Below are 57,671 nucleotides of genomic sequence, written 5' to 3'. Positions count from 1 at the left end.
GGGCTTCAGCAGGACGAGAGTGCGCTGGGACACGGTGCGGCTCCAGGGGAATCGGTGGGGCGTGGTGTATACGGCCTCACCCGAAGATTACCTTGGGTGAGCAGCGGCGATGCGCCCCCGGTCCCCCTGGACGCGGAGCCGGCTCCGCCCCGGTCGGCGAGGCCCGCAGATCACGAGCCGGCGTCGCGGAGGCGGAGCCGGAACGAGCCTCAGGCAGCCGCCGCGGCCTCGCGCGCGGCCTTGATCTGGTCGATCCTCCGGCCGTAGTGCACCGAGCACCACCACAGGCCGGCGAAGACCGCGCCCAGGCCGAACATGGTCGGCAGGACGAAACCGCTGGCGATCAGGCCGATCTGGAGCGCCCACCCGACGGCGACCGCGCCGGGGCGGGTGACCGCACCGCAGAGCGCGACACACAGCAGCATCGCGATACCGGTGACGGTCCAGATGGTGGCGGTGGAGACGTGGCTGAGCTGCATGGCGACCAGTCCGGCGAAGAGCAGCAGGAGCGCTTCGCCGATCAGGGTCGAGGAGCACAGGGTCCGCATGACTACTTCCTCCCGAGCAGCAGGCGGGCCTCGCCCACCGTGATGACCGAACCGGTGACCAGGACTCCGGCGCCGCCGAGGTCCTCCTCCTCGGCCAGGGTGACGGCCGCCTCGATGGCGTCGTCCAGCCGGGGCTCGACCTGGACCCGTTCCTCGCCGAAGATCTCCACGGCCAGCGCGGCCAGGTCGTCCACCGGCATCGCGCGGTGGGTGGAGTTCTGGGTGATGACCACCTCGGCCAGGATCGGCTCGAAGACCTCCAGCAGGCCGGAGACGTCCTTGTCGCCGCTGGTGGCGATCACGCCGACCAGCTTGGTGAAGCCGAAGGACTCACCGAGCGCGGCGACGGTCGCCTCGGCGCCGTGCGGGTTGTGCGCCGCGTCCAGGATCACGGTGGGGCTGCGGCGGACGATCTCCAGCCGGCCCGGCGAGCGGACCCCGGCGAAGGCATCGCGCACCTTGTCCGGGTTCAGGTTGCCGCCGCCCGCGCCACCGACACCGAAGAACGCCTCGACGGCCGCCAGTGCCAGGGCCGCGTTGTGCGCCTGGTAGGCGCCGTGCAGCGGCAGGAAGATCTCCTCGTACTCGTAGCCGCCGAGACCGCGCAGCGTCACCATCTGCCCGCCGACGGCGACCTCACGGTGGATCACGCCGAACTCCATGCCCTCGCGGGCCACCGTGGCATCCACCTCGACGGCGCGCCGCAGGATGGTCTCGGCGGCGTCCAGCGGCTGCTGGGCGACCACGGCGAGCGCGCCCTGCTTGATGATCCCGGACTTCTCGACCGCGATCTCGCCAGTGGTCTCGCCCAGCTTGTCGGTGTGGTCCAGGCCGATCGGAGTGATCACCGAAACGGCGGCGTCGATCACGTTGGTGGCGTCCCAGGAGCCGCCCATGCCGACCTCGACGATGGCCACGTCCACCGGGGCGTCCGCGAAGGCCGCGTAGGCCATGCCGGTCAGCACCTCGAAGAAGGACATCGCCACCGGCTGCTGGGAGTCCACCATCTGCACGTAGGGCTCGATGTCGCGGTAGGTCTCGACGAACTTCTCGACGGCGATCGGTTCGCCGTCCAGGCTGATCCGCTCGGTGACGGACTCCACGTGCGGGCTGGTGTAGCGGCCGGTACGCAGGTCGAAGGTGGTGAGCAGCTGCTCGACCATCCGGGCGGTGGAGGTCTTGCCGTTGGTGCCGGTGATGTGGATCGAGGGGTAGGAGCGCTGCGGCTGGCCGAGGATGTCCATCAGCGCCTCGATCCGGTCGAGCGAGGGCTCCAGCTTGTTCTCCGGCCAGCGCTTGGCCAGCTCGACCTCCACCTCGTGCAGTCCGGCCGCCGGGTCGGCGGGGTCACTGCTGGTGGGGCGCATCGTGTACGGGTTCTGCTCGGCCTTGTCACTCACGCCCTCAGTCTACGGAGCGACGGGGCGGGCGTCGGAGCGGGATACGGCCGGGCGGGCCGTGACGGGCGGGTGCCTGCGCTCCGCCGCGGCGGCACGGAAATGATCGTTCAGCGCGGATTCATCACCTGATGTCGCTTTCCGCCGGGAGGCCCGAGGCCCACCGGGCGGTCGACGGGCGGTCCGGGGATCGGGGGCCGGCGCCGCGCGTGGTCCTTCAGGGCACCCGTGGGACGAGCCCGGGCAACGGGGGTGGGCCACCGGCGGCGGGCGGTAGGTGCGGCGGCACACCGACCGGCCACAGGGCGCTGGGCGCGACCGCCGCACCGCGTCCCGGTCGAGCGCGGAAGCCTTCCCGGACACGGGCCCCATGTCCTGGCGCACACCCCCGGCCACCGGTCTTGACAGCGGAATTGGCCTACTCCACCTTGTGAGTCAAGTCCCGTTCAAAGGAGGGGACTTGCCCCTGCACCGCACCCATCTACATCCCCACTGGAGATGGCATGCGCGCAAGACCCCGTCATGTCCGCCCCGACACCGGCGCCTTGGCCGCGCTGGTCGCGGCCGCGCTCGCCCTGGTCGGCCTGCTGCTCGCCGCCCCGGGCGCCAGGGCCGCCGATGTCGACCTGATCGCCAACGGCGGCTTCGAGAACGGTCTCGCCAGCTGGAGCTGCACCGCGAACTCCGGTCAGGCGACCAACAACCAGGCACACTCGGGTGATTGGGCCCTCCTGGCGGCCCCGACGACGAGTGACGACGCCCAGTTCAAGGCCGACATCGCCGCCAAGCACCGGGCCGGCAAGCGGGTGTCCTCTCCGTCGGCGGTCAGAACGGCACCGTCTCGGTCACCGACCCGACCGCCGCCGCCAACTTCGCGAGCAGCGCGTACGCCCTGATGCAGAACTACGGCTTCGACGGGATCGACATCGACCTGGAGAACGGTGTCAACGCCGCCTACCTGAGCCAGGCGCTGCACTCGCTGGCGAGCAGGGCGGGCGGCGGTTCATCCTCACCGTGGCGCCGCAGACCATCGACATGCAGTCCACCGGCACGGAGTACTTCAAGTTGGCGCTCGATGTGAAGGACATCCTCACCATCGTCAACATGCAGTACTACAACTCGGGTTCGATGAACGGCTGCGACGGAAACGTCTACTCGCAGGGCACCGAGGACTTCCTCACCGCCCTCGCCTGCTTCCAACTGCGCGGCGGCCTCGCACCGAGCCAGGTCGGACTCGGCGTCCCCGCCTCGACCAGCGCGGCCGGCGGCGGTTACGCCAGTTCGAGCACGGTGAACGCCGCGCTGGACTGCCTCGCCTCCGGTACCGGCTGCGGCTCCTTCAAGCCGGGGCAGACCTGGCCGGGGATCGGCGGTGCGATGACCTGGTCCACCAACTGGGATGCGAGCAACGGCGGACAGATCGCCGGCTCCGTCGGCAGCCACCTGCACACCATGCCGTAGCGCCGGCTCCCGGTCAGTACCGCCGGGCCTCCGGAGCGCCGGAGGCCCGGCCGGTCCGGTCGCCGTGCCGCGCCCGCAGATCGGCCACGACCTGCTCGACCTCCCCCGGCGGCAGCAGCGGCAGCATCATCGCCACCGCCTGCAGCAGTCCGCCCAGCAGGTAGGTGGTATCGGCCGTGGACGCCACCAGCGCCCGCACCGCCGCGACATCGCTCGAGCCGACCGCCTCGATCAACCGGGCCGCACCCACGGCGTCCTCGTCCACCGCGACCGCCCCGGTGTCCGCCGGCGCCCGCCGGACCAGTGCCCGCAGCACCCGGTCGCCCACCTGGGGCGCGTACGCCTTGCGGACCGCCTCGGCGGCGATCCACACCAGCAGCGTGGTCACCTCGCGTTCGGCCCCGTCGTCCAGAAGGCAGTCGAGTTCGTGGTCGAATGCGAGCTGATTGCCGTGCCGGAAGGCGAGCAACAGGGTCGCCACGCGGGACTTGGCCACCTCGACCTCCTCCGCGGACAGCTCGTCGGCCAACTCCTCGGTCACCACCACGCCGTGCCCTCCCGTCAGTCGCAACACGAACTCCCTGGACTTCTGCTCACCGTACACAGTGCACCTGCAAAATTCGGTGAACTCGCTCAGGTAACAGGCACGGAGGAACAAGCCGGGGACAACAAGACTTCCGAGCGGCCGCAATACCCGGGAATGAGCTGGGTATCGGGGCCAATTACACGGCAGTTCAGAGGCGGATCGCCGCCGCCATCGGCTCCTCGCTCCGGCGCTGCGCGCCCCTCCACGACAGCCCGCCGCCCGGACCCGGCGACACCGTCCAACACACAGACCACCACGCCCGGCCTGGTGCCGTCTTCGCCGCCACGCCGACGCCGAGCGCTTCACCGGTCCGGTCCATCGCGGTGACGGAGGCTCATTGAGCACAATCCCCTTGCCGCGCAGGTGGAGCGGCATGCCGGCCGTTCCGAGGTCGATGCCAATGCCCGATCCCTGTCCGCGCCGCACACTCGTCATTGGCGGCCACCCGTTCCGCCGTTTCCGTCTCCTCGCGCTCATCCGGACATCCGGCTTCGGGGCATGGGCACGTGAGGAATTCGACCGAACGGGTTATCAGGAACTCTGCCGGCGCTGCCGAATGACGTCCCGGGATCAAATGCCTTAAGCACCGGGGGCTTTAGTCCCCCCCTGTCGTCAACTCACCTGCCAGGTAAGCACCGAGGGCCGCACCGCCCGCCGCTTCGGCGGGTGGTGCGGCCCTCGACGGGTGCCGGGTGGCGGATCAGCCCTGCGGCAGCGCGGCCAACTGGGCGGTGATCCGGGCGATGTCGGCCTCGGCGGCGACCTGGCGGGCACGGATCTTGGCGACCACGTCGTCCGGGGCCTTGGCCAGGAAGGCCTCGTTGCCGAGCTTGCCGGAGGTCTGCGCCTTCTCCTTCTCGGCCGCTGCGAGGTCCTTGGCCAGGCGCTTGCGCTCGGCCGCGACGTCGATGGTGCCGGAGAGGTCGAGGGCGACGGTGGCACCGGCGACCGGCAGCGAGGCGGTGGCGTGGAAGCCCTCCTCCGGCGCGGTCAGGCGCAGCAGCGAGCGGATCGCGTCCTCGTGCGCGACCAGGACGGTACCGGCCAGCTCCAGCTGGGCCGGGACGCGCTGACCGGGCTTGAGGCCCTGGTCCGAGCGGAACCGGCGGACCTCGGTGACCACCTGCTGCAGCGTGGCGATCTCCGCCTCGGCGTCCGCGTCGCGGAAACCGCTGTCCTTCGGCCACTCGGTGACCACCAGGGACTCGGCGCCGGTGAGCGTGGTCCACAGGGTGTCGGTGACGAACGGGACGATCGGGTGGAGCAGCCGCAGCGTGACGTCCAGGACCTCGCCGAGGACCCGGCGCGAGGCGTCGGCCTGCGGGCCGCCCTTGGCCAGGGTGGTCTTGGAGAGCTCGACGTACCAGTCGAACACCTCGTCCCAGGCGAAGTGGAACAGGGTGTCGCTGAGCTTGGCGAACTGGTAGTCGTCGTAGAGCGCGTCCACCTCGGCGACGGTCGCGTTCAGACGCGACAGGATCCACCGGTCGGCGGCCGTCAGCTGCTCGGCGGGCGGCAGCTCGCCGGCGACCGTTGCGCCGTTCATCAGCGCGAATCGGGTGGCGTTCCAGATCTTGTTGCAGAAGTTCCGCGAGCCCTGGACCCAGTCCTCGCCGATCGGCACGTCGGCGCCCGGGTTGGCACCACGCGCCAGGGTGAACCGGACGGCGTCGGCACCGTAGGCATCCATCCAGTCCAGCGGGTCGACCACGTTGCCGAAGGACTTGGACATCTTCTTGCCGCGCTCGTCGCGGACCAGGCCGGTGAGCGCGATGGTGTGGAACGGCGCCTGACCGTCCATCGCGTACAGGCCGAACATCATCATCCGGGCGACCCAGAAGAAGATGATGTCGTGGCCGGTGAGCAGGACGTCGGTGGCGTAGAACTTCTCCAGGTCCGGGGTCTGCTCGGGCCAGCCCAGCGTGGAGAACGGCCACAGGCCGCTGGAGAACCAGGTGTCCAGGACGTCCTGGTCCTGGTGCCAGCCCTCGCCGCTCGGCGGCTCCTCGTTCGGGCCGACGCAGACCACCTCGCCGTCCGGCCCGTACCAGACCGGGATCCGGTGACCCCACCACAGCTGGCGCGAGATGCACCAGTCGTGCATGTTGTCGACCCAGGAGAAGTAGCGGCCCTCCAGCTCCTTGGGGTGGATCTGCACCCGGCCGTCGCGGACGGCGGCGGCCGCCTCGCGGGCCAGCGGCTCGACGTTGACCCACCACTGCAGGGACAGCCGCGGCTCGACCACGGTATTGCAGCGCGAGCAGTGGCCGACCGCGTGCATGTAGGGGCGCTTCTCGGCGACGATGCGCCCCTGCTCGCGCAGGGCGCCGACGACGGCGGAGCGGGCCTCCAGGCGGTCCAGGCCGAGGAAGGGGCCGTGGACGGTGATCAGACCGTGCTCGTCCATCACCGTCAGGGACGGCAGGTTGTGGCGCTGGCCGATGGCGAAGTCGTTCGGGTCGTGCGCCGGGGTCACCTTGACGGCGCCGGTGCCGAACTCCGGGTCGACGTGCTCGTCGGCGACGACCGGGATCTCACGGTCCGTCAGCGGCAGCTTGATGGTGCGGCCGATCAGGTGCTGGTACCGCTCGTCGTCGGGGTGGACGGCCACGGCGGTGTCGCCCAGCATGGTCTCGGCCCGGGTGGTGGCGACGACGATCGAGTCCTCGCCCTCCCCGTAGCGGATGGAGACCAGCTCGCCGGGGACCTCCTCGTGCTCGACCTCGATGTCGGAGAGCGCGGTGAGGCAGCGCGGGCACCAGTTGATGATGCGCTCGGCGCGGTAGATCAGGCCGTCGTCGAACAGCCGCTTGAAGATCGTCTGGACGGCCTTGGAGAGGCCCTCGTCCATGGTGAAGCGCTCACGGGACCAGTCGACACCGTCGCCGAGCCGGCGCATCTGGCCGAGGATCTTGCCGCCGTACTCCTCCTTCCACTGCCAGACCTTCTCGACGAAGGCCTCACGGCCGAGGTCGTGGCGGGAGAGGTTGGACTCGGCGAGCTGCTGCTCCACCTTGTTCTGGGTGGCGATACCGGCGTGGTCCATACCGGGCAGCCAGAGCGTCTCGTAACCCTGCATCCGCTTACGGCGGGTCAGCGCGTCCATCAGCGTGTGCTGGAAGGCGTGGCCCAGGTGCAGCGAACCGGTGACGTTCGGCGGCGGGATGACGATGGTGTACGCGGGCTTGTCGCTCTTCGCGTCGGCGGTGAAGTAACCGCGGTCCACCCAGCGCTCGTACAGCTCGCCCTCTACCTCGGCCGGAGCATAGGTCGTCGGGAGGGTGGCTGCGTTGTCCCCGGGAATGGCGTCGGGGCGCTGGTTCGTCGTGTCGGTCACGACACACAGTTTACGTACGGCGGGAGGTGCCCTACTAACGCATTGCTGGCGAGCCACTCCGACAGGCTGACACTCCGGTACGGTACCGTGCCCGGTACTCGTGCACCCATTTGTACGAGTACCGGGACGACGAACACACGCCACAACACAGGCCGCGGACGCGGTGGGGGAGAGCGAAGCCGATGTACGGCCAAGGGCAGCAGTATCCGCAGGGCCAGCCGCAGCAACCTTACGGGCAGCCGCCGCAGTACGGCCAGCCGCCGGCACCGCAGTACGGCGCGCCGCAGCCGCCGCAGTACGGGGCGCCCCAGCCGCCGCAGTACGGGCAGCAGCCGTACGGCGCACCGCAGCCGCCGATCGGCTACCAGCAGCCGGCCCCGCAGCAGAAGAGCAGCACCGGCCTGATCGTCGGCCTGGTGATCGGCGCGGTGGTGCTGGTCGGCGGCGGTCTCGGCGCGTACGCGCTGATGGGCGGCAAGAACGGCGGGGGCGGTCTCACCGGCGGGGGCGGCTCCACCGAGGGCCAGTACAAGCTCTCCGCGCCGGCCAGCCTGGACGGCGGCTACGTCCAGAAGAACACCACTGACGCGCCGGCCGACCCGTCCAAGATGCCTCCGGGCTTCACCTCGGTCGACGGCGCCATGCTCGCCATGTACAACAAGGCGGGGTCCAGCACCGACCTGGTCACCGTCGGTGGCAGCTGGGGCAAGATCCCGGACCCGGGTGCGGCCCTGAACGGGGCCAGCAGCCAGCTGACCTCCAACACCTCGATGACCTGGAAGACGCCGCTGGCCGAGGTGGACGCCAAGGAGAGCAAGGACTCGGGTGGCAAGCTCTCCTGCGGTGTGATGAGCCGCGGTGCCCTGGAGACACCGGTGTGCGTCTGGGCCGACCACTCGACCCTGGGCTCGGTCACCTTCACCCACATGTCGCTGACCGGCAAGGTGCAGGCGCTCTCGCCCTCCGAGGCGGCTGACCGGACCCGCGCCATCCGCGACGCGGCCCTCGTCGCCAAGTAGCGGTTCCCACGGCCGGCCACCCGTCCCACCGACCCCGAAGGCGACCTCCGCGTGTCCGAGCGCAATCCGTTCGCCGCGCCGCCGTCCGACGCTCCGCCCCTGCCTGGCGCCCCCGGCTGGACTGCACCCATCGCAACTCCGGCTCCGGAGAGGCCTTCTGCGTCTGGGCCGACGGCAGCTGCCTGGTCACCGTGACGGAGTTCGACGACGGGCCACAGACGGACCTGGGCAGGCTCGCCGCCGACACCCGGGAGCTACGTCAACTCGCCGAGGTCAAGAAGTAGTTCGGGCAGCGCGAAGGGGCCCCGCCGATCGCTCGGCGGGGCCCCTTCGCGGTGTCTCAGGCGCTCTTGTCGCGGCGCTCGCGCTTGATCATGTCGCGCGGGACCAGAGTCGGGATGGCGTGCTTGGAGACCACGTCACCGGTCACGACCACGCGGGCGACGTCCTGGCGCGAGGGCACCTCGTACATCACGGACATCAGCACCTCCTCCATGATCGCCCGAAGTCCGCGGGCACCGGTACCCCGCAGGATCGCCTGGTCGGCGATGGCCTCCAGCGCGTCCCGGGTGAACTCCAGCTCCACGCCGTCCAGTTCGAAGAGCTTGCGGTACTGCTTGACCAGCGCGTTCTTCGGCTCGGTGAGGATCTGCAGCAGCGCCTCGCGGTCCAGGTTGTGCACGCTGGTGATCACCGGCAGGCGGCCGATGAACTCGGGGATCATCCCGAACTTCACCAGGTCCTCCGGCATCACCTGGCGGAAGTGGTCGCTTGCGTCCAGCTCCCGCTTGGAGCGGATGTTGGCACCGAAGCCGATGCCCTTGGCACCCGCCCGGCCCTCGATGATCCGCTCCAGACCGGCGAACGCACCGCCCACGATGAACAGCACGTTGGTGGTGTCGATCTGGATGAACTCCTGGTGCGGGTGCTTGCGGCCGCCCTGCGGGGGCACCGAGGCGGTGGTGCCCTCCAGGATCTTCAGCAGCGCCTGCTGCACGCCCTCGCCGGAGACGTCGCGGGTGATCGACGGGTTCTCGCTCTTGCGGGCGACCTTGTCGATCTCGTCGATGTAGATGATCCCGGTCTCGGCCTTCTTGACGTCGTAGTCGGCCGCCTGGATCAGCTTCAGCAGGATGTTCTCGACGTCCTCGCCGACGTAGCCGGCCTCGGTGAGCGCGGTGGCGTCGGCGATCGCGAACGGCACGTTCAGCATCCGGGCCAGGGTCTGTGCCAGCAGCGTCTTGCCGGAGCCGGTCGGACCGAGCAGCAGGATGTTGGACTTGGCCAGCTCGATCGCGTCCTCACGGCCGTTGCCGCCGCTGCGGCCGGCCTCGCCCGCCTGGACCCGCTTGTAGTGGTTGTAGACCGCGACGGACAGCGCCTTCTTCGCCAGGTCCTGGCCGACCACGTACTGGTCGAGGAACTCGTAGATCTCGCGCGGCTTCGGGAGCTCCTCGAACCGCACCTCGGAGCTCTCCGCGAGCTCCTCCTCGATGATCTCGTTACACAGGTCGATGCACTCGTCGCAGATGTACACGCCTGGCCCGGCGATCAGCTTCTTCACCTGCTTCTGCGACTTGCCGCAGAACGAGCACTTGAGCAGGTCGCCACCGTCTCCGATGCGTGCCACGAGGTGCTTCCCCTTCGCCAGGGGCCCCGCGGGGGTCCGGGGCCTGGTGCTGTGGACCGGCTGCGCCGTCGGCGTCCGGTCTCGGTATCCGACGGTACTCTGCTGAGCCGGTGAATCCGCCGACTTCGACAGCTCTGCCCTACGCCCTGGGCGAATTGATACCGAACAGATGCCGTCTCGCGGGCATGAAGCCCACAGTAGATTGTGCCGGGCCCAGGGCCCGTCCGGAACAGAACGGGAGCGGGGCGTGCGTCACTCCCCGCCGTTCGCTTCCGGGCGCTGCCGCCCGTAGCCGACGCCGCTCGGCCCCTCATCCATCACACGGGCAGGGCTCCCCCGGCCGCCGGGCCGGAGGTGCCCCCGACCCGGCGGCCGGGGCGAGGAACCCTCGTCGCCTGTCGCCCGCCCCGCACGCGGCGCAGCCGTCCACGGGCCGGCGCGGGCGCGGCCCACGGCTCGCGCGAGTCGCGCCGTGCGCCCCGCCGGAGCTGCCGAGGTCAGTCGGTCAGCGAGGTCTTGCGGGTCGAGATGATCTGGTCGATCAGGCCGTACTCCAGGGCCTCCTCGGCCGTCAGGATCTTGTCGCGCTCGATGTCGTCGCGGACCTGCTGGATGTCCTTGTTGGAGTGCTTGGCCAGCATCTCCTCCAGCTGCTCGCGCATCCGGAAGATCTCCTTGGCCTGGATCTCCAGGTCGGACACCTGGCCGCGGCCGGTCTCGGTGTACGGCTGGTGGATCAGGATCCGGGCGTTCGGCAGCGCCATCCGCTTGCCGGGCGTACCGGCGGCCAGCAGCACCGCGGCGGCGGAGGCCGCCTGGCCCATGCAGACCGTGGTGATGTCCGGCTTCACGTACTGCATCGTGTCGTAGATGGCCGTCAGCGCGGTGAAGGAGCCGCCGGGCGAGTTGATGTACATCTGGATCTCGCGGTCCGGGTCCATCGACTCCAGGCAGAGCAGCTGGGCCATGATGTCGTTGGCCGAGACGTCGTCCACCTGCGCGCCGAGGAAGATGATGCGCTCCTCGAACAGCTTGGCGTACGGGTCGTACTCGCGGATGCCCTGCGAGGTGCGCTCGACGAAGCGGGGGACGATGTAGCGGCCCTCGGCGCGCATGTCCTCCACACGCGCCTTGGCGCTGGACAGGCTGGGGATGTTCATAAGGTTATGGTCCTCCGAAGCGTGCGGTCTGGGGTCTGCTGCCGGCGTCAGGCGCTCTGGCCGGCGCCGGTGCCGCCGCCGCCGGGGACGTCCGCGGCGCTGTGCATGATCTCGTCGATCAGACCGTACTCCTTGGCCTCCTCGGGCGTGAACCAGCGGTCACGGTCCGAGTCCGCGGTGACCCTCTCGAAGCTCTGGCCACTGTGGAAGGCGATCAACTCGGACATCCGCTTCTTGGTGCGCAGCAGCTGCTCGGCCTGGATCCGGATGTCGGTGGCGGAACCGCCGAGACCGGCGGAGGGCTGGTGCATCAGGATGTTGGCGTTCGGCAGCGAGAAGCGCTTGCCCCTGGCGCCGGCGGTGAGCAGGAACTGGCCCATCGAGGCCGCCATGCCCATCGCGATCGTCACCACGTCGTTCTTGATGTACTGCATGGTGTCGTAGATCGCCATGCCGGCCGAGATCGAGCCGCCCGGGGAGTTGATGTAGAGGAAGATGTCCTTGTCCGGGTCAGCGGCCAGGAGCAGCAGCTGGGCCGTGATCTTGTTGGCGATGTCGTCGTCGACCTGCTGGCCCAGGAAGATGATGCGCTCGTTGAGCAGCCGGTTGTAGACCTGGTCCCCCAGGCCACCGAGCACGTCACCAGCGGCGGCGTGCGGCGCCATGAGGCCAGGCATCTGCATCTGCGGGAACGTCACTTAGCCACCTGCTCAGTTGAATTGGACGGGCCGCGGAGCAGCCGTCGCTTGTCGCAGTTTCACTGCGTGATTGTCGCTGTCTAAGGACCCTAACGCCCAGGCCGGGCCACGGAATCCCCCACACAGAACTGTTCGCTGTGAGCGCAGGGTCAGCATTCGAAACAGCGAGCCCGGGCACCTTCCGGTACCCGGGCTCGCCGTCGGCCACTACTCGGTGACTCAGGCCTCGGTGCTCTCCGCGGCGCCCTCGGCCTCGGCGCCCTCGTCCTCGGCGTCGTCGAAGGTGACGACCTCACCGTTGGTGTCCTTGACGGTGGCGGCCTCGACCACGGTGGCCAGCGCCTTGCCGCGGGCGACCTCGCCGACCAGCAGCGGAACCTGGCCGCCCTGGACGACCTGCTGGGCGAACTGGTCCGGGGTGAGGCCCGAACCGGCGGCGCGACGGATCAGGTGCTCGGTGAGCTCCTCCTGGTTGACGCCGAGCTCCTCCTTCGCCACGATCGCGTCGAGCACGAACTGGGTCTTGATGCCCTTCTTCGCCTGCTCCTCGGTCTCCGCCAGGAACTCCTCCATGGTCTTGCCCTGGGTGGCGAGGTAGGTGTCCAGGTTCAGACCCATGGGCTCCAGCTGGTGGTGCTCCAGGTTGTGGCGGCGGGTCTCGACCTCGTCCTTGAGGAGCTTGGCCGGGTACTCCATCTCGACCAGCTTCAGCAGCTCGTCCAGGACGCGCTCCTGGGCCTGGGTGGCCTGGTCGAACTCGCGCATGCGCTCCAGGCGCTTGCGGGAGTCCTCCTTCAGCTCGTCCAGGGTGTCGAACTCGCTGGCCAGCTGGGCGAACTCGTCGTCCAGCGCCGGGAGCTCCTTCTCCTGAACGGTCTTCACGGTGACGGTGACGTCGGAGCTCTTGCCGGCCTGGGTGCCGCCCTTGAGCTCGGTGGCGAAGGTCTTGGACTCACCGGCGGACAGGCCCACGACGGCCTCGTCGATGCCGTCCAGCAGGCGGCCGGAGCCGATCTCGTAGCTGACGTCCGAGGCGGTGCCGTCCTCCGGAACCTCACCGTCGACCTTGGCCTCCAGGTCGACGATCACGACGTCGCCCTCGGCGGCGGCGCGCTCGACGTCCTTGACCGAGGAGAAGCGCTCGCGCAGCTGCTCCAGGGACTTCTCGACGTCGGCGTCCTCGACCACGATCGGGTCGACCTCGACCTCGATGGTGGAGAAGTCCGGCAGGGTGATCTCCGGGCGGATGTCGACCTCGGCGGTGAACTTCAGATCGCCGCCGTCGGCGATCCGCTCGACACCCTCGATGTCGGTGATCTCGGGCTGGCCGAGGACCTCGATCTTGCCCTCGTCGACGGCCTGCGTGTAGAAGCGCGGCAGGGCGTCGTTGACAGCCTCCTCCAGCACGGCGGCGCGGCCGAAGCGCTGGTCGATGACGCGGGCCGGGATCTTGCCCTTACGGAAGCCCGGAACCGTGACCTGCTGGTTGATCTTCTTGTACGCCGCGTCGAGGCTGGGCTTGAGCTCCTCGAAGGGCACCTCGACGGTGAGTCGAACCCGGGTCGGGTTCAGAGTCTCGACGGCGCTCTTCACGGTTGGGTCTCCTAAGGGCTTGCGGTCAGGTTGTCTCCGCCCGTCCGGCTCATCCGGCGCGGGCGAGACGGGCGATGGGCGGTTGGGGCTGCATCTCCCGTACATGGTGGACGGTGAGCGTGACTCCTCGCCCTCAGGCGGTCGACCTGGGCGTATGCACAGGGACTACCGGCCAGCGGCCCATCCTACCGGTACCACGAAAGGCGGACGCCAGGCCCGCCCGCGATCAGCGCGCCGCCGCCCGATCGGGCGCCGCCTCGGCGGCGCACGATTCGGCGGCGCGCAAGACGGCCCCGGGCCCGACATGCCGTCAACTCGAAGTCGACGACGGCGGCTTCGACTGAGTGGCCGTCGGAAAAGCCAACAGGGCCCCGTCCGCTGACGAGACCCTGCCGCACTGTCGGGGTGACCGGATTCGAACCGACGACCTTCCGCTCCCAAAGCGGACGCGCTACCAAACTGCGCCACACCCCGTGGTGCCGAGAGGAAGCGTACACGTCGGTCGGGCCGCGCTCGCTGCTATATCGAGAGCCCGCCGGACATGCCCGGAACCGGAAGCAGTGTGCAAGCAACCGACCGAACCAGGTAGGCTGACCCCGTCCTCGTGACCGACAAGTCTCCGGGGGCGCCGCATGCTCACATGCGGTATGCGGGTGTAGCTCAATGGTAGAGCCCCAGTCTTCCAAACTGGTCACGCGAGTTCGATTCTCGTCACCCGCTCCAGACACTTCGGCCCCGGGCCGACGGTTCCACCGTCAGCCCGGGGCCGAAGTCGTTTTCGGGATGCCGCCGCGATGTCCCTGCGACGACCGGTCCGGTCCCCGGCCAGGGCCGGGGAGGGAGCGGACCGAAGGCGCGTCAGAGCCGGACGCCGTGGCTGACCAGGTAGCCCACCGGGTTGATGTCGGAGCCGTAGGCCGGGCCGGTGCGGACCTCGAAGTGCAGGTGCGGACCGGTGACGTTGCCGGTGGCGCCGGAGCGGCCGATCTGCTGGCCGGCGCCCACGGACTGGCCGACCCGGACGGTGATCACCGAGAGGTGGGCGTACTCGGAGTACCGGCCGTCGGTGTGCCTGATGACGACCTGGTTTCCGTACGAGCCGCCCCAGCCGGTGGTGACCACGGTGCCGCTGGTGACCGCCTTCACCGGGGTGCCGGTGGAGACCAGGAAGTCCACGCCGGTGTGGTAGCCGCTGGCCCACGCGGACCCGGCCGCGTGGTACGGGGTGCCGAGGCGGGGGTTGGCCACCGGGGCGGTGTAGGCCGGGGCCGCCTGGGCGGCGACCGTGGTGGCGGGCAGCGCCACGGCGGTGCCGGCCGCGGCGACGACGAGCGCGCGGCGGGCGAATCGGGGCAGCCGGGAACAGCGGGCGTCCTGCGCGGACATGGGGGGAGTCCTCTCCGACGCCTGCGGGGTGAGCTGTCGGGTTCGGACCGGGAGCAGCCCGGCCGCCTGGAAGCGGCTTCACCCCTAGCCGGCCCGGATCTTCGGGCGCGGCGACCTGCCTGTGGTTCCCCCGCTCCTGCCGTGCACTGCGTGAAGTGCGGCCTCCGGGCGGCGGCAGGACTCGGCGTTCCACCCGGCGGACCGACCCGGACGGTGACCGGGCTGGCTGAAGAAAAGCCGATCCGACGTACACGGAGCAAGCTCGTCCCATCCGGGCATAAGAAACACATAAAGACGCGCGGACTCGAAGTCACTCTCCGGCCGGGGCGGACTGCCCTGCGCAGTCAGGACGGTCACGGCCGGCGGGACGAATCCGTACAGAACGTTATGAATCGCACGCTCTGCGGCGAACCGAGTACCCTCCGGCATGAACGGAGGAATCTCCGGTGAGCTGCGTCACCCCATCCGCACGCGGCGTAACTGACGGTCCGTTTCCCGCCGGGGCCCGAGGCCGATACCCTCGCTCGCATCCGCCTTAACGATCATCTATTCGAGCTAGGAGCCAGCCCGTGCGCCCGCAGGACCGTATGGCCGTCATCCAGCGCAGCGTGGTCCGCGAAATGGCGCAGTTCGGCGTGGAGTTCACGGTGGACGACGAGGTGGTCCGCGGCCCGGGGACCACGGCGGTGGCCGTCCGCGAGCACCCCGGCGACGGCGGCAGCGGCCATGTGGACCTCGGCTTCGTCCTCGACCTCGGGCGTGCGGACGCCCCCGTGGTCTGGGACTGCGCGGCGGGACTCGGCAAGACCGAGGAGGAGAAGCTCGACAACGCCGTGAAGATGTGGGCCACCACCACCGCCTCCACCGTGGTGGAGCTGCTGGAGCACCGGGGCGAGCACGGCGACCACTACCAGCCCGCCGAACTGGCCGACTGGCACGCCATCCAGGGCCCGGCGGCCGTCTTCGGCTTCGGCAACGAGCGCCTGGCCGACTGGCTGGCCGACCACCAGCCGCTGACCGCCATCGCCGAGGCGCTCCGGCCCGAGCTCACCGCCGGGCGGCTGACCGGAGTGAAGCTCTTCCTCGGCGGGCGGTCCGGCGACGACATCGCCGAGGTCCGGGTGAACGGCGAGGTCTCGGAGGCCGCCTCGGCCGCACTGCACGCGCTGGACTGGCCGCGCGGTGAACGCTTCTGCTGGGCCCGCCTGTTCATCCTGCTGGTCCCCGAGGGCGGCCTGCACCCCGAACCCGTACGCCCCGCCCCGGCACCGGTGCCGGTCGCGCTGCCGGTGGCCCGGCCCGGCCTGCTGGCCCGGGTCAGGCACGTGCTACGGTCCGCCCGACGGTAGGTCAGCCGGAGAAGGACTTCAAGCTGTTGGCCACCGAGGTGAGGAAGTTCTTGATCGGCTCCGCCGCCGTGGACGCACTGAGCATGAAGCCGAACAGGGCCGAGATGATGGCGTGACTGGTCTTCAGCTGCTTGTTGCGGATGAAGATGAAGACGAGGGCACCGAACAGCACCAGTGCGGAGACGGAGAGCACCACCCGGACTCACTTCCTTACTTCGTTGCGGGGTTTCACCCGGAAACCCTGTGGCGACGCCGGAGCCCGGCCTGTCTGGCGGGGCACAGGCCGTGCGGCGCCGACCGAGAGCCGCATGCAACGCCCCCCATCCCCCGACTACCGGTACCGACCAGTCCCACCCACCGACTCAGTGTGGTCGTTCGTGCCGACTGCGTAAAGGCGTAGCCGGAAGCCCGGCTGGAAGTTCCTGGCATGTGAGACGAATTTCCGCCGACCGAGACGATAGCCCAAGGTCGCTGACGAGCTGTCGGCAGGGGCTCGTCCACCGGCCCGGTCAGCGGTGACCGAGCGCCGCGGCCTGTCCGACGGCACCGTGCGGACGCCCCGTCAGGATTGGCCGAAGATCGGCCGCCGGACTTGACACACCTGTCCGATGGTCGAATCAACCGTCGCCGACGGGCTCCGCCCGGCCGGCCCGGCGCCTCATCCGCGCCACAGCAGCAGTACCGCCCGGTCGTCGTTGACGTCCTTGGCCACCGTCTCGATCAGCCGGACCGCCGCGCCCCGGCTGCCACTCTGCAGCAGCGCCCCGGCGACCAGCCGATCGGCCTCCCCCATCAACCGGTCCATGCCCGCGGAGAGATCGCGCCCCGGCACCTCGACCATGCCGTCGGTGCAGAGCATCAGCAGATCACCCCGGTTCAGCCGGCCCCGCACGCCCTCGAACTTGGCACCATCGTAGATCCCCAGCAGCGGGCCCTCGGCCGCCTCCTTGACCTCCCAGCGGCCGGCCCCCGACAACCGCTGCATCCCGGGCAGATGCCCCGCCGACAGCAGTTCGTACTCGCCGGTGTCCAGGTCCAGCACCAGGTGGACGGCGGTGGCGAAGCCCTCCTCCCAGTCCTGCCGCAGCAGGTAGCCGTTGGCGGCCGGCAGGAACTCGTGGGCGGGCAGCGAGCCGAGCAGGCCGCCGAAGGCGCCGGACAGCAGCAGGGCGCGCGAGCCGGCGTCCATGCCCTTCCCGGAGACGTCCGCCAGGACGCACTCCAGCATCCGCCGCCCCGGTCCGGTCCTGGCGGCCACCACGAAGTCGCCCGAGAAGGACTGGCCGCCGGCCGGCCGCAGCGCCATGTCCGCGTACCAGCCCTCGGGCAGTTTCGGGACCTGGCTCTGCACCCGCAGCCGTTCACGCAGGTCGAACAGCATGGTGCCGCCGCCGCGCCAGGGCACGCCGACCCGGCTGCGGAACTGCGCCAGCAGCAGTCCGGCCACCCCGACCGCGCCGACCACCAGGGCGGCACCCGGGGTGACGCCGAAGACATAGCTCTCGGGGTGCTCACTGGCCACCCGCTCGCCGGTGTGGATCACGGACTCGGTGGACAGGCCCAGGGCGGCGGCCGCATACAGCAGCACCAGGGTGCCCGGCCGCAGTAACAGGGCGCCGGCCAGGATCGGCAGGACCAGGGCGGTGGGCGGTACCCAGGCGGGGAACCAGACGTTGAGCAGCACCAGCAGCGGGATCGCCGCCAGGAAGGCGGCGAAGGCGAGCCAATCGGAGGCGTCACCGCGGAAGTAGTCCACCCCGGTTCGGCGCAGCGTTCGGCGGGCCCGGTACAGCCTGGTGCGCAGCCGGGCCGTCCAGGGGTCCGCGGCCGCCGTCGCGGTGGGCCCCTTCGCAGTCGTCTGGGGCGGTGCGCCCGGCGTGCTGCCAGCCATGGGCTCCGACCTTATCCACCGGTGCGGGGCGGCGTCGATGGGCGTGCCGTGTCGGGCGGGTTGTGCCGGGCCTTCCCCGGCACCTTTCGGTCGCCGGTCAGAGCGCCCATCTTCCGGCCATTGCACGGCAGTTGAGGATATGGCGCGAAATCGGTCGCGCCCGATCAAAACGGATGATAGCTGTGGGAGGTATGACTCCGGACCTTGCCACTGATTCCACTCATTCCCCATATAACGCACCGGAAGTCCGCACCCTGACTCCTGCGGAGTGGGACGCCTGGTACCGGGCGGCGGAGGTCGCATTCGGTGGCAGCGAGGAGCCGGTCGAGGCCCGGCAGCTCTGGCGGGACCTCACCGAGACCGGCCGCTCGCAGGGCGTCTGGGAGGGGACGACCCCGGTAGCCGCCTCGAGCGCGTACAGCTTCCGGATGGCCGTACCGGGCGGCGCGGTGGTACCGGTCGCCGGGGTGACCCTGGTCGCGGTGCTGCCGACGCACCGCCGGCGCGGCCTGCTGACCGCGATGATGCGCCGCCAGCTGGACGAGATCCGCGCCCGTGGCGAGGCCCTGGCCGTACTCACCGCCTCCGAACCGGCCATCTACGGCCGCTTCGGCTACGGCCTCGGCACCCTGCACCTCGCCCTGGAGATCGAGAGCCACCGGGTGACCCTTCCCCCGCTGCCGGCGGACGGCGTCCGGCTGCGGCTGGCCGACCCGGTGCTCAGCAGCCCGGCCTGCGAGGAGCTGTACGCCTCCCTCGTACCGCTGCGCCCGGGAATGCTGGAGCGCCGCCCGAACTGGGACCGTCTGCCGCTGCTTGACCCGCCCGCGACGCGCGGCAACGCCTCGCCACTCCAGGCGGTGCTGGCCGAGGACGCGCGAAGCGGCCGGCTGCTCGGCTACGCCCGGTACCAGGTCAGGCCCGAGCCGGTCAGCCAGCCGGCGGCCGGGACGGTGCTGGTGCGCGACATCGAGGCGCTGACACCGCAGGTGTACGCCAGGCTCTGGTCGTATCTGCTGGAGATCGACCTGACCGACCGGGTCACGGCCGGCAACCGCCCGGTGGACGACCCGCTGCTGCATCTGGTCTCGGACACCCGCCGGCTGCACCCCGTACTGGAGGACACGCTCTACGTCCGACTGGTGGAGGTCGGCGAGGCGCTCCGGCTGCGTGAGTACGCGACGCCGGTCGAGCTGGTACTGGACGTCACGGACGAGTTCTGCCCGTGGAACACCGGGCGCTGGAAGCTCCAGGCCGACGGGCCCGGCAAGGCGGCGAGCTGCGTACCGACCGCGGAGCCGGCCGATCTGGCGCTGTCGGTGCGCGAGCTGGGCTCCGCGTACCTCGGCGGGCTGAGGCTGGCGGCACTCGGCGCGGCCGGGCGGGTCACCGAGCTGCGCGAGGGTGCGGTGGAGGAGGCCTCCCGGGCGTTCGCCTCCCAGGTCGCGCCCTGGCTGCCGCACGGGTTCTGAGCACCCGTACGGCAGCCCGCGCCGGGAAGGGGATCAGCCCTGCGGGTGGTGGGCCGGGATCGGGGGGAGCTCGCCGGTGGTCTCGTACTCGCTCAGCATGGCGATCCGGCGGGTGTGGCGCGGCTCGCCGCTGTACGGGGTGTTGAGGAAGACCTCGACGAAGCGGGTCGACTCCTCCAGGGTGTGCATCCGGCCGCCGATGCTGATCACGTTGGCGTTGTTGTGCTCACGGCCGAGCGAGGCGGTCTGCTCGCTCCAGGCGAGCGCGGCCCGCACGCCCTTCACCTTGTTGGCGGCGATCGCCTCGCCGTTGCCCGAGCCGCCGATCACGATGCCCAGCGCCTCGGGGTCGGCGGCGGTGCGCTCGGCGGCGCGCAGGCAGAACGGCGGGTAGTCGTCCTCGGCGTCGTAGATGTGCGGACCGCAGTCGATCGGCTCGTGGCCGTTGTCCTTCAGCCACTGGACGAGGTGGTTCTTGAGGTCGTATCCGGCATGGTCGGAACCCAGGTACACGCGCATGCGTACGAGTGTGGCATGCGACCCGCCGGGTACCGCTGCAGGGGCACGCACGAGCGCCTCGGGCATCGCAGCCGACCGGCCGGCCGGTGCGCCATGCGGAACGTGGCGCCCGCGCGTCGGCCGAGAACGCGCCGGGGCGCGGGGCCCGTGCGACCTGCCCGCTCGGGCGGGACTCGCCCGGCTCCCCGCGCCCCGGGAACGAGGCTCAGCCGCGGCGCCGCAGGAGCTTCCAGGTCAGGGGGAGGGCGCCCATGGCGAGCAGGACCTTGAGCGCGTCGCCGATCAGGTAGGGGTAGAGGCCGAGGTCGGCGGCCTTGGCGAGCGAGACGTGCAGCGAGGCCGCCAGGTACGGGACACCGACCGCGTAGATGGCGAGGTTGCCGAGCACCATCGCCATCGCGGTGCGCGGCGCGCTGCGGTCCGCCCCGCGCCGGGCGAACGCCCCGGTGAGGGCGGCGGCGAGGACGAAGCCGATGGCGTAGCCGAGACTCGGCATCGCGAAGCCCGAGGAACCCTCGGCGAACCACGGCATCCCGGCCATGCCCGCCAGCAGGTACAGGGCGAGCGAGGCGGCACCCCGGCGGGCGCCGAGGGCGGTGCCGACCAGCAGCGCGGCGAAGGTCTGCCCGGTGACCGGGACGGGCGAGCCGGGGACCGGCACCGAGAACTGGGCCGCGAGGCCGGTCAACGCGGCGCCGCCGACGACCAGGGCCAGCTCGCGCGCCTGTCCGCCGAGCCGGGTGGCCGCTCCCGGAAGGTGGTCGGCGAGCACCGTGGCGGGGGCGGGCGTGACGGCAGTGGCCATGGCGGGTCTCCAGTTCTGACACGACGTGGTCGCATCGACGCGGCGTGGTCGTTCGTTGACACTCGGGAACAGTTGTGAACCTATGTGCAACATTGCGTTCACTGCGCGTCGGCCTCTGACAAGTGTTCGGCCTGCACCTTGTCGGATTCCGTCCTACCCGGACACCGGGGTGCCGTTTAGGTAGATAGGCGATCACTTTCAGTCACTCTAATGTCCGAAATTCGGTCCTTCGGTGGGATTTCTTGGCATGACCATCTGGCGTACCGAATAGTGGACTGACTGCTCCGACATCCGTAACAGTCTGGATCCGCCTCTATGACGACCCCCACCAACCAGCCGCTGCTGGAGTCCAACGAGCCGGCGTCCAACGCCGGCTCGGGCTCTGAGAACCAGCAGCTCTCCCACGGTCTCAAGCAGCGCCACCTGTCGATGATCGCGCTCGGCGGCGTGATCGGCGCCGGGCTGTTCGTCGGCTCCGGCGCCGGTATCGCCGCCGCCGGTCCGTCCATCGTGCTGGCCTTCGCCGCCTCCGGCCTGCTGGTCATGCTGGTCATGCGGATGCTCGGCGAGATGTCCGCGGCCCGTCCGGCCAGCGGCTCGTTCTCCGTGCACGCCGAGCGGGAGATCGGCCCCTGGGCCGGTCTGACCGTCGGATGGATGTTCTGGACGCTGCTCTGCGTCGGCGTGGGCGCCGAGGCGATCGGTGCCTCGCACGTGATGAACGGCTGGTTCCCGAGCGTGCCGCTCTGGGTCTGGGTCGCCGTCTTCATGGGCTTCTTCTGCGCCACCAACCTGGCGGCCGTGAAGAACTTCGGTGAGTTCGAGTTCTGGTTCGCCGCCGTCAAGATCGCTGCCATCGCCGCCTTCCTGGTGATCGGCGTGCTGGCCATCCTCGGCCTGCTGCCCGGCAGCTCCTCTCCCGGTACCGCCAACCTCACCGGTCACGGCGGCTTCTTCCCCCACGGTTCCACCGGCCTGATCACCGGCCTGCTCGCCTCGGTCTTCGCCTACGGCGGCCTGGAGACGGTGACCATCGCGGCCGCCGAGTCCCCGGACCCCCGGCGCAGCGTCGCCTCGGCGGTGCGCACCGCGATGTGGCGGATCGCCCTGTTCTACGTCGGCTCGATGGCCGTGATCGTCACCCTGGTGCCGTGGAACGACGCGAGCGTGACCAAGGTCGGCCCGTACGTCGCGGTGCTGGACAGCCTGGGCATCCCCGGCGCCGGCCAGCTGATGAACGTCGTGGTGCTGATCGCGCTGCTGTCGGCGATGAACGCCAACATCTACGGCTCCTCCCGGATGGCGTACTCGCTGGTCCAGCGCGGCCAGGGCCCCAAGGCGCTGGCCCGGGTGACCGGCGGGGTGCCGCGGCTGGCCGTGCTGGCCTCCTCGGCCTTCGGCTTCCTCGCGGTGCTGCTGAGCTACTGGTGGCCGACCACCGTCTTCGCCTGGCTGCTCAACATGGTCGGCGCGGCCGTGCTGGTGGTCTGGGCCTTCATCGCGGTGGCCCAGCTGCGGATGCGCCGCCGGATCGAGCGGGAGGCGCCCGAGCAGCTCACCGTGCGGATGTGGTTCTTCCCGTACCTGACCTGGGTGGCGCTGGCCGCGGTCCTCGCGGTGCTGGCCCTGATGACCCTCGACGCGGACAACCGGATCCAGCTGTACTTCACGGCCGGTCTGACCGTGGTGCTCTCGGTGCTCGGCTGGCTGAAGCAGCGGCGCACCGCCTGACGGCACGGCGAGGGGCCCGGTACCTGGTACCGGGCCCCTCGCCGTGTCCGCTCACGCGCCGGCCGTGCTCACTCGAAGGACGGGCCCGCCGTGCGGGTGCGCTTGATCTCGAAGAAACCCGGGGTTGAGGCGACCAGCAGGGTGCCGTCCCAGAGCCGGGCGGCGGCCTCGCCGCGCGGGGTCGGGGTGACCACCGGGCCGAAGAAGGCGACCCGCTCGCCGTCCGCGCCGTCCACCGCGATCACCGGGGTGCCGACGTCCTCGCCGACCAGCGAGATGCCCTGCTGGTGCGAAGCCCGCACCTCGGCGTCGTACTCGTCGCTGTCGGCCGCGTCGGCCAGCTCGGCCGGCAGCCCCGCCGCCACCAGCGCGGCCTCGATGGTCTCCCGGTTGTTGGGCAGACCCTGGTTGTGGAAGCGGGTGCCGAGCTCGGTGTAGAGCGGGCCGAGCACCTTGTCGCCGTACTCCTGGGCGGCGGCGATCAGCACCCGGACCGGGCGCCAGGCGTTGGGCAGGTTCTTCTTGTACTTCTCCGGCTGGTCCTCGCGGTCCTCGTTGAGGACGGCGAGGCTCATCACATGCCAACGGGTTTCCACCGGGCGGAGCTTCTCGACCTCCAGCATCCAGCGGGAGGTCATCCAGGCCCAGGGGCAGATCGGGTCGAACCAGAAGTCGGCGATCTTGCGGGAGTCTGCGGTGGTCACTGACTACGTCCTTCGCACTTTTCCGAGAAGCAACGGTGCTTGTCTCCGATCGCAACACCGCACCCCCCGGACTGATTCCGTGTGACCTGTGCAATAACACGGTGCGGGCCGCGTGAAAGGATGCCCGGCAAGGAAGACCTCCCAGCACCCTGTGTGCGAGCCGGACAAAGGAGTACCGCCCGTGCCGGGCAAGAACCTGAGCCGCGAGGAAGCCCAGCAGCGGGCCGACATCCTCAGTGTGGACAGCTACCGGGTCCACCTCGACGTGACCTCCGCCGTCGACCCGGCGGCCGCCACCTTCCGCTCCACCACCACGATCACCTTCCGCAGTTCCGCGCCGGGCACCGCCACCTTCGTGGACCTGCTGGCGCCCGCCGTGCGATCGGCGACCCTCAACGGCCGCGCCCTGGACCCGGGTACGGCCTTCGACGGCGCCCGGATCACCCTCGACACCCTGGCGGAGCAGAACGTCCTGGTGGTCGAGGCGGACTGCGCCTACAGTCGGACCGGTGAGGGCCTGCACCGGTTCGTCGACCCGGCGGACGGCGAGACCTACCTCTACACCCACTACGAGCCGGCCGACGCCCGCCGGGTGTTCGCCACCTTCGAACAGCCGGATCTGAAGGCCCCGTTCAGCTTCACGGTGACCGCACCGGCCGCATGGGACGTCTACCACAACGCGGCGCACGAGGAGATCACCGACCAGGGCGCCGCCCGCGTCTGGCGCTTCGCGCCCACCGAACCGATCTCCACCTACCTCACCGCCGTGGTCGCCGGCCCGTACCACGTCGAGCGCGACCACTACCGCCGCCGGCTCGCCGACGGCTCCACGCTCGAGATCCCGCTCGCCGCGACCTGCCGCAGGTCGCTGGCCCCCTACTTCGACGCGGACGAGATCTTCACCGTCACCAAGCAGGGCCTGGACTTCTTCCATGAGGAGTTCGACTTCCCGTACCCGTTCGGGAAGTACGACCAGTGCTTCGTGCCGGAGTACAACATCGGTGCGATGGAAAACCCCGGCTGCGTCACCTTCCGCGAGGACTTCGTCTTCCGCTCCAAGGTCACCGAGGCCGCGTACGAGGGCCGGGCCAACGTCATCCTGCACGAGATGGCGCACATGTGGTTCGGCGACCTGGTCACCATGAAGTGGTGGGACGACCTGTGGCTCAAGGAGTCCTTCGCCGACTTCATGGGCTCCTTCTCGCAGATCGAGGCCACCAGGTACCGGTCCGCCTGGATCACCTTCGCCAACAAGCGCAAGGCCTGGGCCTACCGGCAGGACCAGTTCCCCACCACGCACCCGATCACCGCGGACATCCGCGACCTCGAGGACGCCAAGCTGAACTTCGACGGGATCACCTATGCCAAGGGCGCCTCGGTGCTCAAGCAGCTGGTCGCCTACGTCGGCCGGGACGCCTTCTTCGCGGGCGTGCGGCAGTACTTCAAGCGGCACGCCTACGGCAACACCGTGCTCGGCGACCTGCTCGACGTACTGGAGCAGACCAGCGGCCGCGATCTGACCGCCTGGTCCGGGGCCTGGCTGCAGACCGCCGGGGTCAACTCGCTCACCCCGCAGCTGACCTGTGACGCCGAGGGCCGGATCACCGAGTTCGCGGTGGTCCAGGACGGCGCGACCCCGCGTCCGCACCGGATCGCGATCGGCCTCTACGACCGCGACGCCGTCGGCGCCCTGGTCCGCACCCACCGGATCGAGCTGGACGTGCACGGCACCCGGACCGTCGTCCCCGAGCTCGCCGGGCTGCCCAGGCCCGCGCTGGTGCTGCTCAACGACGACGACCTGACGTACTGCAAGATCCGCTTCGACGACCGTTCGCTGGAGACCCTGCGCGACGGCCTCGGCGAGATCACCGACGGCCTCGCCCGGGCGCTGGCCTGGTCGGCCGTGTGGAACCTCACCCGGGACGGGCTGATGCCGACCCGCGACTACCTGGCGCTGGTACTGCGCTTCGCGGGCCAGGAGTCGGGCATCGGCGTGCTGCAGTCGCTGCACCAGCAGGCCAAGCTCGCGCTGGACGTGTACGCGGACCCGGCCTGGCGCCCGGAGGGCGCACAGCTGCTCGCCGAGGGCGCGCTGCGCGAACTCCGCGCCGCCGCGCCGGGCAGCGACCACCAGCTGGCCTGGGCCCGGTTCCTGGCGCAGACCGCCCACGAGGAGGAGCAGTTCCGGCTGCTGCGCGGGCTGCTCGCCGGGACCGCCCGGATCGACGGCCTGGAGGTGGACCAGGACCTGCGCTGGCTGCTCTGGCTGGCACTGGCCGCCGCCGGGAAGGCGGGCGCCGAGGAGCTGAACGCGGAGCTGGCCGCCGACAACACCGCCAGCGGCAAGCAGCACCTGACCGAGTGCCTGGCCGCGCTGCCGACCGCCGGAGCCAAGGCCGCCGCCTGGTCGGCCGTGATCGACTCCGACGAGCTGCCCAACGCCCTGGTGGAGGCCCAGATCTCGGGCTTCAACCAGCCGGGCCGACGCGATCTGACGGTCGGTTACACCGAGCGCTACTTCGCGCTGCTGGAGGAGATCTGGTCGCAGCGCAGCATCGAGATCGCGATGCGGATCGTCGGCGGGTTCTTCCCGCGCTACCAGACCGACGAGCGGACCCTCGCCGCCGCCGACGCCTGGCTGACCGGGCACCCCTCGGCCGCCCCCGCGCTGCGGCGGCTGGTCCTGGAGTGCCACGACGACCTGGCGCGGGCACTGCGCGCGCAGGCGTGCGACCGGGGCTGATCCCTCCGGCGGCCGACCGGGTCTGAGGCGGCCGGCCCACCGGGAACCACCTCCGGGGCGGGGCCCGCGCGAAACACCGTGCACCGCGACAGCGGGCCACTCGCGCGGGCCCCGCGCCCCGAGCCGGTTGCGGGCCGACGGGCCCGACCGCCGAGGGCTCCCGTGCCCTCGGCTCCGCGCTACTTGAGGGTGGCGGACGTGAGTCCGGACTGCACCTGGCGCTGGAAGGACAGGTACACCACCAGCACCGGCAGCATCGCGATCGTCATACCGGCGAAGAGGGACGGCGCGTCACTCGCGTACCCCGACTGCAGCGCCAGGTTGACCAGCCCCTGGGCCAGTACCGAGTGGTCGGCCTCGCCCGCCGAGGTCGGCTGCATCAGAGTCACCGGCAGGATGTACTGGTTCCACTGGCCGAGCAGGTTGAAGATGCCGACGCTGATCAGTCCGGGCTTCGCCATCGGCACCATGACCTGGAAGAACGCCCGGGTGTGCGAGCAGCCGTCCAGCATCGCCGCCTCGTGCACGGCGGTGGGCAGGGTGCGGAAGAAGGAGTGCAGGAAGAACACGGTGAACGGCAGCGAGTACGCGACGTACACCAGGATCAGGCCCAGGTAGCTGTTCAGGCCGAGCAGCGGGGAGATCCCGCCGAGGTTCCGGACCATGAAGAAGAGCGGGACCAGGGCCAGGTAGACCGGGAACATCGCCCCGGCCACGAAGAAGTAGTAGATCAGCCGGTTGCCCCTGAACTCGTACCGAGCGAGCACATAGGCCGCCATCGAGCCGAGCAACATGGTCAGGGTGAGCGAACCGGCCAGCACGATCAGGGTGTTGGCGAAGAAGCCGCCGATGCCCTTGGTCCAGGCCCGGCCGAAGGCGTCGAAGCTCCAGTGGCCCGGCCAGCTCCAGGCGCTGCCGTTGATCTGGGCGTCGGTCTTGAACGAGCCGAGCACCACCCAGAGCAGCGGGAAGACGATCATCACGGCCCAGAGGGCGAGGAACCCGTGCGAGAAGGCGTTCAGCACTCCCCCGCGGTCGGCGAAGCGCTCTGCCCCCTTCGCCGGACGGCTGCCGCGGGTGCGCTCCGCCTCCGGCGCGGGAGCGGTCCTTTCGATGCTGGTACTCATGCCATGGCCCCGCTAGTACTCGATCCGCTCGCGCCGGGTGACCCGCAGCGAGACGACGGACAGGATGAGGGTGAAGAAGAAGATCACGACACCCATCGCGCAGGCGTAGCCGGCCTCCCCGAAGGCGAGGAAGTTGCGCATCAGATACGTGGACATCAGCTCGCTGTGGTGATCGGGACCACCGCCGTAGGCGCGTCCCGGGGTCATGCTGGCGACCAGCGCGAAGGCGTCCATCGCCACGATCGCGAGGTAGACCCAGGCGGTCTGCACGGTCTCCCAGAGCAGCGGCAGCGTGATCCTGAAGAAGGTCTGGCCGCGTCCCGCACCGTCCAGCAGGGCCGCCTCGTAGATGTCCCTGGGGATCGACTGCATCGCGGCCGAGAACAGCACCAGGTAGAAGCCGACCCCGCTCCAGACCAGCACCCCGAGGATGCACCAGAGCACCAGGTCGGGGTCGGAGAGCCAGGCCACCGGGTGCTGGGCGTCCGCCAGCCCCAGCTTGATCAGTACGCCGTTGGCCAGGCCGGCGGCGTCGGTGCGGTAGACCGCCTGCCAGAGCACGGCGAGGATGGCGATCGAGAGCACCTGCGGGAAGAAGAAGACCACTTTGTAGAAGGCGGATCCGCGCACGCCCTGCACCCCGCCGGTGCCGCCCCGGCCGCCGACGTTGAGCATGAAGGCGAAGAAGAGCGCGATCACGATGGTCGCGACCGGCAGCACGGTGAGCAGCAGGACGTTGTGCCCGAGCGCGCCGAGGAAGACGCCGTCGTGGAACAGCTTGCCGTAGTTGTCCAGCCCGACGAAGTCCATCTGCTGGCTCTGCCCGGACCAGTCGGTCAGGGAGTACCCGAAGGTCTGCAGGTAGGGCCAGAGCACCAGGCCCGCGTACAGCACCATCGGGAGGAAGAGGAACCCCACGATGAAGGGGTACTTGCCGTGACGCATCGCCGCATCTCCTGTCCGTGCATCTCCTGCCCGTCGGACCCGGGCGCGCGCCGGGGCCGCCGTCCGCGGGCCCCGGGCACACCCGTCGGCTCCACCGGTCAGGCGGACTTGTTCTTGGCCGCCGACTCCTTGGCGCGCTTGATCCACTCGTCCGGTCCGATGCGCTTGGCCATCAGCTCGCCGGAGGCGTTCTGCAGGTCCTCGTCGAACTTGCTGGCGGTGTTCGGGTACTGGTAGTTGAAGGTGTTGGCGCCCGCGGCCTTCAGGGCCACCACGGTGGACTGGGTGCCCGGCTTCAGCTTGACCTCGGGTCCGACGCCGTCCTTGAGGCAGGTGAGGCTGTTGGCGGTCTGGGCGAACTTGCCCGAGGCCTCCTTGGTCAGCATCATCCGCAGGAACTCCAGACCGCCGGCCACGTTCCTGCCCTGCCTGGGCACGATGAACGGCTCGCCCGCGCCCGCCCGGATCGCCTCGAACGGCATCCGGTCGCCGGGCAGCGAGGGCATCGGCATGAAGGTCATCTCGAAGTCGGCCGGCGTGGAGGCGAGTTGTTCGTTCTCCAGCCAGGAGCCGCACGGGATGAAGGCGGCCTTGTACTGGTTCCACGCGGTCTGCGACTCGGTGTGGGTCATGCCGTTTGTGCCCGGGAGCAGGAAGTCCTGGTCGACCACCTGGTAGAACGCGTCCATCGCGGTCTTGACGGCCGGGTCGTCCCAGGCGGTCGGGTCCAGGTTGTCGATCCGCTTCATCAGCTCCGGGCCGCCCTGCTTGGCGATCATGTCCAGCATGGCGACGTTGATGTAGTACGGGTACTTGCCCTGGTGGGCCAGCGGGGCGATGCCGGCGGCCTTGATCCGGCTGCCGAGTGCGATGAAGTCGGCCCAGGTCTTCGGAGCCGTCCAGCCGTGCTCCCGGAACAGCTTGCCCGAGTACCAGAGGCCGAACACGGTGTAGACGTAGGAGAGGTTGTAGACCTTGCCCTTGACCGTGCCGGAGTCGAGCGTGCCGGGCATCAGCACGTCACGGACCTTCCTGGTCGGGTCGTCGAGGTACGGTGCGTCCAACAGCGGCTGCAGATCGGTCAGTTGGTTGGAGTCGACCAGCACGTCCAGCTTGATCTGCTTGTTGCCGGAGTCGTCGATGACGTCCGGTGGGCTGCCCGCGTTGAAGCGCGGCTGGAGCTTGCCGGTGACGTCCTTGTCGGCCTGATGGTTGATCTTCGCATCGGGGTAGGACTTCGCGTAGACGGCCTCGAACGCCTTGGCGTAGTCGCTGCCGTAGCCGCCGTCGAAGATGAAGACCTCAAGGCCCGCCCTGGCGTCCACACCGAACGGGTTCTTGGCATCGGTGAGGTTGTAACCGCTGCTCTTCGTCCCCTTGTTGTCGCTTCCGCCGGCGCCGGCGGCGCAGGCGGCGAGCAGCGGACTTCCGGCCGCCGCGAGCACGGCGATACCGGCGGCGCGCTTGAAGATGTCACGGCGGTTGTACTCGTTTGCAGAGCCCATGAGTGCCCTAACCCCTCGGTGTCCTTGAGATGCAGCCAGGTTATGACGGCCCGTCAATTCCCGCTGCTGGGGCGCGCCCAGCGGCGGAAGTGCCGCTCAGAGGCGTTGCTGTGATGCGCAAAGGTATAGTCCTGCGGCCATCCGGCGGCAATAGCGCGCACCACCGGGGGTGACCGGTGACCGTCAAAGCGTTGCCGGCCGTGCAGCATGTGCAATTCGCAGGGACCCGCAGAGGTGCGCCGGGCCGCTGACATCCGAGAAGGTAGCGTGTTCATGCGCATTTGAACATAGAAACGCGCAACTTTGAGCAGCGATACGTCAAAACGTGATCCGGAAACAGAAGAGGCCGGCACCCACTCCGAGGAGTGGGTGCCGGCCTCTGCCGGACCTACTGGGATCAGCCGATCAGCGAGCGCAGCACGTACTGCAGGATGCCGCCGTTGCGGTAGTAGTCCGCCTCGCCGGGGGTGTCGATGCGGACGACCGCGTCGAACTCGGTGCTGGTCCCGTCCGCGCCGACCGCCTTGACCTTGAGGGTCTTGGGGGTGCGGCCCTCGTTGAGCTCGGTCACGCCGGTGATGGAGAAGGTCTCCTCACCGGTCAGGCCCAGGGAGTCGGCGCTCTGGCCCTCCGGGAACTGCAGCGGCAGGACGCCCATGCCGATCAGGTTCGAGCGGTGGATGCGCTCGTACGACTCGGCGATGACGGCCTTGACACCCAGCAGCGCGGTGCCCTTGGCGGCCCAGTCGCGGGACGAGCCGGAGCCGTACTCCTTGCCCGCCAGGACGACCAGCGGGATGCCGGCGGCCTGGTAGTTCTGCGAGGCGTCGTAGATGAACGACACGGGGGCACCCCCGTCACCTTCGGCGGACCGGGTGAAGTCGCGGGTGTAACCGCCCTCGGTGCCCGGCGCGATCTGGTTGCGCAGACGGATGTTGGCGAAGGTGCCGCGGATCATGACCTCGTGGTTGCCACGGCGCGAGCCGTAGGAGTTGAAGTCACGCTTCTCGACGCCGTTGGCGGTCAGGTACTGCGCCGCCGGGGTGCCCGGCTTGATGTTGCCGGCCGGGGAGATGTGGTCGGTGGTGACCGAGTCGCCCAGCTTGGCCAGGACGCGGGCGTCGGTGATGTCGGTCACCGGGCTCGGGGTCTTGGCCATGCCCTCGAAGTACGGGGGCTTGCGGACGTAGGTGGACTCGGCGTCCCACTCGAAGGTGTTGCCGGTCGGGACCGGGAGCGACTGCCAGCGGTGGTCGCCGGCGAAGACGTCCTGGTAGCCCTTGTCGAACATGGCCTCGTCGATGGAGCCGGCGACGACGTCGGCGACCTCCTGCTCGGTGGGCCAGATGTCGGCGAGGAAGACGTCGTTGCCCTCCGCGTCCTGGCCCAGGGCCTCGCGGGTGATGTCGACGTTCATGTTGCCGGCGAGGGCGTAGGCGACCACCAGCGGCGGGGAGGCCAGGTAGTTCATCTTGACGTCGGGGTTGATCCGGCCCTCGAAGTTGCGGTTGCCGGAGAGCACCGAGACGACGGCCAGGTCGGCCTCGTTCACCGCGGCCGAGACCTCCTCGGGCAGCGGGCCCGAGTTGCCGATGCAGGTGACGCAGCCGTAGCCGACCAGGTTGAAGCCCAGCTTCTCCATGTACGGGAGCAGGCCGGCCTTCTCGTAGTAGTCCATGACGACCTTGGAGCCGGGCGCCAGGGTGGTCTTGACCCAGGGCTTGACCGTCAGGCCCTTCTCCACGGCCTTCTTCGCCAGCAGGGCGGCGCCCAGCATGACGGAGGGGTTGGAGGTGTTGGTGCAGGAGGTGATCGAGGCGATCACGACCGCGCCGTTGTCGATCTCGTACGACGAACCGTCGGGGGCGGTGACGGCGGTCGGCTTGGAGGCCTCGGCCGAGTAGGTCGGCAGCGCCTCGGCGAACTTGGCCGCCGCCTCGGCGAGGACGACGCGGTCCTGCGGGCGCTTCGGGCCGGAGATCGACGGGACGACGGTGGAGACGTCCAGCTCCAGGTACTCGGAGTAGACCGGCTCGACCGACGGGTCGTGCCAGAGGCCCTGCTCCTTGGCGTACGCCTCGACCAGGGCGAGCTGCTGCTCGCTGCGGCCGGTGAGCTTCAGGTAGTTGATGGTCTCGGCGTCGATCGGGAAGATCGCGCAGGTCGAGCCGAACTCCGGCGACATGTTGCCGATGGTGGCACGGTTGGCCAGCGGGATGGCGCCGATGCCGTCACCGTAGAACTCGACGAACTTGCCGACCACACCGTGCTTGCGCAGCATCTCGGTGATGGTGAGCACCAGGTCGGTGGCGGTGGTGCCGGCCGGCAGCTCGCCGGTCAGCTTGAAGCCGACCACGCGCGGGATCAGCATGGAGACCGGCTGGCCGAGCATCGCGGCCTCGGCCTCGATGCCACCGACGCCCCAGCCCAGCACGCCCAGGCCGTTGACCATGGTGGTGTGCGAGTCGGTGCCGACGCAGGTGTCGGGGTAGGCCTGGCCGCCCCGGACCATGACCGTGCGGGCCAGGTGCTCGATGTTCACCTGGTGGACGATGCCGGTGCCCGGCGGGACGACCTTGAACTCGTCGAACGCGGTCTGGCCCCAGCGCAGGAACTGGTAGCGCTCCTTGTTGCGACCGTACTCGATCTCGACGTTCTGGACGAAGGCGTCCGGGGTGCCGAACTTGTCCGCGATGACGGAGTGGTCGATGACCAGCTCGGCCGGGGCCAGCGGGTTGATCTTGGACGGGTCGCCGCCAAGCTCCTTGACGGCCTCACGCATGGTGGCGAGGTCGACCACGCACGGCACACCGGTGAAGTCCTGCATGATCACGCGGGCCGGGGTGAACTGGATCTCCTCGCTCGGCTGGGCGGTGGCGTCCCAGTTGCCGAGCGCGCGGATGTGGTCGGCGGTGATGTTCGCGCCGTCCTCGGTGCGGAGCAGGTTCTCCAGCAGCACCTTGAGGCTGTACGGCAGCCGCTCGGAACCCTCGACGGCGGAGAGCTTGAAGATCTCGTACGACTCGTCGCCCACCTGCAGCGAGCTGCGGGCGTCGAAGCTGTTCGCGGACACGACTGACTCCTTCTAGGTGCTTCGTGTGTGCGTGGGGCTGTGCTGCGCCCCCTCTGCCCACCGGGCGATAAGGTAAGGTAAGCCTTAGCTAACTAACCATTCGCGAGAATGGGCGCCTGCGCCTCTCGGCAAGTATCTTGACGTCAAGATAAATCCTAGCTTGGAGTTATCTCGATGTCGAGATAAACCATAGTGCATGGGCGCCTGACTCCCACCTACAGGCGTGCCTTCCGCCGGCATGCCTTTGGGCGCGATCCGACGACACCGCCGTGACATGCCTCCAAAACTTCCTGCACCACCCCCCTGGCGCAAGTCCTGGGCCCGCGCGTCGTGCCGGAGACCGGTCCGGCTACGGTGAAGCCCAGTCAATCGACCGCCACCGTCCAGGGAGCCCGCTCGTGATCGTCGTCGATGCCTCCGCGCTGGTGCTGGCGCTCGCCGACCGGGGCGCACGGGGCGAGGCGGCCCGGGCCGAGCTGGCGGTGGGCGGCGAGTGGGTCGCCCCCGAGCACGTGGTGATCGAGGTGATGCAGTCGCTGCGCGGGCTGTACCTCGCCCGGGAACTCGACGCGGACCGGGTGGCCGAACTGGCCACCGAACTGGCCGGCTTGGAGATCCGCAAGGTGGAGGCCGCTCCCCTGCTCGGGCGGATCTGGGAGTTGAAGGACAACCTGACGCCGGACGACGCCGCCTACGTCGCGGTCGCGGAGCAACTCGGGGTTCCGCTGGTGACGGCCGACCTGCGGCTGATGCGGGCGAGCGGGCCGCGCTGCGAGATCCGGGGCATCGCTCCCGCGCGGTGACCCGGGCCGTCGGGGCCGGGGCTTCGCGCGGGGCGGCGTCCGCCCCGGAGCGGTGACCTTGGAGCATCGGCCCTTCGCGCAGACCGAACACCTCACCCGGACCGCGCCGCACGGGCAGTGCCGCACCGGCCGCCCGTACGGGTGACCCTGCGGCACGGCTCCACGCGGTGCGCCGGGCGGGGCCGAGACCGTGGTCGGTGTCCAGCAGCCACGGCACCGGCCGTGTCCGCCCACCCCGGAGGTCCGACCCACCATGTCCGCCCCGCTCGCCGCTTCCCTGCTCCCGCTCGCCCTGCTGCACCCGGCACTGCCCCACACCACCGAGGTGGACGCCGACTTCGCCCCGGCCTCCGCCTTCGTACCGCCGACCGCGATCAGCCACGCGCCGGACCTCGTCCGGTACGGCTCTCACGTCCGCGTGACGGTGGTGCGCGCCACGGACGGGACCACGGTGCGCATGGAGCTGTCGGGGGCCGCGGCGCAACACGGGTTCCCGGTCCATGCGCACACGGGGCGGTGCGGCGCCGACCCGGCCGCGTCCGGTCCGCACTACCAGCACAGCGTGGACCCGGTGCAGCCCTCCACCGACCTGGCGTACGCCAACGACCGAAACGAGCTGCGCATGACGCTCCGTACCGACCGGGCCGGCAACGGCTCGGCGAGCGCCACCGTCCGCTGGGCCTTCCGGCCGGGCGAGGCGAGCTCGCTCGTCCTCCACGCCGGCGCCCCGGCCGACTCGCATGCCGCGAGCGACCGGGTGGCCTGCGTGAACGTGGCCTTCTGAGGAGCCGGGCGGAGCGAGCCGGTCAGGAGCCCAGCGTGGCGACCAGGACGGCCTTGATGGTATGCAGGCGGTTCTCCGCCTGGTCGAAGACGATGGAGTGCTTGGACTCGAACACCTCGTCGGTCACCTCCAGCTCGGACATCCCGGTGGCCTCGTGCATCTGCCGGCCGACCTCCGTGCCCAGGTCATGGAAGGCCGGAAGGCAGTGCAGAAACTTCACGGCCGGATTGCCGGTCGCCCGGACCGTCTCCATCGAGACCTGGTAGGGCTTCAGCATCGCGATCCGCTCGACCCAGACCTCCTTGGGCTCGCCCATCGAGACCCAGACGTCGGTGTAGAGGAAGTCGGCACCGGCGACCCCGGCCGCGACGTCCTCCGTCAGGGTGATCCGGGCGCCCGTGGAGTCGGCGAGTGCCCGGGCGGCCTTCTGCACCTCCTCGGCCGGCCAGAGCTGTCGCGGGGCGACGATCCGGATGTCCATCCCCAGCAGAGCGCCGGTGACCAGCAGCGAGTTGCCCATGTTGGAGCGGGCGTCGCCGAGGTAGGCCAGGGCGACCTCCTCCAGCGGCTTGGCGGTGTGCTCCCGGACGGTCAGCGCGTCCGCCAGCATCTGGGTGGGGTGCCACTCGTCGGTGAGCCCGTTCCAGACCGGCACCCCCGCGTACTCGGCCAGTTCCTCGACGACCTCCTGGCCGTGGCCCCGGTACTCGATGCCGTCGAACATCCGGCCGAGCACCCGGGCGGTGTCCTTGATCGACTCCTTGTGGCCGATCTGCGAGCCCGAGGGGTCCAAGTAGGTGGTGCTCGCCCCCTGGTCGTGAGCGGCCACCTCGAAGGCACAGCGAGTCCGAGTCGAGGTCTTCTCGAAGATCAGCGCGATGTTCTTGCCGCGCAGCCGCTGCTGCTCCGTCCCCGCGCACTTGGCGGCCTTGAGCTGCGCGGAGAGGTCGAGCAGGAAGCGGAACTCCTGCGGGGAGAAGTCCAGCTCCTTGAGGAAGTGCCGGTTCCGGAGGTTGAAGGCCATGCCGGGCTCCTGTGGCGTCGGGGACACTGAGACGGGAAGTGTATACGACACTATGAATTTGTATGCAGACCCTGCGGTCGCGCTGGCCGCCGCAAATCATCCCGGGTCACCCATCGTTCCGGGCCGCCACCAAAGTCCGGGGCGGCCCTTCCGGCGGGTGGGCCCCTCCAGCGGGTGAACCTTCCAGCGGGAGTGGCCCGGAGCCCGGCGTAGGCCTCAGAGCCGCGGATCGACCGGCTCCGACTCCAGAGCCAGCACGGCGAACACCGCCTCGTGCACCCGCCACAGCGGCTCGCCCGCCGCCAGCCGGTCCAGTGCCTCCAGGCCGAGGGCGTACTCGCGCAGGGCGAGTGACCGCTTGTGGCCGAGCGAGCGCTGCCGCAGCTGTTCCAGGTGCCGGGTGTAGTCCGGACCGTAGATGATCCGCAGGTACTCCCGGCCACGCACCTTGATACCCGGCTGGACCAGACCGCCCGGGCGGCCCTCGCCCGCCTCGCGCCGGACGAGGGAGGCGAGCGGCTTGACCACCATGCCCTCGCCGCCGGCCGCCGTCAGATCCTCCCACCAGGCGACGCCTGCGGCGATCGACTCCTCGTCCGAGGTGTCCACCACCAGACGGCCGGTGCTCCGTAGGATCGGCTCCTGCGGGTCGTCGGCCGCGACCAGGCGGTCGATCCAGGCGAGGTGCTGGTCGTGCGGACGGACCGCGAGGTTCGCGCCCTCGGCCGCCAGTACCTGGAACGGCGCCAGCCGGATGCCCGACAGGCCCTCGGTCGGCCAGCAGTAGCGGCGGTAGGCAGCGGTGAACGCCTCCGCGTCCGCCGCCCGCCGCCGCTGCCGTTCGGTCAGCTCCGCCAGTTCCAGACCACGTCCGGTGCCCTGCTCCAGCGCTGCCAGCGCCCGCGGAAGTGCCGCGCCCGCCGCCGCGCCGACTGCCGCGTACTGACGGCGCAGCAGCTCGGCGGCTTTGAGCGACCAAGGCATCAGCTCGGCGTCGAGCAACAGCCAGTCACTGGCCAGCTCCTCGAACAGCCCAGCCCGCTCGGCGGCCGCCCGGACCCGGTCCAGCACCGCCCCGGTCAGCTCCTCGTCGCTGAGGAAGGCCCGCCCCGTCCGGGTCCAGACCGCACCGGGTGCCTCGACGCCGAACCGCTTCTCCAGCACGGCGGCATCCCGGGTGACCAGGACCACCGCGCGCGAGCCCATGTGCTTCTCCTCGCAGACCACCTGCCGCACCCCGTCGTGGCGGTAGGCGAAGAACGCCTCCTCCGGGTGCTCCAGATAGCCCTCGCGGCGCGAGGTCGCGCTGGGGGCCATGGTCGGCGGCAGATACGCCAGCAGCCTGGGGTCGAGCGCGAAACGGCTCATCACCTCCAGCGCGGCCGCCGCGTTCTCCTCCCGCACCGCGACCCGGCCGTGGTGGGTGGTGTCGACCACCCGGCGGCCGGCCACGTCGGCCAGGTCGAGCGGACGGCCGTCGCGGGCACCGGGTGCGTCGCCGTGCATCGGCCGGACCGGGGCGTACCACTCCTGCTCGGCCGGGACGCTGACCAGCTCGCGTTCCGGGTAGCGCAACGCGGTGAGGCTGCCGCCGAAGACACAGCCGGTGTCCAGGCAGATGGTGTTGTTGAGGAAGCTCGCGGACGGGACCGGGGTGTGGCCGTAGACCACCAGCGCCCGGCCCCGGTACTCCTCGGCCCACGGGTAGCGGACCGGCAGCCCGTACTCGTCAGTCTCGCCGGTGGTGTCGCCGTAGAGCGCGTGCGAGCGGACCCGGCCCGACGTGCGGCCGTGGTACTTCTCCGGGAGGCCGGCGTGGCAGACCACCAGGTCGCCGCCGTCCAGCAGGTAGTGGCTGACCAGATCGCGCATGAAGGCCTGCACCTGGGCGCGGAACTCCTCACTCTCGCCCGCCAGTTGGTCCACCGACTCCTGCAGGCCGTACGAGACGGTGACCTTGCGGCCGGCCATCCACCGGCCCAGCTTGTTCTCGTGGTTGCCGGGGACGCAGATGGCGTGTCCGGCAACCACCATGCCCATCACCAGACGCAGCACACCCGGGGTGTCCGGGCCGCGGTCGACCAGGTCTCCCACGAAGACCGCGGTACGGCCCTCGGGGTGCGCGGCATCGACCGGGCGGCCCTGCTCGTCCCGGGTGAGGGTGTAGCCGAGCCGGACCAGCAGGGTCTCCAGCTCGGAGCGGCAGCCGTGGATGTCACCGACGATGTCGAACGGCCCGGTGAGGTGGCGCAGGTCGTTGAAGCGCTTCTCGATGACGATCCGGGCGGCCCCCACCTCCGCCTCCCCGCGTAGTACGTGGACCTTGCGGAAGCCCTCCCGTTCCAGCCCCCTGAGCGAGCGGCGCAGCTCGCGCTGCTGGCGGGGGATCACATGTGGCGAAAGCTGCCGGTCCGGGCGGGTGCGGTTGCGTTCGGCACAGACGTCCGGCGGGACGTCGAGGACGATCGCGATCGGGAGTACGTCGTGCTCCCGGGCTATCTGCACCAGCCGGCGCCGGGCCTCCTGCTGGACGTTGGTGGCGTCGACCACGGTGAACCGACCGGCGGCCAGCCGCTTGCCGACGATGTAGTGCAGCACGTCGAAGGCGTCGCTGGAGGCGGACTGGTCGTTCTCGTCGTCGGCGACCAGACCGCGGCAGAAGTCGGAGGAGACCACCTGGGTCGGCAGGAAGTGCTTGCGGGCGAAGCTGGACTTGCCCGAGCCCGTGGTGCCTACCAGCACCACCAGGGAGAGGTCGGTGACGGGCAGGGCGCGGACCTGGGCGGGCGCTGCGGTGGTGGTGTCGGTCATCGAGTCACGCTCCCTTCGGTGGTGGTCGTGGTGGTGGCGGCGGTCGTGGGGGTGGCGGTGGTTGCGGCGCCCGGGGTGGTCGTGGTGGCTGCGGAGGCGGCGGTCGTGGGGGTGGCGATCACGGCAGGGGCCGTGGTGTCCGCCTCGGTCGCGGCGTCGGGCTCGGCACCGGCGGCCCCGAGGCGGAACAGCGCCAGTTGGGTCGGCGCACCGACCTCCTCGTCGTACGGGCCGACGGGCCGGACGGTGACGCCGTACCCGTACGTGTCGGCCACCCGCTGCGCCCAGGCCAGGAACTGTGCCCGGTCCCACTCGAACCGGTGGTCCGCGTGCCGGACGTGCCCGGCCGGAAGGGTCTCCCAGCGGACGTTGTACTCGACGTTGGGCGTGGTCACGACGACGGCACCGGGGCGGGCGGCGCCGAACACCGCGTACTCGAGTGCGGGCAGTCGGGGCAGGTCGAGGTGCTCGATGACCTCGGAGAGCACGGCCGCGTCGTAGCCCTTGAGGCGCGCGTCGGTGTAGGTGAGCGCACCCTGGGCGAGCCTGACCCGGGACGACTGGCGCTCCGGCATCCGCTCGAAGCGCAGTTTGCGGGCGGCTGCCGAGAGTGCCCGCGTGGACACGTCCACGCCGAGCACCTCGGTCACCCGGGTGTCCTTGAGCAGCGCGCCGACCAACTCGCCCTGCCCGCAGCCGAGATCGAGGATCCGGGCCGCACCCGTCTCACGCAGTGCGGCCAGGATCGCCTCCCGGCGCTGAACGGCGAGTGAGGTGCGCTTCCGGTCGGCCGTCCCCTCGGCACCCGCCTCGGACTCGGCGGCCTCCCTGCCGTCGGCGCTCTCTCCGGTGTTCTCATCGTCCACCGCGTTGTCCAGTTCCTCGGCCTCCCGGTCGTCGGCCTCGGCGAGCCGGGCCAGCTCCAGGCGTTCCATCGCGGTCCGGGCCAGCGCCCAGCGCCGTGCCAGGTACCGGCGGATGATCAGGTTGAGCTCCGGGTGCTCGGCCAGCCAGCCCTCTCCGGCGTCGAGAAGCTTGTCCACCTCGTCCGGCGCGACCCAGTAGTGCTTGGAACCGTCCAGCACCGGCAGCAGCACATAGAGCTGCTGGAGCGCGTCGGCCAGCCGCGCGGTGGCGCTCAGCTCGACCCGGACGTACCGGGACTCGCCCCACTCGGGGAACGCCTCGTCCAGCAAGATCGCCTCGGCCGCGACCTGCCAGCCGAGCGGCTCGAAGAGCCGGCCGACCAACGCGGCGCCACCGCTCTCGCCCGCACCGCTCGCGGGTACCGCGGGCAGTGAGATCCGCAGTGGCATCGGCTGGTCCGCCAGGCCGGGACGCGTCTCGCAGACGCCCTTCATCGCGGTCCGGAAGACCGTCCGCAGGGCTACCGCGAGCAGCGAGGAGGCCGCGTAGGAGCGGTCGTTGACGTACTGGGCGAGCGAGAAGTCCGGCGAGCCGCCGCGGCCCTTGCCCCGGCCCTTGCGCACCAGCGCGATCGGGTCGACATCCAGCAGCAGCGCCACGGTGCACGTCTCGGCCGTCGCCTCTGGGTAGAAGACATGCGCCTCACCGTGGGAGGTCGAGAACCGCTGCACCTTGTCAGGGTGCTTGTGCAGCAGAAATCCCAGGTCGGTGGCGGGCCGCTCGGCCGTTCCTGTGGTGGAGATCGAGATGAACACCCGGCTGAGTATCGCCGAGCACCCATCGCGCGGGCACCGGGTTTTATGCGCACCTCGGCTCGAATCGACGCCCGGATGATCCGAATCCGCGTCCGGACGGTGAGCGGGTTCGGCAGCCGCGGCCGGGATTCGTTAACGTGCACGATGTGACTGCTGAAACCTCCACCCTCGCAAGCGGCGCCGTCGCGGCCGGTCTGGCCACCATCGCCGCCGACGGGACCGTCCTCGACACCTGGTACCCCGCCCCCGAACTCGTCGCCGAGGCGGGCCCGGCCGGCACCGTCCGACTGACCGCCGAAGAGGCCGAGGCGGCTCTCGGCGCGGGCACCGCCGAGGCGCTGCGCAGCGACGCGCGCCGGGGCGTCGAGGTGGTCGCGGTGCGCACCACCATCGCCTCCCTGGACGAGAAGCCGCTGGACACGCACGACGTGTACCTTCGCCTGCACCTGCTGAGCCACCGCCTGGTCAAGCCGCACGGCCAGAACCTGGACGGCATCTTCGGCCTGCTCGCCAACGTCGCCTGGACCAGCATCGGCCCGGTGCCGGTCGAGAACGTCGAGCAGGCCCGGCTCGCCGTCCGCATCCAGGGCGGCCAGCTGGCCGTGTACGGGATCGACAAGTTCCCGCGGATGAGCGACTACGTCGCGCCGTCGGGTGTCCGGATCGCGCACGCGGACCGGGTCCGCCTCGGTGCGCACCTGGCCGTCGGCACCACCGTGATGCACGAGGGCTTCGTCAACTTCAACGCCGGCACCCTGGGCACCTCGATGGTCGAGGGCCGGATCAGCGCGGGCGTCGTGGTCGGCGACCACAGCGACATCGGTGGCGGCGCCTCGATCATGGGCACCCTGTCCGGTGGCGGCAAGCAGGTCGTCTCGGTCGGCCAGCGGTGCCTGCTGGGCGCCAACGCGGGCATCGGCATCTCGCTCGGCAACGACTGCGTGGTCGAGGCCGGTCTGTACGTGACCGCCGGCACCCGCGTCACCACCCCCGACGGCAAGATCGCCAAGGCGGTCGAGCTCTCCGGCCAGGACAACCTGCTGTTCCGCCGCAACTCGCAGAGCGGCGCGGTCGAGGTGATCGCCCGGTCCGGTTCGTGGGGTGGGCTCAACGCCGACCTGCACGCGCACAACTGACCTCCTCTGCACCGTACCGGGCTCTCGATGCCGTCCTCACGGCGGCACCGAGAGCCCGGTCGTTTTCCCGCACACCCGGCACGCTCGCTCCGGCCGGATACGCCGGGCACGCTCACTCCGGGCCCGACGCGCGCACTCCGGCCCGATCCAGCACGCACGCTCCGGCCGGATACGTGTATTCCGGCCCGGCAGCCGCACCCCGAACGAAGCGACGCATGGAACCGACGACGCCCACGGCCTCCTGCACCCCGCACCCCGCCGCTCCTAGCCGAGTGCGGCGCCGCGCCGCAAGCCGTCCTCACCCCTGCGGCTGACAGCAGGCTGGGCTTGGAGCTCAACGAGTGGTGCCGGGTGACCGGGCGCCCGAGCCGCTCGTTGAACCGGCGGCGTCGACCTCCGCCGCCTCACACCGCACTACCGAGCTGGAGGGCCCCCCTCATGTCCGAACCCAGGTCCGAGGCACCCGTCGCACCACAGACAGCGGCCACCGCAGGCGTGCCCATCGCCTCCCCTCCCACTGCCGTCGTGCCACCCGCCGCCGCCACGCCCAAGAGCCTGCTGGAACAGATGCAGGAACTGCTCGCCTCCGTCAACGACTCGCTGGCCGGACTCGGCGCCGACCTGCGCTCCTCCGGCACCCGGCCGGACCAGGCCGGGCCGGAACCGGCCGCCGACGGCTCCGCCGACTCGTCCGCCCCGGGTCGGTAGCCGGGCGCAGCGCCCGGCGGCGCCAGCGGGATGACCAGGGTCGGCAGGCTCCCTTCCGAACAGCGGTCCGCGCCCGGCCCGGTCCCCGCGCCGTGCGGCCTCGCGCCGTGCAGCCTCGCGCCGTCCGGCTCGGGGTTGTCCTGCTCACTGCTCGACTCAGGGACCCCATCGGCCCCGGTGCGCCGCCCGGCGTCCCGCTGTTCGTCACCGGGCCGCTCACGGCTCGGCTGTCGGCGGCCCCGGTATTCATCACTCCGCCCGTCCCGGCGGTGCTCCCACTCCTCGTCCTCGTGCCAGGTGTCCCCTTCGTCCGGGAAGTCGGTGCTCTCCTCCGCGGCCTCACCGCTCGAGTCCCCCGATTGCCTGCGTACCGCCCTGAGGAGTTCCGCCACCAAGTCCTTGCACTCGGCCCCCGCGTCGATGCCGTCGATGCACCGCCAGTAGAGGCGTTCGCCGTCAGCGCCGCAGGCCAGCACCACGAGCGCTTCGGCTACTTCGTGCAGGAGCCGGCCGAGTTCCCGGAGCACGGGCTCCAACTCGCCGAGTTCGTCCAGTCGGGAGGCGCGGCCGGTGCCACCCCACTCGCCCCGGCTCCACTCCTCCTCGGTGCCGCCCTCGGTGCCGCCCTCGGCGGCCGCTCCGCCGGACGGCTGCTCCAGGCAGCCGACGGCGTGGGCGCCCGCGTCGCAGAGCAGCTGGCCCAGAGCACCGAGCTCACCGGACTCGCGCTCGGCGATCCGCCCCCCGACGGCCTCGGTGAGCAGCCCCGCCTGCCAGGCTTCGGCGAGCGCGTCCGATGCGCTTCGGGTCTCCGCCAGCGCGTGCCGAGCCGTCTTGATCAATCGCAGCGCGTCCATAACCCGCCGCTCCCCTCGCTTGCGTCCGACCGCCGTCGCCGACGGTGTGTCACGGCGCAAGCGTGCTGCTCGGATCAGGTCCGCGCAGCACCCCGGGGATAACCTGTGGACAACCCCGCCCTGTGGATAATCCGTGTCACCCACACGGGTGCACGGAAGTGCGGTTCAACGGAAGTTCAGTTCAGCGGAGCGGTGGTCCGGCAATCAGACGATCTGATCGCCCTCGCCCGTCGGCCGCCGACCGACCACCGGGAAGCGCACCTCGTTCCGCTCGATCTTCGCTGCCAGCGCGGTGAGCGGATCCACTCCGACCGCCGTGCAGAACTGCAGCAGATACGCCAGCACATCGGCGACCTCGTCCCGGACCCGGTGCGCCCGGTCCGGATCGGCCATCACCTCGGACGCCTGCTCCGGCGTCAACCACTGAAAAATTTCCAGGAGTTCGCCCGACTCCACGCTCAGCGCCGCCGCGAGGTTCTTCGGGGTGTGGAACGGCTGCCAGTCCCGGGCCGCCGCGAAGTCGGTGAGCCGCTGCTGCAGCTCCTCCAGGGTCTGGCCCGCCGGGCCGTTCGTCTGCTCACTCACGCACCCAGGTCTACCCCATCGCCGGCGTCCCGGTGGGACCGCCCTCATCCGCCTCGTCCACACCCGTGCCGGTCACGCCCCCATCCGCGCCGGTCGTACCACCCGCCCCACCCGCCGCATCCGCCCTGTCCCCGCGCGCCGACTGCGCCGGCACCCGGGGCGGATCGGGCCGCAGCACGCTGTGCCCGGTGGCCGGATCACGTCGGCACTCGACCAGCTCGGCACCGCCCGCCTCTCGCACCGGTGCCGGATCGTTCACCGCCGCGAGCAGCCGGACGTCCCCCTTCTCGCACACCTCGCGGGCCACCCGCAGCAGCGCGGCGACCTGCTCCCCCGCCAGTCCGGCACCCAGGTCCTCTGCCAGTACGGCTAGTTGGCGATGCGCCGGCGGGACCTCGGCAGCCGGCTCCACGTCCAGCACCCCCGCGCCGGTCAGCAGTACCGCGGCGAAGGCGAGCAGCCGCAGCATGCCGTCCGAGGCCTGGTCCGCACCGGTCCGCCCGAGCACCCCCTCGTCGAAGACCGCGAGCAGCCGCTCTTGCGCCTCAGGCCCGCGCCGGGCCACGTCCAGCCCGAGCAGCGGGTGCGGAGCCGCCGCCTGGACGGCCTTGAGCAGCCGCCCGTAGCGCCGGGTGCAGTCGTTCCTGACCCTGGCCAGGACGGCGGAGATGTTGGCGGCCGTTCCCAGCAGCCTGGCGTCCGGATCGGGCTTCACCCAGTCGCGCATCAGGGCGGGCACGGGATGCAGCGGGAAGATCTCGCGCAGCGCGGTCAGCAGCTGCTCGGCCGCCGCGAGCACCTTGCACTCCCCGGCCGAGGAGCCGGCCACCCGCAGCGGGATCTGGGTGACGATCAGGCTGTCGCTGGGGAACGGCGCCCGGATGTCGCCCTGCCGGGTGTCGTTGTGCCAGGTGACGTTGACCTTCCCGTGGGCCACGTCCTGCTCTCCGGTCTCGACCAGCGTCTGCCCCGCGCAGGTGAGCCACTCCCGGGCGACCCGGACCCGGCCGTCGGTGCGCACCACCAGTTCGAGCCGGATCGGTCCCGCGCAGGAGCGGACCGTGCAGCCCAGGATGATCGCGTTCCGGCCGTGCGGCACACAGCCGAGCAGCCCGCCCCTGACCGGCTGGGCCAGCGGCCCCGCGGTACCGCCGAGTCCGTCCAGCGAAGGGCCGATCGGCTCGCCCAGCGCCAGCCGGGAGAGCACGGCCAGGGCGTCGAGCGCGTTCGACTTGCCGACCCCGGAGGGCCCGTGGAGGACGGTGAACGGCGAGAGCGCGAGGGTCGTCCGACGGTACGACTTGAACGAGGTGAGCCTGAGCTCCTCGACGGCGGGGCGGGCCGACGCCCGCCCTGCGGGGGTTCCGACCGGCAGGACGGTGCCCGAGAGCGGCTGGACTGCGGACTGGGCGGCTTCGCTGGTCACCCGGGGCACCCTAGTTGCCGCCGGCCGAGACGAAACGTCCCTGCGCGCCCCGTTCATCCCTATGGGTAGCCGGGCCCGTCCCCGGCGATTGACCGGACCGCCCGCCCGGAGTCAGCGGTACGTCGACACCTGCACCGAGCCGGTGACCTCGACCGGCTCCGGCAGCTCCGCCAGTGCCGCGCCGAGCGCATCGGGAGCGGTGTGCCAGGCGTTGGGACCCATTGCCACCACGGCCGCCGCATCCGTCCGTGACAGGCTGAGCCGGAACTCCACCTCGACCCGGTCGGTCCTGGTGAACCACGGGCTCAGCTTCTCCTCGACCCGGCGCTCCTTCTCCTCGTCCACCGACAACAGGCCCAGCGCCGCGACGAGTTCGCTCAGATGCCGGGAGGTCGGCGTGACCAGCAGCAGTCGGCCGCCCGGGCGCAGCACCCGGCGGATCTCCGGACCGTTCCTCGGCGCGAAGACGTTCAGCACCAGGTCGGCGCAGCCGTCCAGGAGCGGGAGCGGACGCCAGGCGTCGCAGACCACCGCGCCGATCCGGGGATGCGCCTTGGCGGCCCGGCGCAGCGCGTACTTGGAGATGTCGAGGGCGGCGCCCACACCGCCTGCGTGCTCCAGTACCTGCGAGAGGTAGTACCCGGTGCCCGCGCCCAGGTCCACCACCAGGCCGTCCGTCCGGTCCGCCGCCGCGGCCAGGGCCGCCGCGATCGGCCGGTAGTGGCCGGCGGCCAGGAAGTCGCTGCGGGCGGCGACCATGTCGGCCGTGTCGCCGGTCTTGGTGTGCGCGTCGCCTGCCAGCAGGCTGACATAGCCCTGCCTGGCCTGGTCGAAGCTGTGGCCCGCGGGACAGCGCAGGGTGCGCCCGTCGAGGGCCAGCCGCTGTGCGCAGTGCGGGCAGGCCAGATAGCGCTCGATGTCCTGCAGCAACGTCAGTGGTTCCTCGCCGTGTCGGATGAAACCCCCAGCCTAGGTGATCACCGCCCGGGCGCGGCCGGGACGGTACCGCCGACGGCGTCAGTCGGCGTCGCCGTCGTCCCCGTCGTCATCCCCCCGCACCTCCTCCTCCTCGGCCTCGTCCACCACCCAGGCGGCCAGCCGGTCGGCCACCCCGCTGACGCCGAGCTTGCCCTCCCGGATCGCCCGCGCCAGGCTGCGCACCTCGCGCGCGGTGGTGGCGACGCTGCAACCGCTGGCCACCAGGTACGCGTAGGCGACGGCGGTGGCGAAGAGCTCGTTGCTCCGCTCCAGCGCCGGTACCCGGATCAGCTGGTGCATCAAGGCCGCCGCCCGGTCTTGCGGTTCGGGGTAGACGGCGATGTCGAAGATCTCGGCCTGGTGCCGGGTGACCGCCGCGAGCAGCGATCCGTAGTCCGTGACCGGCGGGTCGCCGGGGGTGTACTGCTCAGCGGTCATGAGCAGCCACGAGAGGTCCACCTCAAGGTTCAACGGCGCACGTCCTGCAGGCCGTCGCCGAACTCGGCGAGGAAGGTCGACTCGTACTCCTTCATGAACTGCGCGGCGGCGTCGACGAACAGCCGACCGGTCTCGCCCATGTCCTGCCTGACAAGCCGTTCGATGTACTGGTTCATGCTGATCCCCTGCTGCTCGGCGCGCTCGCGCGCCATCTCGGCGGTGGCCGCATCCACCCGGACGTTCAGCTGCTTCTTCGCCATGACGTAACGCTAGCGTCATGTTGCTAGCACAACAAGGGCGCATTCCGACCCTCCCCGCGCCCTCCGTCACCCCAGTGCTCCCAGAAGACCGGAAATCGCCGCTGCGAGCGCTGGGGAACATACCCGCCCGGCCTCCGGGTCACCCCTTCGTGTGCAACACCACCGTGTCCGGATCCTCGGCCCGCAACACGGTCCTTCCGCGGATCCGGACACCGGCCGGGCCGGTCGGGTCCTCGCCTCGCGGCGCCGGGTTCAACTCAGCTCGGCCGAGTCCACCGCACCGCCACCGGCCTCGGTCGATCCGGCCGCACCGCCGCCGGCTTCCGGCGCGGCCGTCCAACTGCGCAGCAACAGTTCGAACGCGTCGACGACCACCTCGTCGGTGAACTCGTCGGGGCGCAGCAGCCGCTGGATCAGCAGACCGTCCTCCAGCGCGTGGACGATCAGGGCAAGGAACGCCGGGTCGGCCGGCGGTACCGCCCCGCGCCGCGCCAGCTCATAGCGCAGGCCCTCGGCGATGGCGGCGCTCGCCAGTTCCTCGCGCTCCGCCAGCAGCGGCCTGACCTCGGGGTTCCGCAGGGCGTGCAGGACGAGTTCCATCCGCAGCGCGAGCCAGTCCGCCAGGTGCCGCCCCCGCTCGCGGTGCCAGGTACGCAGCGCGGCCAGCATCTCCTCGAAGGACTCCGCGCCGCGCCCGATCTCCTCGACCTCCTGCCGCTCGTGCAGGGTGCGCTGCTTGAGGAGCTCCAGTACCAGGCCGTTCTTGTCCTCGAAGTTCCCGTAGAAGGCGCCTCGGCTGTAGCCGGCCCGCTCGGCGATCTGCTCGACCGAGGCCCCGTTGACACCCCGCTCGGCGAACAGCTCGGCGGCGGCCGTGACCAGCCGCTCCCGGGTCTGCTGCCTGGTCTCCTCGCGGGTCATGCGCCTGGGCGCCACACTGCCCTCCCTGCCACGGGACTCCCGGATACGGATCCGTACCGATATGCGGAAACGTATCAGGGGTGCCCGCGCAGCCCGCCGGAAACCGAACGGGGGCGCGCGGAACCGGGTGACTGGCCGTGCACGGCCGTACGGTTCCACGCGCCCCCGGGGCTCTCCGGGCCGACCCGGGACTACTCGGCGACCGGCTCCAGGATGGCCACGCACTCGAAGTGGTGGGTCATCGGAAACAGGTCGAAGGCCCGGAGCGAGACCGGGCGGTAGCCGCCTTCGCGGAAGAACGCCAGGTCGCGGGCGAGGGCCGCCGGGTCGCAGGCGACGTACGCGATCCGGCGCGCCTCCAGGCCGACCAGGTGGGCGACGGTCTCCCGGCCCGCCCCCGCGCGCGGCGGGTCGAGGACGATCAGGTCGGTGGAGGTGATCCCGGTGCGCGGGAGCAGCGACTCGACCTTGTCGCACTCGATCCGGACGTTGTCCACCGCGGCCAGGTTGTGCCGGGCGTCGATCACGGCCTGCTTGCTGGACTCGATGCCGAGCACCGCCCCGTCCTCGCCGACCCGGTCCGCCAGGGCTCCGGCGAACAGACCGACCCCGCAGTACAGGTCGAGGGCCATCTCGCCCCACTGCGGGTCGAGCCCGCCCAGGACGGCCTCCACCAGGGTGTCCGGCGCCTCGGGGTGGATCTGCCAGAACCCGCCGTTGCTCACCCGCCAGGTGCGCCCGGCGGCCCGCTCACGGACGAAGGTCCGGCCGTGCACCCGGTGGACGTTCCCCTGGTCGTCGATCCGGGTGATGGAGACCGGGCGGTCCAGCTCGACCAGCGGCAGCTGGGCACCGGCCCTGGGCGTCAGCACCACCTGGCGGTCCGAGGACCCGGTGGCGGCGATCGCCTCGATGCTCTCCACGCCCGACCAGTCGCGGGCCTCGATGCCCAGCTCGGCCACCCCGGGGGCGGCGATCAGGCAGCGGTCGATCGGCTCGACGTCGTGCGAGCGGTGACGGCGCAGCCCGGCCTTGCCGGTGGCGGGGTCGACGGCGTACTGCACCCGGCTGCGCCAGGCGGGCACCTCGCCCGCCGGGAGCTTGCCGCCGACCGGCTCGACGCTGCCGTCCCAGCCGGCCTCCTCGGGGGTCAGGTGGGCGAGCTTGGCCAGCTGCTCGGTGAGCACCTGCGCCTTGAGCTTGCGCTGGCCACCGGGGGTGACGTGCTGCCAGTCGCAGCCACCGCACCGGCCGGGGCCGGAGAACGGGCACGGCGCCGGGATCCGCTCCTTGGCGGCGTCCAGGATCTCCACCGCGTCGGCGCGCAGGAAGCGGGAGGTGGTGGTGCCCTCGGTGACCCGGGCGATCACCCGCTCGCCCGGCAGCGCGTGCCGCACGAACAGCACCCGGCCCTCGTGCCGGGCCACGCAGTGCCCGCCGCCGTGCGCGACCGGGCCCACCTCGACCTCGTAGCGCTCGCCGACCAGCGGGTCACCGCTCGGGGCCTTGGGCGCGCGCTCCGCCCTGGCCGGCTTGACCGTGCGCAGCGCCTTCGGCGGGCGGACGGCCTGCTTGCGCGGCGCGCTCTTCCCGGACGCGGCCGACTCGGCCCGGGCGGGCCGGTCCTGGGCCGCCCGGGGCTTCGGCTCGGCCGGGACGACCGGGGCGGTCTGGGCCGTGTAGCCCTCGCGGTCCGTGGCCGCCGGACGGGACGGCTTGGCTCCCCAGCGCGGGCGGGCGACCTGTCCGGGCTTGGCGGACTTGCCGGACTTGCCGGACTTCCCCGCGGAGCGGGACGGGTTGTTGCGGGTCACGAGGTCGAGTCCTTGCTGGCGTCGATGAGGTCGGTGCTGGGAGCAGCCGACTCTACGGGGCTGGAACCACCCGACTCTACGCGCTCGTGCCTGGGCTCGCCGCGCCGGACGGCCCCCGGGGCGGACCAGGCGCGCTGCTTCCCGCGCCGCTCCGAGGACTCCAGCTGCCAGGGCACCGAGGTCACCATGACACCGGGCTTGAACAGCAGTCGTCCCTTGAGGCGCAACGCGCTCTGGTTGTGCAGCAGGTGCTCGTACCAGTGGCCGACCACGTACTCGGGGATGTAAACCGAGACCACGTCGCGAGGGCTGCTGCGGCGCAGGTTCTTGACGTAGTCCAGGACCGGGCCGGTGATCTCTCGGTACGGGGAGTCCAGCACCTTGAGCGGAACCTCGATGCCCCGCTGGTCCCAGTCCTTGCGCAGCGCCTCGGTGTCGGCCGGGTCCACGTTGACGGTGACGGCCTCCAGCGTGTTCGAGCGGGCCAGCCTGGCGTACGCGAGGGCACGCAGGGCGGGCTTGTGGAGCTTGGAGACCAGCACGATGCCGTGCACCCGGGTGGGCAGCAGGGTGTCGTCCGCCTCCTCGGCGGCCTGCAGCTCCTCGGAGACCCGGTCGTAGTGGCGGCGGATCGCCTTCATCATCACGAAGAGCACCACCATGGTGGCGATCGCGATCCAGGCGTGACCGATCTTGGTGACCAGGACCACGATCAGCACCGCCGCGGTCATCACCAGGCCGAAGGTGTTGATCGCGCGGCTGCGCTGCATGCGCCGCCGGGCGGCCGGGTCGGTCTCGGTGCGCAGCAGACGGGTCCAGTGCCGGATCATGCCGGACTGGCTCATGTTGAAGGAGACGAAGACTCCGACGATGTACAGCTGGATCAGCCGGTTCGGGTCGGCACCGAAGGCGACGATGAACGCGATCGCGGCGATGGCCAGCAGGATGATGCCGTTGGAGAAGGCGAGCCGGTCACCGCGGGTGTGCAGCTGACGGGGCAGGTAGCGGTCCTGGGCGAGGATCGAGCCGAGCACCGGGAAGCCGTTGAAGGCGGTGTTGGCGGCGAGCACCAGGATCAGTCCGGTGACACCGGCGATGAAGTAGAAGCCCGGGGTGAAGTTGGAGAACACCGCCTCGCTGATCTGTGCCAGCGCGGTCTTCTGGTGGTAGTCCGCCGGTGCGCCGACCAGCTGGCCCACCGGGTCCTCGGCCATCTGGGTCCCGGTCAGGTGGGCCAGGTAGATGATCCCCATGAACATGGTCACCGCGATGGTGGCCATCATCAGCAGGGTGGTGGCGGCGTTCTTGCTCTTGGGCGTACGGAAGGCCGGCACGCCGTTGGAGATCGCCTCGACACCGGTGAGCGCGGCGCAGCCCGAGGAGAACGCCTTGAGCAACAGGAAGACCAGCGCGAACCCGGCCAGCGAGCCGTTGCCGTCGGTCGCCGCCAGGTGGAAGCCGGAACTCTCGGCGGGCATGTCGGCGCCGAAGGCGAAGTGCCGGACCACGCCGTAGACCACCATGCCCAGCACGCCGATCATGAAGGCGTACGTCGGGACGGCGAAGGCGGTGCCCGACTCACGCACACCGCGCAGGTTCATGCCCATCAGCAGGACCACCAGGGTCACCGAGAGCGCCATCTCGTGGCCGCGCAGCGCGGGCACGGCGGAGACCACGTTGGCCACCCCCGAGGTGGTGGAGACCGCCACCGTGAGGATGTAGTCCACCATCAGCGCGCTGGCCACCACCAGACCGGAGTTCGGCCCGTGGTTGACCGTGGCGACCTCGTAGTCGCCGCCACCACTCGGGTAGGCATGCACGTTCTGCCGGTACGAGGCGACCACCGCGAGCATCACGATGGCGACCACGACGCCGATCTGCCAGGAGAAGTGGATCGCGGAAACCCCGGCCAGCGAGAGGGTGAGGAGGATCTCCTCCGGGGCATAAGCCACCGAGGAGAGCGCGTCCGAGGCGAAGACCGGTAGCGCGATCCGCTTGGGGAGGAGAGTCTCCCCGAGCTTGTCGCTGCGCAGGGCGCGTCCGATAAGGATGCGTTTAGGTAGATCAGCAGGCATAGGCACGTAGGCATGGTAGGGGTTCGTGTCTAGATGTCGACTATGCCGGTGGCTACCTCCGTCGGGACTCCAGTCGGTGGACCGGCTAGCGTGTCGGATGATGAGCTTGAGGGGTGGTCCCGCTGCCCCGCCGCGCCAGGACCGAAGGCACGGCCTTGAAGATCACCCCCCGAAGACCGGGGCGAAAGGATGATGAGCGGTGTTTGCGCAGGTCATGACCCAAACGGACTGGGTGAGGTAGCCCCGTGCACATCGTCATCATGGGTTGTGGGCGCGTGGGCTCGGCCCTCGCGAGAACGCTGGAGAAACAGGGTCACTCGGTGGCCGTCGTCGACCAGGACCCGACCGCGTTCCGGCGCCTGGGCGCCGGTTTCAACGGTCGCCGGGTGACCGGGGTCGGTTTCGACCAGGACACCCTCAAAGAGGCCGGCATCGAGGAGGCGGGCGCCTTCGCCGCCGTCTCCAGCGGTGACAACTCCAACATCATCGCGGCCCGGGTGGCCCGGGAGAACTTCGGCGTCGAGCACGTCGCGGCCCGGATCTACGACCCCCGCCGCGCCGAGGTCTACCAGCGTCTGGGCATCCCGACCGTCGCCACCGTGCGCTGGACCGCCGACCAGATGCTGCGCCGACTGCTGCCGAGCGGTGCCGAGCCGCTCTGGCAGGACCCGAGCGGCAGCATCCAGCTGGCCGAGGTGGCCTTCGACCCGTCCTGGATCGGCCACCGGTTCACCGACCTCGAAGGGGCCGCGGGCGTCCGGATCGCCTTCGTCACGCGCCTGGGCGAGGGCCTGCTGCCCACGCCGCAGATGGTGGTCCAGGAGGGCGACCTGGTGCACGTCACGCTGCACCGGGCGGATCTGGCGGCCGTCGAGGCCGTGTTCACACGGGGTCCGCAGGAGGGTGAGCACTGATGCGAGTCGCCATTGCCGGAGCCGGGGCCGTCGGCCGCTCGATCGCGGGCGAGCTGTTGGAGAACGGCCACGAGGTCCTGCTGATAGACAAGAACCCCGGCTCCATCTCGGTGGAGCGGGTTCCGCTGGCGGAGTGGCTGCTGGCCGACGCCTGCGAGATCACCTCGCTGGACGAGGCGGCGCTGCAGCGCTGCCACGTGGTGATCGCCGCGACCGGTGACGACAAGGTCAACCTGGTCGTCTCGCTGCTCGCCAAGACCGAGTACGGCGTGCCTCGGGTGGTCGCTCGGGTGAACAACCCGAAGAACGAGTGGCTGTTCAATGAGTCCTGGGGCGTCGACGTCGCGGTCTCCACGCCACGACTGATGTCGGCCCTGGTCGAGGAAGCCGTCAGCGTCGGCGACCTGGTCCGGCTGATGCGCTTCAGCCAGGGCAACGCCAACCTGGTCGAGCTGACCCTGGCCGCGGACACCGACCTGGTCGGCACCCGGGTCGGCGACGTCACTTGGCCGGTCGACACCGCGCTGGTGACCATCATCCGCGAGGGCCGGGTACTGGTACCGGGTAAGGACGACACCCTGGACGCCGGTGACGAGCTGCTGTTCGTGGCCGCCCAGGAGCGCGAGGAGGAGCTGGAGGAACTGCTCTCCGGATCCGGCGCACGCTAGTCCGCACACCTGCATGAAAGGGCCGTACCCGACAACCGGGTACGGCCCTTTCATGCAGGTGGCCCGAGGTCCGGGCCCCGGAGCGAGGTCACTCCTCCTCGACCTGCGCCTTGATCGGCGGCGGCGCCTTGAGCAGGATCTGCCAGGTCACGTACATCGCCAGCAGCATCGGCGGGATTCCCAGGGCGACCTTGAGCCAACCGAGCAGATTGACGTTGCCGGTGAAGTACAGCGGGAAGAGGATCACCGGCTTGATGCCCATGATCACTACCCAGGCCCAGGTGGCCTTGGTGTACGCGGCCAGCCGGCCCGGGTTCTGGGTGCGCCAGGTGAACATCTCTCCGGTGATCGGGCCGAGCATCACCCCGATCAGCGGCCAGCGGGCCAGCGCGGAGACGGCCAGCGCGACGCAGTAGCCGACGTTGTAGAGCAGGCCGGGCAGGTAGAAGTCCTGGGCCTTGCCGGTCTTCATCGAGATCCATGCGCCGATCGCGACTCCGAACACGCCACTGAAGGCGTGCTGGATGGTCTCCCGCTTGAACAGCCGGACCACCACGAAGAGCGCGCTGAGCCCTAGCGCCGCCCAGGCCGCCGGGGCGACCTGGTGGGTGAGGTTGAAGGTGACGATGAAGACCAGACCCGGCAAGGTCATGTCGATCATGCCCCGGACGCCGCCGAAGGCCTGGAGCACCGTCTCGGCGGCCTCCTTGGACGCCGCGGCCTCGCGCGCGGCCGACTCCTCAGCCGTCTCCTGGACCGCTGGATTCCCGGGCTGCCGGGACGCCTCGTAAGCGGCGAACGTCTCGTCGGCCGACTCCACCACCGACTCGGTCAGGGTGTGCTCGACGTACCCCTCGAACTCGGCGGGCACAGCGGTACGGGCAGCGGGGTCGCCGCCTGGCAGATTGGTCACGCTCACTCGCTCCCGTGTCCGGCCGGACGCAGTTCGTAGCGGGGGTTGAAGAGGACACGGCGTCCCCGGGCGTAGCTGATCCGGCCGGAGGCCACCAGCCTCCGGCCGGGCACTATCCCGACGATCGCCCGCCGTCCCAACCAGACCACGTCCAGCGCGTCACTGCCGTCGAAGAGCTCGGCCTCCAGCGCGGGCACGCCGGCCCGGGGCCGGAGGGTAACGGTGCGCAGGGTGCCCGCCACGGTGACCACCTCACGGTCCCCGCAGCTGGCGATCGGGGTACATCCCGACTCCGCCGTGTCCCGCCGCAGCTCCTCGGCCTGCAGCTCCTCGGAGGAGGAGGTCAGGCGGCTGAGCATGCGCCGGAGACGGCCCTGCGGCTGCGTGCCGCTGTTGTCACCACTCATGCCCGAAGGGTACCGGTTTCAAGTGTTCGAACGGCAGGGCCGCAGCCCCGGCCGGTCCGCGTCGGGCCTCCCAAAGCCCGTCGCTCAGGACTCGAAGCGGTAGCCCATGCCCGGTTCGGTGATGAAGTGGCGCGGGTGCGAAGGATCCGACTCCAGCTTGCGGCGCAGCTGGGCGAGGTAGACCCGCAGGTAGTTGGTCTCGGTCCGGTAGGCGGGGCCCCACACCTCCTGGAGCAGCTGGGTCTGACTGACCAGCCGGCCCGCGTTGCGGACCAGGACCTCCAGCAGATGCCACTCGGTGGGGGTCAGCCGGATGTCCCGGCCGTCCCGGTTCACCTTCTTGGCCGCCAGGTCGACGGTGAAGCTGTCGGTGACGACCACCGAGTCGTCCTCCCCCGCGACCGGCTCGGCACGCCGGACCGCGGCCCGCATCCGGGCCAGCAGCTCGTCCATGCCGAACGGCTTGGTGACGTAGTCGTCCGCACCGGCGTCCAGTGCCTCGACCTTCTCGTCCGAGGCGTGGCGGGCGGAGAGCACGATGATCGGGACACGGGTCCAGCCGCGCAGCCCCTTGATCACCTCGACGCCGTCCATGTCGGGCAGGCCCAGGTCCAGTACGACCACGTCCGGATGGCGGGCGGCGGCCAGTTCCAGGGCACTCGCCCCGTCATGGGCCGCGTCCACTTCGTACTTGCGGGCCTTGAGGTTGATCACCAGGGCGCGGACGATCTGCGGTTCGTCGTCCACGACAAGAACCCGGGTCATTCGGGCTCCGCCTTTCGGTTCGGTGACAGCTGTGGCTTTTCAGGGAAGTTGACGTCGGGCAGGTCGACGGCGGGCAGGGTAACCACCATCGTCAGCCCGCCGCCAGGGGTGTCCTCGGCGGTGACGGTGCCGCCCATCGCCTCCACGAATCCCCGGGCGACGGCCAGACCGAGACCGACACCCGCGCCGCGCGGGGCGTCGCCGTAGCGCTGGAAGGGCGCGAAGATCCGCTCCTTGGCCGCCTCCGGCACTCCCGGACCGCGGTCCACCACCCTCAGCTCGACCCTGGCCGCACTGCCCGGGGGATGCAGCGCATCGGCCTTGACCAACACCTTCACACCATCGGGACTGTACTTGACGGCGTTCTCGATCAGGTTGGCCAGCGAACGCTCCAGCAGCCCGGCATCGGCGTGGATCATCGGCAGGGTCTCCGGCACGTCGAGCTTGACGGCGTCCGCCGCGACCCCGCCGAGGGCGAACGGGACCACCTCGTCCAGATCGGTCTCGTGGATCAGCGGGGTCACCGTGCCGGTCTGCAGCCGGCTCATGTCGAGCAGGTTGTTGATCAGATGGTCGAGCCGGTCCGCCCCGGCCTCGATCCCGGCCAGCAGCTCGGCCTCGTCCGCCTCGTCCCACTCCACGTCCTCGGCCCGCAGGGAGCTGACGGCGGCCTTGATCCCCGCGAGCGGGGTGCGCAGATCGTGCGAAACGGCGGCGAGCAGAGCGGTGCGGATCCGGTTGCCCTCAGCCTCACGGCGGGCCGCGGCGGCCTCGCGGGCCAGTCGGCGGCGCTCCAGCAGGACTGCGGCCTGGGCGGCGAACGCGCCGAGCAGCCGCCGGTCCTCGGCCGGGAGCACCCGGCCGCGCAGCACCAGGGCCAGCTCGGTGCCGACCGGGACGTCCACGTCGCCGTCCTCGGGCCGTTCCGGCGGACACGACCCGGCGCTGGCGGCGATCCGCCACGGGGAGTGCTCGCCCGAACGCTCCAGCAGGGCCGCGGAGTCCTGCTGGAAGGTCTCCCTGACCTGATCGAGCAGGACGGTGAGCAGGCTGTCGCCGCTGGGCGCGCCACGCAGCACCGTACCGGCGAGAGCACTGAGCGTATGGGCCTCGGCCTGGCTGCGGGCGGCCTGCTGGGTGCGCCGGGCAGCCAGGTCGACGACCGAGGCCACGGCTATGCCGACTGCGGTGAAGATGCCCACCGCCAGGATGTTCTCCGGCGAGGAGATGTCGAGCGTGTGCAGCGGCGGGGTGAAGTAGTAGTTCAGCGCCGTGGAACCGACCAGGGCCGAGGCGATCGCCGGGAACAGTCCGCCGACCAGCGCCGCGCACACCGTCAGCGACAGGAAGAGCAGCATGTCGGTGGAGAGCCCGAGCCCGTGCGCATGGGTGAGGAGCACCGCCAGCAGCAGCGGTCCGACCACACCGATCAACCAGCCGGCCACCGTACGGGTCCGGCCGAGGTCGGTGACCTTGCGGATCGGGATCCTGCCCCGCCCCTTGGCCGCGTGCTCATGGCTGACGATGTGCACGTCGATGTCGCCGGAGTCCCGGGTCACCGTGGCACTCACGCCCGGTCCGTAGGTGTACTGCCAGGCCCGGCGCCGGCTGGAGCCCAGCACGATCTGGGTCGCGTTGACGCCCCGGGCGAAGGCCAACAGTGCGGCCGCCGGGTCGTCGCCGAGCACGGTGTGGAAGGTGCCGCCGAGACTCTCCACCAGGGCCCGCTGCTCGATCAGGGCCTGCGGCGAGCCTGCGCCCGCCAGACCGTCCGAGCGGGAGATGTGCACGGCGAGGACCTCACCGCCGGAGCCCTTCGCGGCGATCCGCGCGGCCCGGCGGATCAGCGTGGCGCCTTCGGGGCCGCCGGTGAGACCGACCACGATCCGCTCCCGCGCCTGCCAGGTGCCCTTGATGCCCTGTTCCTCGCGGTACCGCTGCAGGTACTCGTCCACCCGGTCGGCGGTCCAGAGCAGGGCGAGCTCGCGCAGCGCCGTCAGGTTGCCGACCCGGAAGTAGTTGGCACACGCCGCGTCGATCTTCTCCGGCGCGTACACGTTGCCGTGCGCCAACCGGCGGCGCAGGGCCTGCGGCGACATGTCGACCAGCTCGATCTGGTCGGCCCGCCGGACCACCGCGTCCGGAACGGTCTCACGCTGCCGAACCCCGGTGATCCCTTCCACCACATCACCGAGGGACTCCAGGTGCTGGATGTTGACGGTCGACACCACGTCGATGCCGGCGGCGAGGAGTTCCTCGATGTCCTGCCATCGCTTGGCGTTGCGGCTGCCCGGCACATTGGTGTGCGCCAGCTCGTCCACCAGCGCGACGGCCGGCTTGCGCGCCAGGATCGCGTCGACGTCCATCTCGGTGAAGATGGCGCCCCGGTGGACCACCTCGTGACGGGGAACGGTCTCCAGCCCGTCGATCAGCTCGGCGGTCAACCGCCGATTGTGGTGCTCGACGAACCCGACTACCACATCGGCGGTGCCTCGGGCCTGCCGCCGGTGCGCCTCCGCGAGCATGGCGTACGTCTTCCCGACCCCGGGCGCCGCCCCGAGATAGATCCGCAGCCTGCCGCGTGCCATACATCCCATTTTTCGTGCCGCCCGGAAGCCGTGCCTCCGGACACCTGTTCGCTGGTTTCGAGACTACGGCTTTGAATGCGGATTTCCGCTGATCGGACCAGTGAATCGGCGGTTTTAGCAGGTTTTTGACGGTCGCGGGTCGGCCGGAGCCGCCGGTACGGAGTAGTGCACCGTGGTGTACCCGGCCGCTACGGCGGGCCGGAGGCGTCACGGAGTGGCAACGGGAGCCGGCTCGGTGTGCGGGTAGCCGGACCCACGGACCTGGACGAGGATGGCTAGTCGTCGATGGCCCGGGGGTTCCGATCCGGTGCCGACCAGGTGTCAACCGCGTTGGTGTTCCGGACGGGGCCTGTCTCCGGATTACAGGATTCGGGAATGCCCGGAAATGCGGAAAGCCCCTCCCGGTATCCCCGGGAGGGGCTTTCACTAAAAATT

General features: G+C 70.6%; 44 protein-coding genes, 2 tRNA genes, 2 pseudogenes and 1 riboswitch (1 of these 49 running past the window's edge). Of the genes and pseudogenes, 12 read left to right on the top strand and 36 right to left on the bottom strand.

The window, feature by feature from the left end; genetic code table 11:
- From ndk to folC, 3 genes are all read right to left on the bottom strand, one after another.
- Positions 1 to 33 carry the start of a nucleoside-diphosphate kinase gene (ndk, locus tag ABD369_RS23270; RefSeq protein ID WP_344638447.1) on the bottom strand. It extends 381 nt beyond the left edge of the window, so the window shows 33 of its 414 coding nt (coding positions 1-33); the start codon lies at positions 31 to 33; the stop codon falls past the left edge of the window.
- 176 nt (positions 34 to 209) lie between these two features.
- Entirely contained in the window at positions 210 to 548 is a 339-nt protein-coding gene (locus ABD369_RS23265; RefSeq protein ID WP_344638446.1) for a DUF4233 domain-containing protein, read from the bottom strand.
- A gap of 2 nt (positions 549 to 550) precedes the next feature.
- Positions 551 to 1,948: a bifunctional tetrahydrofolate synthase/dihydrofolate synthase gene (folC, locus tag ABD369_RS23260; protein WP_425557739.1), complete on the bottom strand. Its 1,398-nt coding sequence runs from the start codon at positions 1,946 to 1,948 to the stop codon at positions 551 to 553.
- Positions 1,949 to 2,706: 758 nt separating this feature from the next.
- On the opposite strand from folC, the pseudogene ABD369_RS23255 reads away from it, so the two are divergent.
- Positions 2,707 to 3,406, top strand: a pseudogene (locus tag ABD369_RS23255) (glycosyl hydrolase family 18 protein); the annotation flags it as partial.
- A 13-nt stretch (positions 3,407 to 3,419) separates the two neighbouring features.
- Here the strand turns inward: ABD369_RS23255 and ABD369_RS23250 are convergent.
- Both ABD369_RS23250 and ABD369_RS23245 read right to left on the bottom strand, forming a co-directional pair.
- Positions 3,420 to 3,977, bottom strand: coding sequence for a hypothetical protein (locus ABD369_RS23250; RefSeq protein ID WP_344638445.1), 558 nt, complete (start codon positions 3,975 to 3,977; stop codon positions 3,420 to 3,422).
- A 715-nt stretch (positions 3,978 to 4,692) separates the two neighbouring features.
- The gene (locus ABD369_RS23245) at positions 4,693 to 7,329 is read right to left on the bottom strand and encodes a valine--tRNA ligase (protein WP_344638444.1); all 2,637 of its coding nucleotides are present in this window, start codon (positions 7,327 to 7,329) and stop codon (positions 4,693 to 4,695) included.
- A gap of 182 nt (positions 7,330 to 7,511) precedes the next feature.
- Here ABD369_RS23245 and ABD369_RS23240 point away from each other — a divergent pair, with 182 nt between their 5' ends.
- A complete protein-coding gene (locus tag ABD369_RS23240) occupies positions 7,512 to 8,348 on the top strand; it encodes a hypothetical protein (RefSeq protein WP_344638443.1) in 837 nt (278 codons plus the stop codon).
- A 340-nt stretch (positions 8,349 to 8,688) separates the two neighbouring features.
- Here the strand turns inward: ABD369_RS23240 and clpX are convergent, their stop codons facing one another.
- The 5 genes from clpX to ABD369_RS23215 all read right to left on the bottom strand — a co-directional run bounded on the left by clpX (position 8,689) and on the right by ABD369_RS23215 (position 13,903).
- On the bottom strand, positions 8,689 to 9,978 hold the full coding sequence (gene clpX / locus ABD369_RS23235) for an ATP-dependent Clp protease ATP-binding subunit ClpX (protein ID WP_344638442.1): 1,290 nt from the start codon (positions 9,976 to 9,978) through the stop codon (positions 8,689 to 8,691).
- A 497-nt stretch (positions 9,979 to 10,475) separates the two neighbouring features.
- Complete coding sequence (locus ABD369_RS23230) at positions 10,476 to 11,138, bottom strand: ATP-dependent Clp protease proteolytic subunit (protein ID WP_344638441.1); 663 nt, start codon at positions 11,136 to 11,138, stop codon at positions 10,476 to 10,478.
- Positions 11,139 to 11,185: 47 nt separating this feature from the next.
- On the bottom strand, positions 11,186 to 11,815 hold the full coding sequence (locus tag ABD369_RS23225) for an ATP-dependent Clp protease proteolytic subunit (RefSeq protein WP_425557746.1): 630 nt from the start codon (positions 11,813 to 11,815) through the stop codon (positions 11,186 to 11,188).
- 240 nt (positions 11,816 to 12,055) lie between these two features.
- Entirely contained in the window at positions 12,056 to 13,429 is a 1,374-nt protein-coding gene (tig, locus tag ABD369_RS23220; RefSeq protein ID WP_344638440.1) for a trigger factor, read from the bottom strand.
- A 400-nt stretch (positions 13,430 to 13,829) separates the two neighbouring features.
- Positions 13,830 to 13,903, bottom strand: a tRNA-Pro gene (locus ABD369_RS23215).
- A gap of 175 nt (positions 13,904 to 14,078) precedes the next feature.
- Between ABD369_RS23215 and ABD369_RS23210 the strand changes: the two genes are divergently transcribed.
- A tRNA-Gly gene (locus tag ABD369_RS23210) sits at positions 14,079 to 14,152 on the top strand.
- A 135-nt stretch (positions 14,153 to 14,287) separates the two neighbouring features.
- Here the strand turns inward: ABD369_RS23210 and ABD369_RS23205 are convergent.
- Positions 14,288 to 14,716 (bottom strand): annotated as a pseudogene (locus ABD369_RS23205) (M23 family metallopeptidase); the annotation flags it as partial.
- Positions 14,717 to 14,820: 104 nt separating this feature from the next.
- Positions 14,821 to 14,976: riboswitch (cyclic di-AMP (ydaO/yuaA leader) on the bottom strand.
- 408 nt (positions 14,977 to 15,384) lie between these two features.
- Here ABD369_RS23205 and ABD369_RS23200 point away from each other — a divergent pair.
- Entirely contained in the window at positions 15,385 to 16,164 is a 780-nt protein-coding gene (locus ABD369_RS23200) for a DUF6348 family protein (protein ID WP_344638439.1), read from the top strand.
- 1 nt (position 16,165) lies between these two features.
- On the opposite strand, the gene ABD369_RS23195 is transcribed toward ABD369_RS23200, so the two are convergent.
- Positions 16,166 to 16,360, bottom strand: a complete 195-nt coding sequence (locus tag ABD369_RS23195; protein ID WP_344638438.1) for a hypothetical protein — start codon at positions 16,358 to 16,360, stop codon at positions 16,166 to 16,168.
- Between the two features lie 462 nt (positions 16,361 to 16,822).
- The gene (locus ABD369_RS23190; RefSeq protein WP_344638437.1) at positions 16,823 to 18,055 is read right to left on the bottom strand and encodes a SpoIIE family protein phosphatase; all 1,233 of its coding nucleotides are present in this window, start codon (positions 18,053 to 18,055) and stop codon (positions 16,823 to 16,825) included.
- 191 nt (positions 18,056 to 18,246) lie between these two features.
- Here ABD369_RS23190 and ABD369_RS23185 point away from each other — a divergent pair, with 191 nt between their 5' ends.
- Complete coding sequence (locus ABD369_RS23185) at positions 18,247 to 19,527, top strand: GNAT family N-acetyltransferase (RefSeq protein ID WP_344638436.1); 1,281 nt, start codon at positions 18,247 to 18,249, stop codon at positions 19,525 to 19,527.
- A gap of 33 nt (positions 19,528 to 19,560) precedes the next feature.
- Here ABD369_RS23185 and ABD369_RS23180 read toward each other — a convergent pair whose 3' ends face one another.
- Both ABD369_RS23180 and ABD369_RS23175 read right to left on the bottom strand, forming a co-directional pair.
- Positions 19,561 to 20,046 (bottom strand): ribose-5-phosphate isomerase, encoded by a 486-nt coding sequence (locus ABD369_RS23180; RefSeq protein WP_344638435.1) that lies wholly within the window; start codon positions 20,044 to 20,046, stop codon positions 19,561 to 19,563.
- 205 nt (positions 20,047 to 20,251) lie between these two features.
- Positions 20,252 to 20,851 (bottom strand): biotin transporter BioY, encoded by a 600-nt coding sequence (locus ABD369_RS23175; protein ID WP_344638434.1) that lies wholly within the window; start codon positions 20,849 to 20,851, stop codon positions 20,252 to 20,254.
- 315 nt (positions 20,852 to 21,166) lie between these two features.
- Here ABD369_RS23175 and ABD369_RS23170 point away from each other — a divergent pair, with 315 nt between their 5' ends.
- The gene (locus ABD369_RS23170; RefSeq protein ID WP_425557738.1) at positions 21,167 to 22,582 is read left to right on the top strand and encodes an amino acid permease; all 1,416 of its coding nucleotides are present in this window, start codon (positions 21,167 to 21,169) and stop codon (positions 22,580 to 22,582) included.
- Positions 22,583 to 22,650: 68 nt separating this feature from the next.
- Here the strand turns inward: ABD369_RS23170 and ABD369_RS23165 are convergent, their stop codons facing one another.
- Positions 22,651 to 23,286, bottom strand: coding sequence for a mycothiol-dependent nitroreductase Rv2466c family protein (locus tag ABD369_RS23165; protein WP_344638433.1), 636 nt, complete (start codon positions 23,284 to 23,286; stop codon positions 22,651 to 22,653).
- A 181-nt stretch (positions 23,287 to 23,467) separates the two neighbouring features.
- Between ABD369_RS23165 and pepN the strand changes: the two genes are divergently transcribed.
- Positions 23,468 to 26,029, top strand: coding sequence for an aminopeptidase N (gene pepN / locus ABD369_RS23160; RefSeq protein ID WP_344638432.1), 2,562 nt, complete (start codon positions 23,468 to 23,470; stop codon positions 26,027 to 26,029).
- A 179-nt stretch (positions 26,030 to 26,208) separates the two neighbouring features.
- Here pepN and ABD369_RS23155 read toward each other — a convergent pair whose 3' ends face one another.
- The 4 genes from ABD369_RS23155 to acnA form a co-directional block, all read right to left on the bottom strand.
- A complete protein-coding gene (locus tag ABD369_RS23155; RefSeq protein WP_344638431.1) occupies positions 26,209 to 27,156 on the bottom strand; it encodes a carbohydrate ABC transporter permease in 948 nt (315 codons plus the stop codon).
- A 12-nt stretch (positions 27,157 to 27,168) separates the two neighbouring features.
- Positions 27,169 to 28,101 carry a carbohydrate ABC transporter permease gene (locus tag ABD369_RS23150; RefSeq protein WP_344638430.1) on the bottom strand — a complete coding sequence of 311 codons (933 nt, stop codon included), beginning with the start codon at positions 28,099 to 28,101 and terminating at the stop codon, positions 27,169 to 27,171.
- 98 nt (positions 28,102 to 28,199) lie between these two features.
- The gene (gene ngcE / locus ABD369_RS23145) at positions 28,200 to 29,606 is read right to left on the bottom strand and encodes an N-acetylglucosamine/diacetylchitobiose ABC transporter substrate-binding protein (protein WP_344638429.1); all 1,407 of its coding nucleotides are present in this window, start codon (positions 29,604 to 29,606) and stop codon (positions 28,200 to 28,202) included.
- Between the two features lie 397 nt (positions 29,607 to 30,003).
- Entirely contained in the window at positions 30,004 to 32,679 is a 2,676-nt protein-coding gene (gene acnA / locus ABD369_RS23140; protein ID WP_344638428.1) for an aconitate hydratase AcnA, read from the bottom strand.
- Between the two features lie 398 nt (positions 32,680 to 33,077).
- On the opposite strand from acnA, the gene ABD369_RS23135 reads away from it, so the two are divergent.
- On the top strand, positions 33,078 to 33,482 hold the full coding sequence (locus ABD369_RS23135) for a type II toxin-antitoxin system VapC family toxin (protein ID WP_344638427.1): 405 nt from the start codon (positions 33,078 to 33,080) through the stop codon (positions 33,480 to 33,482).
- A gap of 253 nt (positions 33,483 to 33,735) precedes the next feature.
- Positions 33,736 to 34,266, top strand: a complete 531-nt coding sequence (locus ABD369_RS23130; RefSeq protein WP_344638426.1) for a superoxide dismutase family protein — start codon at positions 33,736 to 33,738, stop codon at positions 34,264 to 34,266.
- 22 nt (positions 34,267 to 34,288) lie between these two features.
- Here the strand turns inward: ABD369_RS23130 and argF are convergent, their stop codons facing one another.
- From argF to ABD369_RS23115, 3 genes are all read right to left on the bottom strand, one after another.
- Positions 34,289 to 35,290 (bottom strand): ornithine carbamoyltransferase, encoded by a 1,002-nt coding sequence (argF, locus tag ABD369_RS23125; protein ID WP_344638425.1) that lies wholly within the window; start codon positions 35,288 to 35,290, stop codon positions 34,289 to 34,291.
- A gap of 216 nt (positions 35,291 to 35,506) precedes the next feature.
- Entirely contained in the window at positions 35,507 to 38,101 is a 2,595-nt protein-coding gene (locus ABD369_RS23120; protein WP_344638424.1) for a polynucleotide kinase-phosphatase, read from the bottom strand.
- On the bottom strand, positions 38,098 to 39,783 hold the full coding sequence (locus ABD369_RS23115) for a 3' terminal RNA ribose 2'-O-methyltransferase Hen1 (RefSeq protein WP_344638423.1): 1,686 nt from the start codon (positions 39,781 to 39,783) through the stop codon (positions 38,098 to 38,100). Before ABD369_RS23115 ends, ABD369_RS23120 begins: the two co-directional genes overlap by 4 nt.
- A gap of 146 nt (positions 39,784 to 39,929) precedes the next feature.
- Here ABD369_RS23115 and dapD point away from each other — a divergent pair, with 146 nt between their 5' ends.
- Positions 39,930 to 40,919: a 2,3,4,5-tetrahydropyridine-2,6-dicarboxylate N-succinyltransferase gene (dapD, locus tag ABD369_RS23110; protein ID WP_344638422.1), complete on the top strand. Its 990-nt coding sequence runs from the start codon at positions 39,930 to 39,932 to the stop codon at positions 40,917 to 40,919.
- 404 nt (positions 40,920 to 41,323) lie between these two features.
- Here the strand turns inward: dapD and ABD369_RS23105 are convergent, their stop codons facing one another.
- The 9 genes from ABD369_RS23105 to ABD369_RS23065 all read right to left on the bottom strand — a co-directional run bounded on the left by ABD369_RS23105 (position 41,324) and on the right by ABD369_RS23065 (position 50,981).
- Entirely contained in the window at positions 41,324 to 42,484 is a 1,161-nt protein-coding gene (locus ABD369_RS23105) for a DUF6099 family protein (protein ID WP_344638421.1), read from the bottom strand.
- A 204-nt stretch (positions 42,485 to 42,688) separates the two neighbouring features.
- Positions 42,689 to 43,069 carry a nucleotide pyrophosphohydrolase gene (locus ABD369_RS23100; RefSeq protein ID WP_344638420.1) on the bottom strand — a complete coding sequence of 127 codons (381 nt, stop codon included), beginning with the start codon at positions 43,067 to 43,069 and terminating at the stop codon, positions 42,689 to 42,691.
- Between the two features lie 10 nt (positions 43,070 to 43,079).
- Entirely contained in the window at positions 43,080 to 44,495 is a 1,416-nt protein-coding gene (locus ABD369_RS23095) for an AAA family ATPase (RefSeq protein WP_344638419.1), read from the bottom strand.
- A gap of 111 nt (positions 44,496 to 44,606) precedes the next feature.
- Positions 44,607 to 45,425, bottom strand: a complete 819-nt coding sequence (locus ABD369_RS23090) for a putative RNA methyltransferase (protein WP_344638418.1) — start codon at positions 45,423 to 45,425, stop codon at positions 44,607 to 44,609.
- An 87-nt stretch (positions 45,426 to 45,512) separates the two neighbouring features.
- A complete protein-coding gene (locus tag ABD369_RS23085; protein ID WP_344638417.1) occupies positions 45,513 to 45,944 on the bottom strand; it encodes a fic family toxin-antitoxin system, toxin component in 432 nt (143 codons plus the stop codon).
- Positions 45,941 to 46,171 (bottom strand): toxin-antitoxin system HicB family antitoxin, encoded by a 231-nt coding sequence (locus ABD369_RS23080; RefSeq protein WP_045304440.1) that lies wholly within the window; start codon positions 46,169 to 46,171, stop codon positions 45,941 to 45,943. The genes ABD369_RS23085 and ABD369_RS23080 overlap by 4 nt, the downstream gene beginning before the upstream one ends.
- 252 nt (positions 46,172 to 46,423) lie before the next feature.
- A complete protein-coding gene (locus ABD369_RS23075; RefSeq protein WP_344638416.1) occupies positions 46,424 to 47,107 on the bottom strand; it encodes a TetR/AcrR family transcriptional regulator in 684 nt (227 codons plus the stop codon).
- A gap of 176 nt (positions 47,108 to 47,283) precedes the next feature.
- Complete coding sequence (locus ABD369_RS23070) at positions 47,284 to 48,579, bottom strand: class I SAM-dependent RNA methyltransferase (protein ID WP_344638514.1); 1,296 nt, start codon at positions 48,577 to 48,579, stop codon at positions 47,284 to 47,286.
- 323 nt (positions 48,580 to 48,902) lie between these two features.
- Positions 48,903 to 50,981 carry an APC family permease gene (locus ABD369_RS23065; protein WP_344638513.1) on the bottom strand — a complete coding sequence of 693 codons (2,079 nt, stop codon included), beginning with the start codon at positions 50,979 to 50,981 and terminating at the stop codon, positions 48,903 to 48,905.
- Between the two features lie 245 nt (positions 50,982 to 51,226).
- Here ABD369_RS23065 and ABD369_RS23060 point away from each other — a divergent pair, with 245 nt between their 5' ends.
- Positions 51,227 to 51,895 (top strand): potassium channel family protein, encoded by a 669-nt coding sequence (locus ABD369_RS23060; protein ID WP_344638415.1) that lies wholly within the window; start codon positions 51,227 to 51,229, stop codon positions 51,893 to 51,895.
- Positions 51,895 to 52,563 carry a potassium channel family protein gene (locus ABD369_RS23055; RefSeq protein WP_344638414.1) on the top strand — a complete coding sequence of 223 codons (669 nt, stop codon included), beginning with the start codon at positions 51,895 to 51,897 and terminating at the stop codon, positions 52,561 to 52,563. Before ABD369_RS23060 ends, ABD369_RS23055 begins: the two co-directional genes overlap by 1 nt.
- Positions 52,564 to 52,651: 88 nt before the next feature.
- On the opposite strand, the gene ABD369_RS23050 is transcribed toward ABD369_RS23055, so the two are convergent.
- The 4 genes from ABD369_RS23050 to ABD369_RS23035 all read right to left on the bottom strand — a co-directional run bounded on the left by ABD369_RS23050 (position 52,652) and on the right by ABD369_RS23035 (position 57,236).
- A complete protein-coding gene (locus tag ABD369_RS23050; RefSeq protein ID WP_344638413.1) occupies positions 52,652 to 53,476 on the bottom strand; it encodes a DUF3159 domain-containing protein in 825 nt (274 codons plus the stop codon).
- 2 nt (positions 53,477 to 53,478) lie between these two features.
- On the bottom strand, positions 53,479 to 53,883 hold the full coding sequence (locus ABD369_RS23045) for an OB-fold nucleic acid binding domain-containing protein (protein ID WP_344638412.1): 405 nt from the start codon (positions 53,881 to 53,883) through the stop codon (positions 53,479 to 53,481).
- A gap of 84 nt (positions 53,884 to 53,967) precedes the next feature.
- Positions 53,968 to 54,648, bottom strand: coding sequence for a response regulator (locus ABD369_RS23040; protein ID WP_344638411.1), 681 nt, complete (start codon positions 54,646 to 54,648; stop codon positions 53,968 to 53,970).
- On the bottom strand, positions 54,645 to 57,236 hold the full coding sequence (locus ABD369_RS23035; protein ID WP_344638410.1) for an ATP-binding protein: 2,592 nt from the start codon (positions 57,234 to 57,236) through the stop codon (positions 54,645 to 54,647). The genes ABD369_RS23040 and ABD369_RS23035 overlap by 4 nt, the downstream gene beginning before the upstream one ends.
- Positions 57,237 to 57,671 lie beyond the last annotated feature (435 nt).

Origin of the sequence: Kitasatospora cystarginea, from assembly GCF_039533515.1 — a bacterium.
In the GTDB taxonomy this organism is placed as follows: domain Bacteria; phylum Actinomycetota; class Actinomycetes; order Streptomycetales; family Streptomycetaceae; genus Kitasatospora; species Kitasatospora cystarginea.
The sequence above is the reverse complement of the archived record's forward strand: the minus strand, read 5'-3'. Positions and strand labels throughout refer to the sequence as shown.

Coding starts and splice junctions, on each gene's coding strand:
- ABD369_RS23265 (WP_344638446.1), bottom strand. CDS start 548: ATGCGGACCCTGTGCTCCTCGACCCTGATCGGCGAAGCGCTCCTGCTG.
- ABD369_RS23240 (WP_344638443.1), top strand. CDS start 7,512: ATGTACGGCCAAGGGCAGCAGTATCCGCAGGGCCAGCCGCAGCAACCT.
- ABD369_RS23230 (WP_344638441.1), bottom strand. CDS start 11,138: ATGAACATCCCCAGCCTGTCCAGCGCCAAGGCGCGTGTGGAGGACATG.
- ABD369_RS23225 (WP_425557746.1), bottom strand. CDS start 11,815: ATGCCTGGCCTCATGGCGCCGCACGCCGCCGCTGGTGACGTGCTCGGT.
- ABD369_RS23190 (WP_344638437.1), bottom strand. CDS start 18,055: ATGGCTGGCAGCACGCCGGGCGCACCGCCCCAGACGACTGCGAAGGGG.
- ABD369_RS23185 (WP_344638436.1), top strand. CDS start 18,247: ATGACTCCGGACCTTGCCACTGATTCCACTCATTCCCCATATAACGCA.
- ABD369_RS23180 (WP_344638435.1), bottom strand. CDS start 20,046: ATGCGCGTGTACCTGGGTTCCGACCATGCCGGATACGACCTCAAGAAC.
- ABD369_RS23175 (WP_344638434.1), bottom strand. CDS start 20,851: ATGGCCACTGCCGTCACGCCCGCCCCCGCCACGGTGCTCGCCGACCAC.
- ABD369_RS23170 (WP_425557738.1), top strand. CDS start 21,167: ATGACGACCCCCACCAACCAGCCGCTGCTGGAGTCCAACGAGCCGGCG.
- ABD369_RS23155 (WP_344638431.1), bottom strand. CDS start 27,156: ATGAGTACCAGCATCGAAAGGACCGCTCCCGCGCCGGAGGCGGAGCGC.
- ABD369_RS23150 (WP_344638430.1), bottom strand. CDS start 28,101: ATGCGTCACGGCAAGTACCCCTTCATCGTGGGGTTCCTCTTCCTCCCG.
- ngcE (WP_344638429.1), bottom strand. CDS start 29,606: ATGGGCTCTGCAAACGAGTACAACCGCCGTGACATCTTCAAGCGCGCC.
- ABD369_RS23130 (WP_344638426.1), top strand. CDS start 33,736: ATGTCCGCCCCGCTCGCCGCTTCCCTGCTCCCGCTCGCCCTGCTGCAC.
- argF (WP_344638425.1), bottom strand. CDS start 35,290: ATGGCCTTCAACCTCCGGAACCGGCACTTCCTCAAGGAGCTGGACTTC.
- ABD369_RS23120 (WP_344638424.1), bottom strand. CDS start 38,101: ATGACCGACACCACCACCGCAGCGCCCGCCCAGGTCCGCGCCCTGCCC.
- ABD369_RS23105 (WP_344638421.1), bottom strand. CDS start 42,484: ATGGACGCGCTGCGATTGATCAAGACGGCTCGGCACGCGCTGGCGGAG.
- ABD369_RS23080 (WP_045304440.1), bottom strand. CDS start 46,171: ATGGCGAAGAAGCAGCTGAACGTCCGGGTGGATGCGGCCACCGCCGAG.
- ABD369_RS23065 (WP_344638513.1), bottom strand. CDS start 50,981: ATGCCTGCTGATCTACCTAAACGCATCCTTATCGGACGCGCCCTGCGC.
- ABD369_RS23055 (WP_344638414.1), top strand. CDS start 51,895: ATGCGAGTCGCCATTGCCGGAGCCGGGGCCGTCGGCCGCTCGATCGCG.
- ABD369_RS23045 (WP_344638412.1), bottom strand. CDS start 53,883: ATGAGTGGTGACAACAGCGGCACGCAGCCGCAGGGCCGTCTCCGGCGC.
- ABD369_RS23040 (WP_344638411.1), bottom strand. CDS start 54,648: ATGACCCGGGTTCTTGTCGTGGACGACGAACCGCAGATCGTCCGCGCC.
- ABD369_RS23035 (WP_344638410.1), bottom strand. CDS start 57,236: ATGGCACGCGGCAGGCTGCGGATCTATCTCGGGGCGGCGCCCGGGGTC.